At 67.5% G+C, this 55315-nt stretch carries 54 protein-coding genes and 1 pseudogene (2 of these 55 only partly in view); 28 read left to right on the plus strand and 27 right to left on the minus strand.

The features are described from left to right. Nucleotides 1-157, plus strand: the 3' end of a protein-coding gene (gene rnhB / locus WT53_RS27470) for a ribonuclease HII (protein WP_034207654.1). The gene continues 488 nt to the left of window position 1, outside the view; the window shows 157 of its 645 coding nt (coding positions 489-645); the start codon falls outside the window, past its left edge; it ends in the stop codon at nt 155-157. Continuing rightward, entirely contained in the window at nt 154-936 is a 783-nt protein-coding gene (locus WT53_RS27475) for an RNA methyltransferase (protein WP_034207653.1), read from the plus strand. Before rnhB ends, WT53_RS27475 begins: the two co-directional genes overlap by 4 nt. Before the next feature lie 117 nt (nt 937-1053). On the opposite strand, the gene WT53_RS27480 is transcribed toward WT53_RS27475, so the two are convergent. After that, entirely contained in the window at nt 1054-1869 is an 816-nt protein-coding gene (locus WT53_RS27480) for a pyruvate, water dikinase regulatory protein (protein ID WP_034207652.1), read from the minus strand. 376 nt (nt 1870-2245) lie between these two features. Here WT53_RS27480 and ppsA point away from each other — a divergent pair, with 376 nt between their 5' ends. The 3 genes from ppsA to WT53_RS27495 all read left to right on the plus strand — a co-directional run bounded on the left by ppsA (nt 2246) and on the right by WT53_RS27495 (nt 6258). Continuing rightward, a complete protein-coding gene (gene ppsA, locus WT53_RS27485) occupies nt 2246-4645 on the plus strand; it encodes a phosphoenolpyruvate synthase (protein WP_034207651.1) in 2400 nt (799 codons plus the stop codon). 210 nt (nt 4646-4855) lie between these two features. Continuing rightward, on the plus strand, nt 4856-5290 hold the full coding sequence (locus WT53_RS27490) for an NfeD family protein (protein ID WP_034207650.1): 435 nt from the start codon (nt 4856-4858) through the stop codon (nt 5288-5290). Nucleotides 5291-5322: 32 nt separating this feature from the next. Next, entirely contained in the window at nt 5323-6258 is a 936-nt protein-coding gene (locus WT53_RS27495) for an SPFH domain-containing protein (protein ID WP_034207649.1), read from the plus strand. Nucleotides 6259-6529: 271 nt separating this feature from the next. Here the strand turns inward: WT53_RS27495 and smpB are convergent, their stop codons facing one another. Next, the gene (gene smpB, locus WT53_RS27500) at nt 6530-6976 is read right to left on the minus strand and encodes an SsrA-binding protein SmpB (protein WP_034181129.1); all 447 of its coding nucleotides are present in this window, start codon (nt 6974-6976) and stop codon (nt 6530-6532) included. A gap of 99 nt (nt 6977-7075) precedes the next feature. Here smpB and WT53_RS27505 point away from each other — a divergent pair, with 99 nt between their 5' ends. Then, nucleotides 7076-7513: a type II toxin-antitoxin system RatA family toxin gene (locus WT53_RS27505; protein WP_034188832.1), complete on the plus strand. Its 438-nt coding sequence runs from the start codon at nt 7076-7078 to the stop codon at nt 7511-7513. 4 nt (nt 7514-7517) lie between these two features. Then, complete coding sequence (locus WT53_RS27510) at nt 7518-7841, plus strand: RnfH family protein (protein ID WP_034207647.1); 324 nt, start codon at nt 7518-7520, stop codon at nt 7839-7841. A 42-nt stretch (nt 7842-7883) separates the two neighbouring features. Here the strand turns inward: WT53_RS27510 and WT53_RS27515 are convergent, their stop codons facing one another. The 3 genes from WT53_RS27515 to WT53_RS27525 form a co-directional block, all read right to left on the minus strand. Then, nucleotides 7884-8849 (minus strand): DMT family transporter, encoded by a 966-nt coding sequence (locus WT53_RS27515; protein WP_034207646.1) that lies wholly within the window; start codon nt 8847-8849, stop codon nt 7884-7886. A gap of 122 nt (nt 8850-8971) precedes the next feature. Next, nucleotides 8972-9658 (minus strand): PQQ-binding-like beta-propeller repeat protein, encoded by a 687-nt coding sequence (locus tag WT53_RS27520; protein WP_034207933.1) that lies wholly within the window; start codon nt 9656-9658, stop codon nt 8972-8974. Nucleotides 9659-9689: 31 nt separating this feature from the next. Then, on the minus strand, nt 9690-10910 hold the full coding sequence (locus WT53_RS27525; RefSeq protein WP_059823774.1) for a hypothetical protein: 1221 nt from the start codon (nt 10908-10910) through the stop codon (nt 9690-9692). 114 nt (nt 10911-11024) lie between these two features. Here WT53_RS27525 and WT53_RS27530 point away from each other — a divergent pair, with 114 nt between their 5' ends. The 5 genes from WT53_RS27530 (at nt 11025) to guaA (ending at nt 16688) form a co-directional block, all read left to right on the plus strand. After that, nucleotides 11025-11789 carry a DUF899 domain-containing protein gene (locus WT53_RS27530; RefSeq protein WP_034207644.1) on the plus strand — a complete coding sequence of 255 codons (765 nt, stop codon included), beginning with the start codon at nt 11025-11027 and terminating at the stop codon, nt 11787-11789. A gap of 27 nt (nt 11790-11816) precedes the next feature. Continuing rightward, complete coding sequence (locus WT53_RS27535) at nt 11817-12617, plus strand: DUF2182 domain-containing protein (RefSeq protein WP_034207643.1); 801 nt, start codon at nt 11817-11819, stop codon at nt 12615-12617. Nucleotides 12618-12894: 277 nt separating this feature from the next. Then, nucleotides 12895-14355, plus strand: a complete 1461-nt coding sequence (guaB, locus tag WT53_RS27540) for an IMP dehydrogenase (protein WP_034207642.1) — start codon at nt 12895-12897, stop codon at nt 14353-14355. 6 nt (nt 14356-14361) lie between these two features. Further along, entirely contained in the window at nt 14362-14961 is a 600-nt protein-coding gene (locus WT53_RS27545; RefSeq protein ID WP_034207641.1) for a hypothetical protein, read from the plus strand. Nucleotides 14962-15068: 107 nt separating this feature from the next. After that, nucleotides 15069-16688: a glutamine-hydrolyzing GMP synthase gene (gene guaA, locus WT53_RS27550; protein WP_034207640.1), complete on the plus strand. Its 1620-nt coding sequence runs from the start codon at nt 15069-15071 to the stop codon at nt 16686-16688. A gap of 212 nt (nt 16689-16900) precedes the next feature. Here the strand turns inward: guaA and WT53_RS27555 are convergent, their stop codons facing one another. Further along, on the minus strand, nt 16901-17518 hold the full coding sequence (locus tag WT53_RS27555) for a PolC-type DNA polymerase III (protein WP_034207592.1): 618 nt from the start codon (nt 17516-17518) through the stop codon (nt 16901-16903). Nucleotides 17519-17672: 154 nt separating this feature from the next. On the opposite strand from WT53_RS27555, the gene WT53_RS27560 reads away from it, so the two are divergent. After that, nucleotides 17673-18257: a 2'-5' RNA ligase family protein gene (locus WT53_RS27560; RefSeq protein ID WP_034207591.1), complete on the plus strand. Its 585-nt coding sequence runs from the start codon at nt 17673-17675 to the stop codon at nt 18255-18257. A gap of 84 nt (nt 18258-18341) precedes the next feature. Here WT53_RS27560 and WT53_RS27565 read toward each other — a convergent pair whose 3' ends face one another. The 9 genes and pseudogenes from WT53_RS27565 to WT53_RS27600 form a co-directional block, all read right to left on the minus strand. Beyond that, nucleotides 18342-18791, minus strand: coding sequence for an acetyltransferase (locus WT53_RS27565; protein WP_034207590.1), 450 nt, complete (start codon nt 18789-18791; stop codon nt 18342-18344). A gap of 94 nt (nt 18792-18885) precedes the next feature. Continuing rightward, nucleotides 18886-19365: an NUDIX hydrolase gene (locus tag WT53_RS27570; protein WP_080747781.1), complete on the minus strand. Its 480-nt coding sequence runs from the start codon at nt 19363-19365 to the stop codon at nt 18886-18888. A 43-nt stretch (nt 19366-19408) separates the two neighbouring features. Continuing rightward, nucleotides 19409-20446, minus strand: coding sequence for an NAD(P)-dependent oxidoreductase (locus WT53_RS27575; RefSeq protein WP_329955259.1), 1038 nt, complete (start codon nt 20444-20446; stop codon nt 19409-19411). Further along, entirely contained in the window at nt 20400-20678 is a 279-nt protein-coding gene (locus WT53_RS27580) for a gamma-butyrobetaine hydroxylase-like domain-containing protein (protein ID WP_034207587.1), read from the minus strand. The genes WT53_RS27575 and WT53_RS27580 overlap by 47 nt, the downstream gene beginning before the upstream one ends. Beyond that, entirely contained in the window at nt 20675-21670 is a 996-nt protein-coding gene (locus tag WT53_RS27585) for a HEAT repeat domain-containing protein (RefSeq protein WP_034207927.1), read from the minus strand. Before WT53_RS27585 ends, WT53_RS27580 begins: the two co-directional genes overlap by 4 nt. Before the next feature lie 39 nt (nt 21671-21709). After that, a pseudogene (locus tag WT53_RS33995) lies at nt 21710-21988 on the minus strand (ABC transporter ATP-binding protein); the annotation flags it as partial. Continuing rightward, nucleotides 21988-22233, minus strand: a complete 246-nt coding sequence (locus WT53_RS27590; RefSeq protein WP_034207586.1) for a ferredoxin family protein — start codon at nt 22231-22233, stop codon at nt 21988-21990. The gene WT53_RS27590 and the pseudogene WT53_RS33995, both read right to left, overlap by 1 nt. Nucleotides 22234-22244: 11 nt before the next feature. Next, nucleotides 22245-23984: a fumarate reductase/succinate dehydrogenase flavoprotein subunit gene (locus WT53_RS27595; RefSeq protein ID WP_034207585.1), complete on the minus strand. Its 1740-nt coding sequence runs from the start codon at nt 23982-23984 to the stop codon at nt 22245-22247. Beyond that, nucleotides 23981-24751 carry a GntR family transcriptional regulator gene (locus tag WT53_RS27600; protein ID WP_034207584.1) on the minus strand — a complete coding sequence of 257 codons (771 nt, stop codon included), beginning with the start codon at nt 24749-24751 and terminating at the stop codon, nt 23981-23983. The genes WT53_RS27595 and WT53_RS27600 overlap by 4 nt, the downstream gene beginning before the upstream one ends. Nucleotides 24752-25067: 316 nt before the next feature. Between WT53_RS27600 and WT53_RS27605 the strand changes: the two genes are divergently transcribed. The 12 genes from WT53_RS27605 to WT53_RS27660 all read left to right on the plus strand — a co-directional run bounded on the left by WT53_RS27605 (nt 25068) and on the right by WT53_RS27660 (nt 36874). Continuing rightward, on the plus strand, nt 25068-26291 hold the full coding sequence (locus WT53_RS27605; protein ID WP_034207583.1) for an MFS transporter: 1224 nt from the start codon (nt 25068-25070) through the stop codon (nt 26289-26291). Nucleotides 26292-26594: 303 nt separating this feature from the next. Further along, complete coding sequence (locus WT53_RS27610; RefSeq protein ID WP_027784729.1) at nt 26595-26996, plus strand: DnaJ family domain-containing protein; 402 nt, start codon at nt 26595-26597, stop codon at nt 26994-26996. Continuing rightward, nucleotides 26993-27589, plus strand: a complete 597-nt coding sequence (gene tadA, locus WT53_RS27615; protein WP_034207582.1) for a tRNA adenosine(34) deaminase TadA — start codon at nt 26993-26995, stop codon at nt 27587-27589. Before WT53_RS27610 ends, tadA begins: the two co-directional genes overlap by 4 nt. A 101-nt stretch (nt 27590-27690) precedes the next feature. Further along, nucleotides 27691-28629 carry a muramoyltetrapeptide carboxypeptidase gene (ldcA, locus tag WT53_RS27620; protein WP_034207581.1) on the plus strand — a complete coding sequence of 313 codons (939 nt, stop codon included), beginning with the start codon at nt 27691-27693 and terminating at the stop codon, nt 28627-28629. A gap of 309 nt (nt 28630-28938) precedes the next feature. Beyond that, nucleotides 28939-29643: a GntR family transcriptional regulator gene (locus WT53_RS27625; protein WP_034207580.1), complete on the plus strand. Its 705-nt coding sequence runs from the start codon at nt 28939-28941 to the stop codon at nt 29641-29643. A 149-nt stretch (nt 29644-29792) separates the two neighbouring features. Continuing rightward, on the plus strand, nt 29793-31277 hold the full coding sequence (locus WT53_RS27630) for an NCS1 family nucleobase:cation symporter-1 (RefSeq protein WP_034207579.1): 1485 nt from the start codon (nt 29793-29795) through the stop codon (nt 31275-31277). A gap of 10 nt (nt 31278-31287) precedes the next feature. Further along, nucleotides 31288-32079: an aspartate/glutamate racemase family protein gene (locus tag WT53_RS27635; protein WP_034207578.1), complete on the plus strand. Its 792-nt coding sequence runs from the start codon at nt 31288-31290 to the stop codon at nt 32077-32079. A gap of 161 nt (nt 32080-32240) precedes the next feature. Next, nucleotides 32241-33194: an allantoinase PuuE gene (gene puuE / locus WT53_RS27640; RefSeq protein ID WP_034207577.1), complete on the plus strand. Its 954-nt coding sequence runs from the start codon at nt 32241-32243 to the stop codon at nt 33192-33194. Beyond that, nucleotides 33191-33712 carry a 2-oxo-4-hydroxy-4-carboxy-5-ureidoimidazoline decarboxylase gene (gene uraD / locus WT53_RS27645; protein WP_034207576.1) on the plus strand — a complete coding sequence of 174 codons (522 nt, stop codon included), beginning with the start codon at nt 33191-33193 and terminating at the stop codon, nt 33710-33712. Before puuE ends, uraD begins: the two co-directional genes overlap by 4 nt. Nucleotides 33713-33785: 73 nt before the next feature. Next, nucleotides 33786-34799 (plus strand): allantoicase, encoded by a 1014-nt coding sequence (gene alc / locus WT53_RS27650; RefSeq protein WP_034207575.1) that lies wholly within the window; start codon nt 33786-33788, stop codon nt 34797-34799. After that, a complete protein-coding gene (locus WT53_RS27655) occupies nt 34796-35308 on the plus strand; it encodes an ureidoglycolate lyase (RefSeq protein ID WP_034207574.1) in 513 nt (170 codons plus the stop codon). The genes alc and WT53_RS27655 overlap by 4 nt, the downstream gene beginning before the upstream one ends. Before the next feature lie 201 nt (nt 35309-35509). Continuing rightward, a complete protein-coding gene (locus WT53_RS27660; protein WP_052100308.1) occupies nt 35510-36874 on the plus strand; it encodes a hypothetical protein in 1365 nt (454 codons plus the stop codon). 99 nt (nt 36875-36973) lie between these two features. Here the strand turns inward: WT53_RS27660 and WT53_RS27665 are convergent, their stop codons facing one another. Together WT53_RS27665 and uraH are read right to left on the minus strand one after the other, a co-directional pair. Continuing rightward, entirely contained in the window at nt 36974-38167 is a 1194-nt protein-coding gene (locus tag WT53_RS27665) for a urate hydroxylase PuuD (RefSeq protein WP_034207573.1), read from the minus strand. Nucleotides 38168-38220: 53 nt separating this feature from the next. Further along, the gene (gene uraH, locus WT53_RS27670) at nt 38221-38574 is read right to left on the minus strand and encodes a hydroxyisourate hydrolase (RefSeq protein WP_027784716.1); all 354 of its coding nucleotides are present in this window, start codon (nt 38572-38574) and stop codon (nt 38221-38223) included. 530 nt (nt 38575-39104) lie between these two features. Here uraH and WT53_RS27675 point away from each other — a divergent pair. Then, nucleotides 39105-40517, plus strand: coding sequence for an 8-oxoguanine deaminase (locus tag WT53_RS27675; protein ID WP_034207572.1), 1413 nt, complete (start codon nt 39105-39107; stop codon nt 40515-40517). Nucleotides 40518-40655: 138 nt separating this feature from the next. Here the strand turns inward: WT53_RS27675 and WT53_RS27680 are convergent, their stop codons facing one another. Continuing rightward, a complete protein-coding gene (locus WT53_RS27680) occupies nt 40656-41585 on the minus strand; it encodes a LysR substrate-binding domain-containing protein (RefSeq protein WP_006762467.1) in 930 nt (309 codons plus the stop codon). 219 nt (nt 41586-41804) lie between these two features. Further along, a complete protein-coding gene (locus tag WT53_RS27685; RefSeq protein ID WP_006493215.1) occupies nt 41805-42014 on the minus strand; it encodes a dodecin in 210 nt (69 codons plus the stop codon). A 146-nt stretch (nt 42015-42160) separates the two neighbouring features. On the opposite strand from WT53_RS27685, the gene WT53_RS27690 reads away from it, so the two are divergent. Next, entirely contained in the window at nt 42161-43054 is an 894-nt protein-coding gene (locus WT53_RS27690) for an NAD(P)-dependent oxidoreductase (RefSeq protein ID WP_034207571.1), read from the plus strand. Nucleotides 43055-43120: 66 nt separating this feature from the next. Here WT53_RS27690 and WT53_RS27695 read toward each other — a convergent pair whose 3' ends face one another. The 4 genes from WT53_RS27695 to WT53_RS27710 form a co-directional block, all read right to left on the minus strand. Beyond that, nucleotides 43121-43567 (minus strand): hypothetical protein, encoded by a 447-nt coding sequence (locus tag WT53_RS27695; RefSeq protein WP_179949053.1) that lies wholly within the window; start codon nt 43565-43567, stop codon nt 43121-43123. 333 nt (nt 43568-43900) lie between these two features. After that, nucleotides 43901-44332, minus strand: a complete 432-nt coding sequence (gene mscL / locus WT53_RS27700) for a large conductance mechanosensitive channel protein MscL (RefSeq protein ID WP_034207569.1) — start codon at nt 44330-44332, stop codon at nt 43901-43903. A 236-nt stretch (nt 44333-44568) separates the two neighbouring features. Next, nucleotides 44569-45747, minus strand: a complete 1179-nt coding sequence (locus WT53_RS27705) for a lipopolysaccharide assembly protein LapB (RefSeq protein WP_034207568.1) — start codon at nt 45745-45747, stop codon at nt 44569-44571. An 89-nt stretch (nt 45748-45836) separates the two neighbouring features. Continuing rightward, on the minus strand, nt 45837-46517 hold the full coding sequence (locus WT53_RS27710; RefSeq protein WP_034207567.1) for a PspA/IM30 family protein: 681 nt from the start codon (nt 46515-46517) through the stop codon (nt 45837-45839). 443 nt (nt 46518-46960) lie between these two features. Between WT53_RS27710 and WT53_RS27715 the strand changes: the two genes are divergently transcribed. Beyond that, the gene (locus tag WT53_RS27715) at nt 46961-49480 is read left to right on the plus strand and encodes a penicillin-binding protein 1A (protein ID WP_060262382.1); all 2520 of its coding nucleotides are present in this window, start codon (nt 46961-46963) and stop codon (nt 49478-49480) included. An 82-nt stretch (nt 49481-49562) separates the two neighbouring features. On the opposite strand, the gene WT53_RS27720 is transcribed toward WT53_RS27715, so the two are convergent. The 4 genes from WT53_RS27720 to mfd all read right to left on the minus strand — a co-directional run. Continuing rightward, nucleotides 49563-49997: a DUF3574 domain-containing protein gene (locus tag WT53_RS27720; protein WP_034207566.1), complete on the minus strand. Its 435-nt coding sequence runs from the start codon at nt 49995-49997 to the stop codon at nt 49563-49565. A gap of 145 nt (nt 49998-50142) precedes the next feature. Further along, nucleotides 50143-51162, minus strand: coding sequence for a threonine/serine dehydratase (locus tag WT53_RS27725; RefSeq protein WP_034207565.1), 1020 nt, complete (start codon nt 51160-51162; stop codon nt 50143-50145). Between the two features lie 60 nt (nt 51163-51222). Beyond that, nucleotides 51223-52443 (minus strand): acetylornithine deacetylase, encoded by a 1221-nt coding sequence (argE, locus tag WT53_RS27730; RefSeq protein WP_034207564.1) that lies wholly within the window; start codon nt 52441-52443, stop codon nt 51223-51225. A 104-nt stretch (nt 52444-52547) separates the two neighbouring features. Continuing rightward, on the minus strand, nt 52548-55315 hold the 3' portion of the coding sequence (gene mfd, locus WT53_RS27735; protein ID WP_034207563.1) for a transcription-repair coupling factor. 703 nt of this gene lie beyond the right edge of the window; 2768 of the gene's 3471 nt are visible here — the last part of the coding sequence; its start codon lies off the right edge, out of view; it ends in the stop codon at nt 52548-52550.

Raw genomic sequence — 55315 nt, forward strand, 5'->3', positions numbered from 1 at the left:
GGTCGATCTGCACGAACGCTTCCCGGTGTACGGCTTCGACGTCCATGCGGGCTACGGCACCGCGAAACATCTTGCCGCATTGCGCGAGCACGGCCCGTGCGAAGCGCATCGGCGCTCGTTCGCGCCCGTGCGTGCGGCGCTCGATCTGATTCGATGAAAAGCATTACTTCCCGCGACAACCCGCTGTACAAGCGCCTGAAGGCGCTCGCGGGTTCGACGGCCCATCAGCGCCGCAGCGGCCAGGCGCTGCTCGAAGGTTTCCATCTGGCGAGCGCATACCTCGACACGAGTGCGACGCCCGAGCTGTGCGTCACGACCGAAGGTGCGCTCGGCCACGCCGACGCGCAAGCGATCGTCGCGCGTATCGACGCGCAGCGGATCGTCACGCTGCCGGACGCGTTGTTCGGGCAGTTGTCGAACGTCGTCAACGGCGTCGGCTTCCTGCTGCTGGTCGACCGGCCGGCGCAACCGCTGCCCGAACGCGTGACGGAGACGGCGGTCGTGCTCGACGGCGTGCAGGATGCGGGCAACGTCGGTTCGATCCTGCGCAGCGCGGCGGCGGCCGGCGTGCGTCACGTGTTCTGCGCGCCGGGGACGGCCCATGCGTGGTCGTCGAAGGTGCTGCGTTCGGGCATGGGCGCGCATTTCCTGCTGTCGATCCATGAGGATATCGACGCGGCGGCGCTGGCCGAACGCCTCGACGTACCGGTCGCGCTGACCGACTCGCATGGCGCGCAGGCGGTCTACGACTGCGATCTGTCGGGGCCCGTCGCATGGGTGTTCGGCAACGAAGGCGCCGGCGTGTCGGCATTCTGGCGCGACGCGGCCGCGCATCGCGTGACGATTCCGCAGCCGGGCGGGATGGAGTCGCTGAACGTCGCGGCCGCGGCGGCGGTGTGCCTGTTCGAGCAGGTGCGGCAGCAGCGGCGCGTATGACGGCGCGGCATTATCACGTTGTCCGCCGATCTGACCGCACGATGAAAGAAGGCCGCGTTCGACGCGGCCTTTTTGCTGTTCGCGGCGGCCTCGCGGCCGCGCCGGCGGGGTGGGCCGTCAGTACGACTGCCGGTCGAGGCGGATTTCCTGCAGGATCGTCGTCGCGATTTCCTCGATCGACTTGTGCGTCGACGACAGCCACTTGATCCCTTCGCGGCGCATCATCGCCTCGGCCTCGTTGATCTCGTAGCGGCAGTTCTCGGGCGCCGCGTACTTGCTGCCCGGCCGGCGCTCGTTGCGGATCTCCGACAGGCGCTGCGGGTCGATCGACAGCCCGAACAGCTTGTCGCTGTATGGCGACAGCGCTGACGGCAGCTTGCCGCGTTCGAAATCCTCCGGAATCAGCGGATAGTTGGCGGCCTTCACGCCGTACTGCATCGCGAGGTACAGGCTCGTCGGCGTCTTGCCGCTGCGCGACACGCCGACGAGGATCACGTCGGCCTCCGACAGGTTGCGGTTCGACTGGCCGTCGTCGTGCGCGAGCGAGAAGTTGATCGCCTCGATCCGCGTCTTGTATTCCTCGGTGTCCGCATTCTGGTGGCCACGGCCCATCGCGTGACTCGACTTGAGTTCCAGTTCCTGCTCGAGCGGTTCGACGAAGCGCTGGAACATGTCGAGCACGAGCGCGTTCGAGCGCTTGACGATGTCGTTCGACTCGCTGTCGACGAGCGTCGTGAACACGATCGCGCGACGGCCGTCGTGCACGGCGGCCTCGTTGATCTTCTCGACGGTCGCATAGGCCTTGTCGAGCGAGTCGACGAACGGCACGCGCACGAGGCGGAATTTCTGGTCGAACTGGGAAAGGATCGAATGCGCGAAGGTTTCGGCAGTGATCCCGGTGCCGTCGGAGACGATGAATACGGTAGGCAGCATGAATCTGGACGTCGAGCGTGAAGGGCAGTTGCGCGGGCGGCTGGAGGCGAGCCTCCAGACCCAGTGACAAGGTCGCGCCACATCCGGCAGCCGGCACGGTAGAATAGCGGCAACCTGTTGGATAAGCAATTGCGGGGGCAGGGCGCGAACGGCGCTCGGTGGCTGGGCCGCGCGATTCCCGAATTCCCGGCAAGTCTGGCGATTTGTCTGAAAATATCGCCCTTCTGCCGGGATTTTTGCAAATCGGGTCGGAAGATTTCCGCCGCTGCGAGTGTTTATCTAACAGGTTGCGCAAGACGCGCCGCGCCTTTTTGCAAGCGCCCGCGTTCGAGCCCACTTGCGCGATCGAGCATTTTTTTCACACTTAGGGGCTTGTATGACTAACGCAGCAAACGTCGCAAAGGACCAGGCGTATGTAATTCCGTTCGAGCAGTTGCGGATGACCGATGTGGAGATCGTGGGCGGCAAGAATGCGTCGCTCGGCGAGATGATCAGCCAGCTTTCCGAAGCAGGCGTTCGCGTCCCCACCGGTTTCGCCACGACCGCGCTCGCATTCCGCGATTTCCTCAAGCACAACGACCTGACCGACCGGATCGCCAAGCGTCTCGAGTCGCTCGATATCGACGACGTGAAGGCGCTCGCCGAAGCCGGCGCCGAAATCCGCAAGTGGATCGTCGACGCGCCGCTGCAGCCGCGCCTCGAGCAGGAAATTCGCGCGCAGTTCGAAGTGCTGAAGAACGGCTCGCCGAGCGAACTGTCGTTCGCCGTGCGCTCGTCCGCGACCGCGGAAGACCTGCCCGATGCATCGTTCGCCGGCCAGCAGGAGTCGTATCTGAACGTCGTCGGCATCGACGACGTGCTCGACCGCATGAAGCACGTGTTCGCGTCGCTGTACAACGACCGCGCGATCTCGTACCGCGTGCACAAGGGCTTCACGCACGCCGAAGTCGCGCTGTCGGCCGGTGTGCAGCGCATGGTCCGCTCGGACGTCGGCGCCGCCGGCGTGATGTTCACGATCGACACCGAATCGGGCTTCAAGGACGCCGTGTTCATCACGTCGAGCTACGGTCTGGGCGAAACCGTCGTGCAGGGCGCGGTGAACCCGGACGAGTTCTACGTGTTCAAGACGACGCTCGCGCAGGACAAGTACCCGATCATCCGCCGTTCGATCGGCTCGAAGCTGATCAAGATGGAATTCACGCAGCCGGGCGAGCCGGGCCGCGTGAAGACGGTCGACGTGCCGCACGAGCAGCGCAACCGCTACTCGATCACCGACGACGACGTGATCGAGCTCGCGAAGTACGCGGTGATCATCGAGAAGCACTACCAGCGTCCGATGGACATCGAGTGGGGCAAGGACGGCCGCGACGGCAAGATCTTCATCCTGCAGGCGCGTCCGGAAACGGTGAAGAGCCAGGCAACCGGCAAGGCCGAGCAGCGCTTCAAGCTGAAGGGCCAGTCGCAGGTGCTGGCGACGGGGCGTGCGATCGGCCAGAAGATCGGCGCGGGCCCCGTGCGCGTGATCCAGGATCCGTCGGAAATGGAACGCGTGCAGCCGGGCGACGTGCTGGTGGCCGACATGACCGACCCGAACTGGGAACCGGTGATGAAACGTGCAGCGGCGATCGTCACGAACCGCGGCGGCCGCACCTGCCACGCGGCGATCATCGCGCGCGAACTCGGCGTGCCGGCCGTCGTCGGCTGCGGCGATGCGACCGACATCCTGAAGGACGGCGCGCTCGTCACCGTGTCGTGCGCGGAAGGCGACGAAGGCAAGATCTACGACGGGCTGCTCGAGACGGAAGTCACGGAAGTGCAGCGCGGCGAACTGCCGGAAATCCCGGTCAAGATCATGATGAACGTCGGCAACCCGCAGCTCGCGTTCGACTTCTCGCAACTGCCGAACGCCGGCGTGGGCCTCGCGCGTCTCGAGTTCATCATCAACAACAACATCGGCGTTCACCCGAAGGCGATTCTCGAGTACCCGAACATCGACCAGGACCTGAAGAAGGCGGTCGAGAGCGTGGCGCGCGGCCATGCGTCGCCGCGTCAGTTCTACGTCGACAAGCTGACGGAAGGCGTCGCGACGATCGCGGCGGCGTTCTATCCGAAGCCCGTGATCGTGCGTCTGTCCGACTTCAAGTCGAACGAGTACAAGAAGCTGATCGGCGGTTCGCGTTACGAGCCGGACGAGGAAAACCCGATGCTGGGCTTCCGCGGCGCGTCGCGCTACATCGCCGACGATTTCGCGCAGGCGTTCGAGATGGAATGCCGTGCACTGAAGCGCGTGCGCGACGAAATGGGCCTGACCAACGTCGAGATCATGGTGCCGTTCGTGCGGACCGTGAAGCAGGCGGAGCGCGTCGTCGGCCTGCTCGAGAAGTTCGGGCTGAAGCGCGGCGAAAACGGCCTGCGCCTCGTGATGATGTGCGAAGTCCCGACCAACGCGATCCTCGCCGAAGAGTTCCTGGAACACTTCGACGGCTTCTCGATCGGCTCGAACGACCTCACGCAGCTCACGCTCGGCCTCGACCGCGATTCGGGCATGGAACTGCTGGCAGTCGACTTCGACGAGCGCGACCCGGCCGTCAAGTTCCTGCTCAAGCGTGCGATCGATACTTGCCGCAAGATGGGCAAGTACGTCGGTATCTGCGGCCAGGGCCCGTCCGATCACCCGGACTTCGCGCAATGGCTGACCGACGAAGGCATCGTGTCGATCTCGCTGAACCCCGACACGATCATCGATACGTGGCAGGCGCTCGCCAACCGGAAGTAACGGTCGGTCATGCAACCTCGGCGAAAGTGCGGTCCGCCGCGCTTTCGTTGAAGGCAAAATGCAAGGTTCGTGTTATAAACACCCCGGTAAGCACCGGGGTGTTTTTTTTCGTCGGTGCGCGTGGGGCCATCTCAAGCGCACCGGCCGCTGCGCACAGCCGCGCGCGCAGCGAATATAGTGAGCATCGGGGACGTTTTTCGGGAGACCACAATGATGTCGGGGCATCTGTTCTGGTGGATCGGAGTCGGCGTGCTGGTCGTCGCCGAATTGCTGACGGGCACGTTCTACCTGTTGATGATCGCGCTCGGCTTTCTCGCGGGCGGGGCGTTGCAACTGGCCGGTTTCGCGCCGCACGTGCAGTTCGGCGCGGCGGCCGTGGTCGCGATCGTCGCGATGATCGTGCTGCGTCGTTCGGGGCTCGGCCGCAAGCAGAAGCGCGACACGTCGACGAATCCCGACGTCAATCTCGATATCGGCTCGACCGTCACGGTCGATGCGTGGCGTGACGGCCGCGCGCGCGTACGGTATCGCGGCGCCGACTGGGACGTCGAACTCGCGACCGGCGAGCGCGGCGATGCGCGCGTATATCAGGTGAGTGCCGTGCGCGGCAACTGTCTCGTGGTCGTGGCGAAACCCGCGGGCTGATCGTCCGCTGGTACAACAAGGAGGAAATATTCATGGATTCGCTGATCATCTGGGTTGTCCTGCTCGTCATCGCGATCGTGATCGTGTCGAAGACGGTGAAGATCGTGCCGCAGCAGCATGCATGGGTGCTCGAGCGCTTCGGGCGCTATCACGCGACGCTGTCGCCCGGTCTCAATATCGTGCTGCCGTTCGTCGATCGCATCGCGTACCGGCACGTGCTGAAGGAAATTCCGCTCGACGTGCCGAGCCAGGTCTGCATCACGCGCGACAACACGCAGTTGCAGGTCGACGGCGTGCTGTATTTTCAGGTGATGGATCCGATGAAGGCGTCGTACGGGTCGAGCAACTTCGTGCTCGCGATCACGCAGTTGTCGCAGACGATGCTGCGCTCGGTGATCGGCAAGCTCGAGCTCGACAAGACCTTCGAGGAGCGCGATTTCATCAACCACAGCATCGTGTCGGCGCTCGACGACGCCGCGGCGAACTGGGGCGTGAAAGTGCTGCGCTACGAGATCAAGGACCTGACGCCGCCGAAGGAGATCCTGCACGCCATGCAGGCGCAGATCACCGCGGAGCGTGAAAAGCGTGCGCTGATTGCTGCATCCGAAGGCCGCAAGCAGGAACAGATCAACCTCGCGTCGGGGGCGCGCGAAGCCGCGATCCAGAAGTCCGAAGGCGAGCGGCAGGCCGCGATCAACCAGGCGCAGGGCGAAGCCGCCGCGATTCTGGCGGTGGCCGAGGCGAACGCGCAGGCGATCCAGAAAATCGCGACCGCGATTCAGTCGCAAGGCGGGATGGACGCGGTGAACCTGAAGGTCGCCGAGCAGTATGTCGGTGCGTTCTCGAATCTCGCGAAGCAGGGCAACACGCTGATCGTGCCGTCGAACCTGGCGGATCTCGGCACCGCGATCTCGTCGGCGCTGACGATCGTCAAGAGCGCGGGGGCGGCCGCGGGCGCGAAGGGCTGAACGTGACGCGCGTAGTTAGCGTGCCCGCGATGCAGCGTAGGAGAGGCTGTGCGACGGGATTGCGCCGCGCATGTGCTGAAGAGGTGCGCGGGCATGCGGCGAATCGTCGCGCAGCTTCAGCGTAGCCGCGTATGCATGGCCGGAGCGCGACGCAGCGATTCACCCGGCGTAGTGAGCGGCGGTCCGGCCGGCGCTCACACGCATTGCACGACACAATGCAACACGGCCCGCTTCGAGCGGGCCGTGTCGTTGGCGATGAGCGTCGCGAGCGTCAGGCGCCGGCGCGCATGATGCGCGCCTTCTCGCGTTCCCAGTCGCGTTTCTTTTCGGTTTCGCGCTTGTCGTGCAGCTTCTTGCCCTTCGCGAGCGCGATGTCGCACTTCACGCGACCGCCCTTGTAGTGGAAGTTCAGCGGCACGAGCGTGTAGCCGCGCTGCTCGACCTTGCCGATCAGCTTCTTGATTTCCTCGCGGTGCAGCAGCAGCTTGCGCGTGCGAACCGGGTCGGGCTTGATGTGCGTCGAGGCTTCGGGCAGCGGGCTGATATGGGTGCCGATCAGGAAGATCTCGGCGTTCTTCACCACGACGTAGCCTTCCTTGATCTGGCCGCGCCCGGCGCGCAGCGCCTTGACTTCCCAGCCTTCGAGCACGAGCCCCGCCTCGTAGCGTTCCTCGATGTGGTAATCGAAGTGCGCTTTCCTGTTGTCGATGATGCTCATGAAAGGATCGGGCCAAGTCGTTTAAAATCACGATTTTAGCAAAGCGGGGCGAGAATCGCCCGGCTTGGCGTTCCCACTTTGAGCGATGCCGCGCGATTTATGGCAGATGTCCAGAAAACCGTATTGATCCGTCATTCGGCGGAACAGATGTTCGACCTCGTCACCGACGTGGCCGACTACCCCAATTTCCTGCCCTGGTGCGGCGGTGTCGAGATTCGCCGTCAGGACGAGAGCGGGATGGAAGCGCGCATCGACATCAACTTCAAGGGCATCAAGCAGCATTTCGCGACGCGCAACACGCAGCAGCGCCCGACGCGGATCGACATGGAGTTCACGGACGGCCCGTTCAAGAAGTTCACGGGCTCGTGGCGTTTCACGGCGCTGCGCGCCGATGCGTGCAAGATCGAATTCGCGCTGCATTACGAGTTCTCGAGCATCCTGCTCGAGAAGATCATTGGGCCGGTGTTCAGCCACATTGCGAACACGTTCGTCGATTCGTTCGTGAAGCGCGCGGACCAGCGCTACGGAAAGGGGTGACGCGATGCTGTCGATCGAAGTCTGCTACGCACTGCCGGACCGCCAGACGCTGATTCCGCTGTCGCTGCCCGAAGGCGCGACCGTGCGCTCGGCAATCGACGCGAGCGGCGTGCTCGCGCTGCATCCGGAGATCGATCTCGCACACGCGAAGACGGGCGTCTACGGCAAGCTCGCGCCGCTCGATACGCCACTCGTCGATCACGACCGCGTCGAGATCTACCGTCCGCTGATCGTCGATCCGAAGCTCGCGCGCCAGCGGCGCGTCGACAAATCTCGCCGCGACGGCTCGATCGAGGGCCGCAAGTGGATGCACAAGGACGCGCGCTGACGCGTCGTTCGCCCCGATTGGTCTGATCGAACGCCGCGGCGCTCAGTGGGCCGCGGCGTTTGCGTTTGCCGGCGCGCTGCCCGGCGTGTCGCCGTGCCGTCGCACCGAGCCGTATACACCGGCGAGCAGCAGCACGAGTGCGGCGATCTCGAGCGCGTGCGGCATCCGCCGGTCGTACACGAACGCGTACAGCATCGCGAACACGGTTTCGAACACGATCAGCTGACCCGACAGCGTGAGCGGCAGCCGCTTCGACGCGGCATTCCACAGCCCGTTGCCGAGCCACGACGCGCTGATCGCGAGCACGAGGTTCAGCAGCCAGAACAACTGCCAGCGCGACGCCGGGACGGCCGGCTGCACCATGCCGGCCGGCAGCGCGAGGATCGCCAGCCAGCAGAGCCCGCCGAGCAGGCCCGTCACGACACCCCACAGCACCGACCATTCGTTGCCGCCGAAGCGGTGATGACGTTGCAGGTAGCGTGCATTCGCCACCGCGTACCAGGTCCAGCTCGCGAGCGCGCCCGCCGCGCACGCGATGCCCGCGAGTTTCTGGGCCAGCGTCGTGGCGCGCGTGGCTTCGGACGTGAACAGGTCGACGTTGATGCAGACGATGCCCGCGATCACCAGCGCGAGCGGGGCGGCGAGCCGCCGCAGCGGCACGGCGCCATGGTCGCCGAGGCCCGCGAGCGTGACGGTCACGGGCAGCACGCCGACGATCAGCGAACTCGGCGCGATGCCGATCAGGTGCACGGCGCCGGACAGCAGCATGTAATACGCGACGTTGCCGACGATGGCGAGCTTCACCAGGGCGGCGAGATCCTCGCGGGTCAGCCGCGCGAGCAGCGAGCGGGCGGCGGGCAACGCGGCCGCGAGCGACACGAGGCCGTACATCGCGTAGCGGCCGGCGCTCAGCAGCAACGGCGAGAAATCGGTCAGCAGCCGCGGAACGAGAAACACCATGCCCCACAGGGCGCCTGCCAGGACACCGTACACCACGCCGCGCTGCATCGACCGCTCCGAACAAATGACCGAGGTGCGCGCATCTTAGCGAGGCCGTCGCGGCGGCGTCTTGTTCATTCCTGCACTCGGGGCGGGGCGCGGCGCGTCGAACGGCTTCGACGGGCGGCGCATCAATCTTCTGCCGGATCGGGTGGCGCCTGCGTGCCGTCGGTGGCGGCACGCGTGCGCGCCGGGCGGCGCACGGCGCGCAGCTTGCCGCTGTTGCCGCCGCCGCAGTAGAAGCGGTCGTCACCGTCGGATTCGAGCCCCGAGACGCCGACGCCGGCCGGCATGTCGATCTGCTCGAGCACCTGGCCCGTGCGCGGATCGATGCGCCGCAAGTCGCTCTGGTCGGCCTCCCATGTGCCGTGCCACAGCTCGCCGTCGACCCACGTCACACCGGTGACGAAGCGGTTCGATTCGATCGTGCGCAGCACGACGCCCGATTGCGGATCCACCTGATGAATCTTGCGTTCGCGGTACTGGCCGACCCACAGCGTGCCTTCCGCCCACGCGAGCCCCGAATCGGCGCCGCCGCCGGGCGCCGGAATCGTCGTGAGCACGCGGCCCGATTCGGGGTCGATCTTCGCGATGCGGTCCTCGACGATCTGGAACAGATGGCGGCCGTCGAACGCGGTGCCCGCGTGCGCGGCGACGTCGAGCGAACGGACGGTCGTGCCGCGCTCGGGGTCGAGCGCATTCAGCTTGTCGCCGGACGCATACCACACGTGCTGCCCGTCGAACGTGACGCCGTGTACGCCGTCGACGCCCGGAAACGGGCCGTACTCGCGAAGGATGTCTGCAGCGGAGCGTTTCATGTTCGTCACCTCGTCGTTCGATGAGCCCATCCTAATCGCCCGGCAACGCGACCGGGAGTAACAAGGTCGTCGCGAATCCGGGCAGCGGCGGCGTCAGCCAGCGGCGCGCGCGTCCGCGCCCGAGCGCCTGTACCTTGCCGGTTTCCGCGAGCGCATCGAGCGCGCGCTGCACGGTGCGCTGGCTGGCGCCAAGTGCGAGCGCCAACGCGGAGCTCGACCACGCTTCGCCGTCGGCGAGGAGCGCGAGCACGGCCGCATGGCGATCGTCGACCGGGCGCGCGAGGACGACGGTCTCGCGCACGCCGAGCGGCTCGAGCGCGAAGCCGCGCGGCGTCGCGACGACGTTCGCGAGCGGGCGCAGCACCGCGCGCAGCCGGCCCATCTCGACACGCAGCCGCGCGCGATGCGATTCGTCGGCCTGTTTCGCGCGGAACGCGGCGGCGACGAGCGCGTTTCTCGACACGTCGGCCGGCCATGCCTCGCCGAGCGCACGGGCGAGCACGAACAGCACCGGACGCCGCGCGAGCGACACGGTCGTGCGCGCATCGCGCACCGTGTGGCGGCACGCGTCGACGACGAGCGCATTCGACTCGAACAGCGTCTCGACTTCGTCGAGCGGCACGAGCCGCGACGTGCCGCGCGCGATGAGCCGCGCGGCCGGTGCGTCGAGCACGCGCGCGGCGGTGTCGACCTCGGCCGCCAGCGCGGCGATGCCGGCGGCGTGGGCGGCCGTTCGCGCCCGGGCAAGCGCCGCACGGGCCGCGTGCGTGCGAATGCGGCGCATCGCGATACCGGCCGCGATCAGTTCATGGGCGGCGCGCGAGGCGGGCGGCAGCGGCGTGGGATCGAGATGCGCGAGCAGCCGCTCGGCCTCGTCGAGATGGCCGATCAGCAGCAACCGGCGCACGCCGAGGTAGCGGGCATGCGCGGCGTTCGCGCGGTCGCCGTGCGCATCGAGCGTCGCGCAGGCCGCATCGAGCGCACGCGCGGGCCAGTGCAGGTCGCGCGACGCGAGCGCGATCTCGGCTTCCGCGACGACGCAGCGCGCCCGTGCGACCGCTTCCTTCGCGCCGAACGCACGGGCGGCGCCGCGCACGAGCGCCCGTGCACGATCGAAATCGCCGAGCTGCGCGAGCGCGATGCCGCGCAGCGCGAGCGCCGGCGCATCGTCGCGCAGCGCGACGCGGTTCAGCGCACCGAGCGCGTCACCGGCGGCGAGCGCGCGCGCGGCCGCGGTGATCAGCGAATCCATTCGAATCCCGACACACTTGTCACTCCCTCCGGTCCGATGCCCGGCACTAATCTAGCACCACGCACACGGCCCCGTACGCCGTGCCCGGATACCCATCGGAAGGAGGAACCCGCAATGACGACCCATCTCACCGGAACCCGCGACGAATGGCTGGCTGAACGCCGCGCGCTGCTCGACGCGGAAAAGGCGCTGACGCGGCAAAGCGACGAACTCGCGCGGCGGCGCCAGGCGCTGCCGTGGGTGCGCGTCGACAAGACCTACCGGTTCGATACCGAAGCAGGGCAGGCGACGCTCGACGACCTGTTCGGCGGCCGTTCGCAATTGCTCGTCTATCACTTCATGTTCGGCCCCGACTACAAGGCCGGCTGCCCGTCGTGCTCGGCGCTCGCCGACGGCTTCGACGGCTTCGCCGTGCATCTGGCGCATCACGACGTGACGCTCGCGGCCGTGTCGCGCGCGCCGCTCGCGAAACTGCTCGCCTACCGACAGCGGATGGGATGGACGTTTCCGTGGGCGTCGTCGGTCGGCAGCGATTTCAACTTCGACTTCAACGTGTCGTTCACCGAAACGCAGCAGCGCGCGGGCGACATCGAATACAACTATGCGCGGGCCGCTCACGCGATGGACATGGATCCGCCGCCGGCGCCCGTCGTGCAGTTCGCGGCCACGTGCGGCACCGACGCGGCCACGTATTCGCTCGACCGGCCGGGGATGAGCGCGTTCGTGCGCGAGGACGGGGCCATCTATCACACGTATTCGACCTACGCGCGCGGCCTCGACGGATTGTGGGGGATGTACCAGTGGCTCGATCGCGCGCCGCGCGGCCGCAACGAGGCCGGCCCGTGGTGGCGCCGTCACGACGAGTACGCGCGCGGCTGAGCGGCCGGCTGCGAGCGGTAGCGCGCGATGACGCGGCCGACAACCGGCGACGCGGCAGCCGATCCGCGGGCATTCGGCGCGGCGGCCGTGGCCGTGTTCGTGGTCGCCGCGATGGCGACGCTGGCGCAGCACGCGTCGATGGCCGCGATGGGCGGTGAACCGATGTCCGGCGGCTGGGTGGCCTCGGCCGTCTGGCTGCGGCCGTGCGGCCGGGGCGCCGGGCGCGCATTCGCGGCGTTCGTCGGAATGTGGGGCGCGATGACGGTGACGATGATGCTGCCCGTGCTCGCGCCGCAGCTCTGGCATGACTGGCAGCGCATCGGTCCGCGGACGGCGCGGTCGGCCTGGCTCGTCGTCGTGGGGGCGGGATATTTCTCGGTCTGGATGGCGCTCGGGGCGCTCGTGTTTCCGGCCGGCGCCGCACTGACGACGGCCGGCGCCCGGCTCCCGGCGCTCGCCCGTGCGATGCCCTTCGCGGCCGGCGCCGTCGTGGCGGCCGCGGGCGCGTTGCAATTCTCCGGCTGGAAGGCGCGCCGGCTGGCGTGCTGCCGGCACGCGGCGGCGCACGCGCCCCGGCCGCGGGCGGCGCCGGTCACGGCATGGCGGTACGGCGTGCGCGCTGCCACCCGATGCGGCGCGTGTTGCGGGAACCTGATGGCGGTCGCGCTGGCGGCCGGCATGATGGATCTGCGCGTGATGGCCGCGGTGACGGTGGCGATCGCCGCCGAACGCGTGGCGCCGGCCGGCGAACGCGTCGCGCGGATCGTCGGTTGCGCGGCGGTGGCGGGCGGCGCGGCGATGATCGTCCGCGCGGCCGGGCTGGCGTGACGCGCGGCAGGCCAGCCGCTTCGGCGGGGCGCCGGGCCGTGCGCGGCCGCCGCCGCCACGGCCGTGTGGCCCCGCCGCGACACGGGCGCTTGCCGCCCGGCCGCGTTTGCGCGAATGGCTCGATGCGGCGATGAAACGAAAAGCGATCGAAAACGAACCGAACGGCGATCCGAACGATTCGGCCCCCGAACGGGCGAAACCGCCTAAGCCGTTGTTCGTGTTGTGAAAATTCGCAGCGCTTCGCGTATAATTCGCTTTTGCGCCCATAGGATTTGCCATGCGTCTGATCCAAAAAGCACTCACTTTCGATGACGTGCTCCTCGTTCCCGCCTTCTCCGACGTTCTCCCGCGCGACACCAGCCTCAAGACCAAGCTGACCCGCAACATCTCCCTGAACATGCCGCTCGTGTCCGCCGCGATGGACACGGTCACCGAAGGTCGCCTCGCGATCGCGATGGCGCAGCAGGGTGGCGTCGGTATCGTCCACAAGAACCTCACGCCGGCCGAACAGGCCCGCGAAGTCGCGAAGGTCAAGCGTTTCGAGTCGGGCGTCGTCCGCGACCCGATCACGGTCCCGCCGCAAATGAAGGTGCGCGACGTGATCGCGCTGTCGCGCCAGCATGGCATCTCGGGCTTCCCGGTCGTCGAAGGCCCGCAGCTCGTCGGCATCGTCACGAACCGCGACCTGCGTTTCGAAACACGCCTCGACGAGCCGGTCAAGTCGATCATGACGCCGCGCGAGCGCCTCGTCACGGTCAAGGAAGGCACGCCGCTCGCCGAAGCGAAGGCGCTGATGCACAGCCACCGCCTCGAGCGCGTGCTGGTCGTCAACGACGCGTTCGAGCTGCGCGGCCTGATGACCGTCAAGGACATCACGAAGCAGACCGAGCACCCGGACGCGTGCAAGGACGAACACGGCAAGCTGCGCGCAGGCGCGGCGGTCGGCGTCGGCCCGGACAACGAAGAGCGCGTCGAGCTGCTGGTGCAGGCCGGCGTCGACGTGATCGTCGTCGATACCGCGCACGGTCACAGCAAGGGCGTGCTCGAGCGCGTTCGCTGGGTCAAGCAGAACTTCCCGCACGTCGAGGTGATCGGCGGCAACATCGCGACGGCCGCCGCCGCGAAGGCGCTGGTCGAGTACGGCGCGGACGCGGTCAAGGTCGGTATCGGCCCGGGCTCGATCTGCACGACGCGGATCGTCGCGGGTGTCGGCGTGCCGCAGATCAGCGCGATCGCGAACGTCGCCGAAGCGCTGAAGGGCACCGGCGTGCCGTGCATCGCCGACGGCGGCGTGCGTTTCTCGGGCGACGTGTCGAAGGCCCTCGCGGCCGGCGCGAACGCGGTGATGATGGGCAGCATGTTCGCGGGCACCGAAGAGGCGCCGGGCGACGTGTTCCTGTACCAGGGCCGCCAGTACAAGTCGTATCGCGGCATGGGTTCGGTCGGCGCGATGAAGGACGGCGCGGCGGACCGCTACTTCCAGGACAACTCGGCGAACATCGACAAGCTCGTGCCGGAAGGCATCGAAGGCCGCGTCGCGTACAAGGGTTCGGTCAACGCGATCCTGTTCCAGCTGGTCGGCGGCGTGCGCGCCAGCATGGGCTACTGCGGCTGCCGCACGATCGACGAGCTGCACGAGAAGGCCGAATTCGTCCAGATCACCGCGGCGGGCATGCGCGAGTCGCACGTGCACGACGTGCAGATCACGAAGGAAGCGCCCAACTATCACGTGGACTGATCGCCGATGAAACCGCTGCTGCGAGCCGTGCTGATCGTCGATGCCGTGCTGCTGCTGGCGTTCGGCGTGCTGTTCGTGCTGACGCCCTGGCAGGCGCTGTTCAACGCGCTGCAACTGGCGAACATCCAGCCGGCGATGCTCGGCCAGGCGTTCGGTATCGCGCTGCTTGGGCTTGCGTGGCTCGCGTTTCATGCGGCGTTCAACGGCGACCTCACGGCGCCCGTCGCGCGGTCGGTCGGCCACGTGTACTGGCTGACCGGCGTGCTGACGGTCGTGTGGTCGATCGGCACCGGCAGCGGGCCCGCGCTCGCGGCCGCCGGCCGGGTGCTGTCGGCCGTGGCCGGGGTCGCGCTGATCGTGCTCGGCCTCGGCGGTGTGCGGCTCGCATCGGCCGTGCGTCGGCGCGAGAAAGTGCAGGCGCTCGAAGGCCGGAGCGCGCAGCGTCCGGTCGAACCGGCGCCGGTATCCGCAGCACAGCCGCGGGTCGAGCCGGTCGTCGGCCGTCCGGTGGCGCCTTCGGCGCCGGCCGCGGCGACCCCGTCGGCCGCGTCCGACCGCGCATCAGGCAGCGTCGCGTTCGACGCGCGCCCGCCGTCGCAGGATTGACCGGCGATGCGTCGCGCGTGCCGCCTGCCGCCCGACGCCGCCGACCATGCTTTTGACGCAGCGCTCGATGCGCTGCTTTTCTTATTCTCTTCATCCCGTCCGCAGCCATGCACGACAAAATCCTGATTCTCGACTTCGGTTCGCAAGTCACCCAACTGATTGCACGGCGCGTGCGTGAAGCGCACGTCTACTGCGAAATCCATCCGAACGATGTGTCCGACGACTTCGTCCGCGAGTTCGCGCCGAAGGCGGTGATCCTGTCGGGCAGCCACGCGAGCACGTACGAAGACCATCAGCTGCGCGCGCCGCAGGCCGTGTGGGAGCTCGGCGTGCCGGTGCTCGGCATCTGCTACGGGATGCAGACGATGGCCGTGCAGCTCGGCGGCAAGGTCGAGTGGAGCGACCATCGTGAATTCGGCTACGCGGAAATGCGTGCACACGGCCATACGCGCCTGCTCGACGGTATCGAGGATTTCACGACGGCCGAAGGCCACGGGATGCTGAAGGTCTGGATGAGCCACGGCGACAAGGTGGCCGAGCTGCCGCCGGGCTTCGCGCTGATGGCGTCGACGCCGAGCTGCCCGATCGCCGGCATGGCCGACGAGGCGCGCGGCTACTACGCGGTGCAGTTCCATCCGGAAGTCACGCACACGGTGAAGGGCCGCCAGATCCTCGAACGCTTCGTGCTGCAGATCGCCGGCGCGAAGCCCGACTGGATCATGAAGAACCACATCGAGGAAGCCGTCGCGAAGATCCGCGAGCAGGTCGGCGACGAGGAAGTGATTCTCGGCCTGTCGGGCGGCGTCGATTCGAGCGTCGCGGCCGCGCTGATCCATCGTGCGATCGGCGATCAGCTGACGTGCGTGTTCGTCGATCACGGCCTGCTGCGCCTGAACGAAGGCAAGATGGTGCTCGACATGTTCGAGGGCCGCCTGCATGCGAAGGTCGTGCACGTCGATGCGTCCGACCAGTTCCTCGGCCACCTGGCCGGCGTGACCGATCCGGAAGCGAAGCGCAAGATCATCGGCCGCGAGTTCGTCGAGGTGTTCCAGGCCGAGGCGAAGAAGCTGTCGAAGGCGAAGTGGCTCGCGCAGGGCACGATCTACCCGGACGTGGTCGAATCGGGCGGCACGAAGACGAAGAAGGCGACGACGATCAAGAGCCACCACAACGTCGGCGGCCTGCCGGAGACGCTCGGCCTGAAGCTGCTCGAGCCGCTGCGCGACTTGTTCAAGGACGAAGTACGCGAGCTGGGCGTCGCGCTCGGCTTGCCGCCGGAGATGGTGTACCGCCACCCGTTCCCGGGCCCGGGCCTCGGCGTGCGGATTCTCGGCGAAGTGAAGCGCGAGTACGCGGACCTGCTGCGCCGTGTGGACGCGATCTTCATCGAGGAGTTGCGCGGCACGACGGCCACCGCGCAGGACGCGGCTGCCGGCCTGTGCGGCGAGGCCGACGTCGGCAAGACGTGGTACGACCTGACGAGCCAGGCGTTCGCGGTGTTCCTGCCGGTGAAGTCGGTCGGCGTGATGGGCGATGGGCGGACGTACGACTACGTGACGTCGCTGCGCGCGGTGCAGACGACCGACTTCATGACCGCACACTGGGCGCACCTGCCGTATGCACTGCTCGGCCGCGCGTCGAACCGGATCATCAACGAAGTGCGCGGGATCAACCGGGTCGTGTACGACATCTCGGGGAAGCCGCCGGCGACGATCGAGTGGGAGTGAACAATCCGACTGAACCGGCGTTCGATTCCGCTTGTGCCGTTGCGCATCGCTTGATGTCACGATAGTTCGCAAGCGGGTTGCCGGTTTGGATGGCATGCTGCCCCGGCTCACGCGGGCAAGAAACGGCCTGGCAATGTATTGCCAGGCCGTTTTGCGTTAACGGGTGCAATCAGTCAGCGCGTGTCGTGTTTTCCGTTCCGGGACGGGATGCGTCACGCACACGCCCGCCCAAGCGACCTCAAATACATGGGCACCTTCGCCTTGGTCGTCGCCTGAACCCGCGACATCAGCGCGTGATCGATCCGGTCCAGCCCGTAAGTCCGTGAGATATCCTGCTGCAACCGGCACCACAGATGCCCAGCCATCTCGGCATCGACCATCGCGCGGTGCGCACGGCCCGTCTGCGGCAACCGCAGCATCTCGGCCAGGCTCGACAGGCGGTGACTCCTGGCGTCCGGGTAGATCCGTCTCGCCACCAGCATCGTGCACGCAAACGCATGGTCGGCCGACATGCCGAGCATCCCCAGTTCCGACTGCCAGAAGCGTTTGTCGAAACCGGCGTTGTGGGCGACGACCGCATGCTTGCCGACGAACGCCGCCGCTTCCTTCATGACCTCGGACGCCGGTGGCGCCGCCGCGATCATGTCGTTGGTGATGCCGGTGAGCGCAACGACATCCGACGGGATGCGTCTGCCTGCATTCATCAAACTCTGGAAACGGTCGACGATTTGCCCGTCGCGCAGCAGGATGACGGCAATTTCGGTCGCACGGTCGCCCATATTCGGCGACAGCCCGGTTGTTTCGAAGTCCAGTACCGCGACGGTTTGCATGGTTGAGTTCGGATGCTTCATCAGAGGGTGTCGAGTTTGGCCGAGAGGGTAGCATCTCCGTGCTCGCGAACGGCGGATTCATCGATCGGCGAGCGGGCCGGCGTTCGATTGACGATAATGAAAATTCCGCTCCACGCCAGTCGGACATGTTGCCGTGACTCAACTGACGTTACCCGGATTCGATGCGCCGCCGCCGGCTCCCGTGCACCGCTTCTTTTTCGCCGTGCTGCCGGACCTGGTCACGGCGGTGCGCATTGCCGGCCTTGCCGAAAGCATGCGGCTAAAGAAGGACAGCCTGGTGGGCACCGAGCGTCTGCACATCACGTTGGGCTCGCTCGGCGACTTCGCTTACGTGCCGGGCGCTACCCTTGCACGGGCACGTGCGGTGGCGGACCGCATGGACGTGCCGTCTTTCGCCGTGACGTTCGACAAGATCGTCAGCTTCAACGGGCGTCCCGGTCATCAGCCGCTGGTGTTGATGGGGCGGGCCGGTCTGGACGGCTTGATCGATTTTCGGCGGCAGTTGCGAGAGGCGCTGAAACGGGCAGGCGTGCGCGTTTTTCCTTCGGGTTTCACCCCGCACGTGACGCTGCTGTATGGCGCACGGAGGCCCGATGAGTATCGGATCGAGCCGATTACCTGGACCGTATTGGACTTCGTCCTGATCGATAGCTGGCTCGGCAAGTCGCACTACGACGTGTTGGGGCGCTGGCCGCTGGCGACCGGCAACTCCTCGTGATAATCGCGATACCGCAAGGGCGGTGTCGTTTCAGCGCGTCCGGCCCGGGCCGGTGCCGTGTCCCGTTCCTGCCCGGACTCCGGCTCAGTCCCGACCACTCCCGCGATAACGAAGATGAATCAGCGGATAAGGCCGCCCCTGTCCATCCACCTTCGACCTCCCGCAGCGCTCGAATCCGAGCCGCTCATAAAACCCCGCCGCCGCTTCGTTCTGCTCGTTGACGTCGGTCGACAGGTCGGGATGGCGCTTGAGTGCTTCTTCGACCAGCCGCCGCCCGATTCCCGTGCCATGGTGTTCAGGATCGACGAACAGCGCCTCCATGTGACTGCCGTCGAGCAGCATGAAGCCGATCGGGCGATCGCTCTCGTCGACGGCCAGATCGAGCGGTGCGCTCGGCAGAAACGCGACGACTTCGGATTCGATCGCACGACGATCGTCGTCGCTCAGGAAGTGATGGGTGGCGTCGACGGCGTTGCGCCAGATATCCAGTACGCGTGTGCTATCGGCCTGGGTAGATGGTCGAATTCTGATCATGGTTTGATAGGTTGTGATTCGGCGGCGCTCGACAGGTTGTCGGCGCCGTGACGGAGCGAACGCATCGCGCCGATACGCAAGCGGCAGCGAAGCGTCAGGCGAATGGCGGACGCGCGTTGCCCAACACCGCGGCCCGCTCGATCGCCCGTCGCGCGACGTCGCGCACGCCCGCGCTCATCGGCAAATCGTCGCGCTCGAGTTCGTCGATGTCGAACCAGCGTGCGTCGAGCGCATCGTCGCCGGCGGCCGGCGTGCCGCGCAGCCATCTGCACAGCACTGCGACCAGGATGAAATGCTGGCGCACGGCGCCGTGCGCATCGTAATCGAACGCGTCCAGCGCGGTAAAGGCGTCGAGCGCTTCCACGTCGACCGTCGTCTCTTCCGCGATCTCGCGCACGACCGCATGCGCGAGCGGCTCGCCCGGCTCGATCTTGCCGCCGGGGAAGCCCCAGCAACCCGCATCGGGCGGATTCGCGCGGCGCACGAGCAGCACGTCGCGTTCGCGCAGCACGATGCCGATCACGGCGGGAACGGGGCGCAAGGAAGCAGCGTGGCCGGTTGGGGGCGGGGTCATGCGTATCCGTTGGTTCGAACGAGCGCGTGAGCGTACACGCGGCTCATCGGGCGTTCCCGGTACGCCGTTCGATCGCGCGGATCACGGCGACCATGTCGGCCGCGCCATGCCCGGCCTGCTCGGTTTCGCCGTAAAGCGCGTGGCAGATGTCGAGCAGCGGAGACGCGATGCCGATGCCCCGCGCGGATTCGGCGACGAGGCGCGCATTCTTCAGCACGTCGGTGATTGCGGCCTGCACCGAGAAATCTTCCGCGACGAGCTTGCCGAGCTTCACGCGCGACACGTCGCTCGCCATCGGGCCTGCGTTCAGCACGTCGGCGAAGCGCGCGAGGTCGATACCGTGACGCTGCGCGAAATGCGTGGCTTCGGCGAGACCGGTGACCATCGTGATCAGGAACAGGTTGACGGCGAGCTTCATCGTCAGCGCCGACGGCACGTCGCCGCACACGAAACTGTCGCGGCACAGCGGCTTCACGAGCGCGCGGACGGCATCGACGTCGTCGGGTGCGCCGGCCAGCATCACGACGAGCTGGCCGGCTTCGGCCGGCTTGCGCGAGCCCGACACCGGCGCCTCGACGTAGCGGCCCGACGCGGCGGCGATGGCGTCGGCGAGCGCACGCGAATATTCGGGCGCATTCGTACCCATGTTGACGATCGTGTGCCCGCCGGCCCGCGCGGCAAAACCGGGCGTGCCGCGCGCGAGGACGGCATCGATCGCCGCGTCGTTCGCGAGCATCAGGATCACGGTGCGGCAGGACACGAATACGTCGTCGATGTCCTCGGCCACGCGCGCGCCGGCGTCGCGCAGCGCATCGTCGTTGCCGTGCGAACGGCTCCACACGACGAGCGGCGTGCCGGCCCGCGCGAGATTGAGCGCCATCGGCGTGCCCATCACGCCGAGGCCGATGAATCCGACTGGGGTTTGCATGGTGCTGCTCCCACGGTAGGTGGCGGCGATCGTGGGCGTCAGTATCGCAGCGTTTTCGCATGCCTGCCATCCAGCCCGCTCGACCGCGACAGCCGCATCGTCGCCGCTACGCGATCTCCGCCAGGTACGGCCACGGATAAATGCCGCGTGCATGACCGTCGTCGAACAGGAAGCGTACGCCGTAGCCGAGCGGTTCCACGCCGTCCAGCGTCAGGTCCGGCCGCGCGTCGATGCGGCCGCCGTCGAGCCGGATCTTGCGGCATTCCGCACACGGGCAATCGCTGCGCAACCGCGCAAAGTCGATGCGTTGCGCCGAGCCGTCAGGCCAGGACAGCGTCAGTGCGCGTGCCGGGCGATCGAGTGCGATTTCGATCGGCGTAATCATCGCGACGCCTCGTCGATCTGTCCGATCGCGATCCGCACGGCCTTGCGGACTTCGGGGTCGCGATCGTCGAGCGCGTCGTGCAGCGCGGGCAGCGTCGCCCGGTCGCGCAATTCGCCGAGCGCGAGGGCGGCTTCCTTGCGCAGATTGCTGATCGCATGCGCGAGCAGCGCGACGACGGCCGGTGCCGCGGCCGCATCGCGCAATTGGCCGAGCGCGCGGACGGCGCGCACGCGCACTTGCCAGTAATCGTCGTCGAGCGCGGCGACGAGCGGGTCGCGCGCAACGGCGACGCGCAGCTTGCCGAGCGTGGCGGCCGCTTCCTCGCGCACCTGCCATTCGACGTCGCGCAGCGCCGCGAGCAACGCGGTGACGACGGCGGTATCGCCGGCCGCTGCAAACCCGATCGCGCCGACCGCGGCGCGCCGCACGTCGGCATCGGCGTCTGCGGTCGCGATGCGGGCGAGCGGCGGCAGCGCGCGGCCGTCCTTGAGCCAGCCGAGCACGACGACCGCCTCCGTGCGTACGGCGGCGGCGCTCGCGTCGAGCGCGCGCAGTGCGGGCGCGAACGCGTCGGGGTCGCGCAATTCGCGCAGGCCGCGCAGCACGGCGGTGCGCACGAACGGCTCGGGCCGGTCGGCCCAGCGGCGCAGCACGGCGCCCGATGCCGCGTCCTTCAGTTCGGACAGGCTGTGCGCGGCCGTTGCGCGCACGCCGTCGTCCGGATCGAGCAGCGCATGGCACAGCGCGTCGACGACATCGGGCTGCTCCCACGCGTCGAGCACGCGTGCGGCTTCGCTGCGCACGTCGGCCGACGGGTCGTCGCGCAGCGCCGCGACGAACGACGGCACGAGTTCGGGCGCCTCGAGATCGGCGAGTTCGAGCAGTGCGACGCGGCGCACCGAGGCATCGGCCGCGGCGAGGCGCGCGACGAGCGCCGCATGATCGGCGGACGGCATGCCGGGCAGCGGGAAAGCGGGGGAAGAAACAGTCATGGAGAAAGTCGGAGTGGTGGTTGGACAGGCACGCATGCTGGCGGTGTCGCGCAACAGCGCGAGACAGCGGCGCTTGATGTCGACGAATGCGGACTTGGTCGTGCTGTCGTCGGTGCGGGGCCGCGCGAGCGGCACGCGGATGTCGGCGACGATGCGCGCGGGCCGCGGCGACGACATCAAGATGCGGTCGCCGATAAGCAGCGCCTCCTCGATATCGTGCGTGACGAACAGCACGGTCGTGCCGATGCGCGACCAGATGTCGAGCGGCAGCGTCTGCATCGTCCGGCGAGTCTGTGCGTCGAGTGCGCCGAACGGCTTCAGCGCAGCAGGTAAGGGATGTCGACCTTGACCGCGCCGGTCGGGCAGTCGCGTTCGCACGGCATGCAGTACCAGCATTCGTCGAACTGCATGTACGCCTTGCCCTTGGTGACGTCGATCGCGAGCAGGTCGAGCGGGCACACGTCGACGCAGACGGTGCAGCCCTTGTCGGCGATGCACAGCATCTCGTCGATCGTCACGGGCGCGCTGCTGCGCTGGAAGATGTCGTGCGGGGTATGGGGCATGGCAAGGCTCCTCAAAGGGTGGCCGCGAGCGCGGCCGGTTCGCGGATGCGCAACTGCGCGTAGGCGCCGCGTTCGTCGTCGGCGAGCGGCACGACGTACGGTTCGACCGGCCGCTTCTCGCTGCGCATCGCGCCCGCGGCATCCTTGCGCAGCCACGTGTGGCAGAACCATTCGGCGTCGTTGCGGTGCGGGAAATCGACGCGATGGTGGTACAACCCCCAGCGGCTCTCGGTGCGGAACAGCGACGCGCGTGCGGCCATTTCCGCGCAGTCGCGGATCGCGCGCACTTCGGCCGCGCGCATCAGTTCGTGCGGGTTATCGGCCTTGATTTCTTCGATATCCTCAGTAATTTCATCAAAACGTTGCAGCCCGATTTCCATCTTGCGCGTCACCTTCGGCGGTTGCAGATAGTCGTTCACCATGCGGCGCAGCTTGTACTCGACCTGCGCCGGCGCCAGGCCGCGCTCGCGCAGCAACGGCGCGAGCACGCGCGAACGCTCGGCGTCGACCTGTCGGTCGTCCACCGGCGCGTGTTCGCGGCCGGCCGCGTAGTCGGCCGCATTTTGCCCGGCGAACCAGCCGTACGTGAATGCGCCGAGCATGTAGTTGTGCGGAACGGCCGCCATGTCGCCGGCCGCGTACAGCCCCGGCACGGTCGTCTCCGCGCGCGCATTCACATATACGCCCGATGCGCTGTGGCCGCTGCAGAAGCCGATCTCCGAGATGTGCATCTCGACCATCTGGCTGCGGTAGTCGGTGCCGCGCCCCGCATGGAAACGGCCGCGGCTCGGCCGTTCGTTCGTATGCAGGATCTGCTCGATGGTCCGGATCGTTTCTTCCGCGAGATGGTCGAGCTTCAGGAACACGGGGCCGTTGCCGCTCTGCAGTTCCTGGTAGAACTCCCACATCATCTGGCCGCTCCAGTAGTCGCATTCGATGAAGCGTTCGCCCTTGCCGTTCGCGGTGAAGCCGCCGAGTGGGCCGGTCACGTACGCGCAGGCCGGGCCGTTGTAATCCTTGATCAACGGATTGATCTGGAAGCATTCGAGGTTCGCGAGCGCCGCGCCCGCGTGATAGGCCATCGCGTAGCCGTCGCCCGCGTTGGTCGGGTTCTCGTACGTGCCCATCAGGTAGCCCGATGCCGGCAGACCGAGGCGGCCGGCCGCGCCGCAGCAGAGGATCACGGCCTTCGCGCGGATCACGTGGAATTCGGCGGTGCGGCAGTCGAAGCCGAGCACGCCGCTCGCGCGGCCCTGCGCGTCGGTCAGCACGCGCGTCGCGACGATCCGGTTCGTGATCGCGATGCGTGCGCGCTTCAGTTGCCGGTACAGCACCTTCTTGATGTCGTGGCCCTCCGGCATCGGCAGCACGTACGAGCCCATGTGATGGACCTTCTTCACCGCGTAGTCGCCGGTGCCGTCCTTCTCGAACTTCACGCCCCAGCGATCGAGCTGCTCGATCGTCGTGAAGCTGTGCGCGGCGTACGCGTACACGGCTTCCTGGTCGACGATTCCGTCGTTGGCGATCGTGATCTCGCGCGTGTACTGCTCGGGCGTCGCATGACCGGGGATCACCGCGTTGTTCAGGCCGTCCATCCCCATCGAGATCGCGCCGCTGCGTTTCACGTGGGCCTTCTCGAGCAGCAGCACGCGCAGGGACGGATCGCGCTCCTTCGCCTTGATGGCGGCCATCGGGCCGGCCGTGCCGCCGCCGACCACGACGACGTCGTATTCGTGCACATGGGTATTCATCGCGGGTTCCTTGCAGGTTTGCGTGCCTTCTGCCGGTCGACGCGCAGCCGGTACTGGAAGGCGTCGCCGCGGAAGTAGAGGGTTTCGTAGTCGATCGGCGCACCGGACGCATCGTGCGTGAGACGTTCGATACGCAGCACGGGGCTGCTTTCCTCGACGTGCAGCGCGTCGACGATTTCGTCGTCGGCGAGGATCGCGTCGATCGACACGTCGGCATGGCCGAGCGCAATGCCGCAGTCGTTCTCCAGGATCAGGAAGATGTCGCGGGTCGCGAGATCGGCGCCGGCGAGGCGCTTGCCGAGCGCCTCGGGCACCCAGGTCTGTTCGAGCGACACGGGTTCGCGGTTCAGCAGCCGCACGCGATGGATCTCGACGAGCGGTGCGCCCTCGGGCACGTTCAGCTTCGTCGCGAGATGGCGATCGGCCTTCACGGTGCGCAGGCTGCGCAACTGATTGACGATTTCGTAGCCCATCGACGACATCGCCTCCGCGAACCCCTGCAGCGACGTCACGTTCTGGAAGGCCTTCGGCTTCGACACGAACGTGCCCTTGCCGTGCAGCTTGAACAGCAGGCCTTCCTTCTGCAGGTCGCCGAGCGCCTGGCGCACCGTGATGCGGCTGACGTCGAACGTCGCGCAGAGCTCGTGCTCGGACGGCATCCGGCTGTGCGGCGCATAGGTGCCGTCGAGAATGCGCGCGCGCAGCGTGTCCTTGATCTGCACGTAGAGCGGGGCCGCGGACAGCGGCACGACGTTGGGTGGCGTCATCGGTCGACTTGTTATGACAAGATGGGGCGAGTGTAGCCAGCGCACGTGCGCGCCCCAACCAACCATTTCTGCTTTCGAATTTCCCGTTGCGGAAAAGCGGGGCGGCAGGCGGTGGGGCGACCGGACGATCCGACCCTTGCGATGCGCGCGGGACCGCCGACAATAAAAAATCCGCAGATCATGCGCCGCGCATGTCGATTTCCCGATGCGTCGTCCGTCGTATCGATAACGACCGGGCCGCGCGCCGCGCCATGCAGCGGACACCCGGTTGCCGCGAATGGCGCAACGAACGAGGAGATACCCGATGACACGCCACATGCCGGATTCCCGATACCGCTGGGTGATCGTCGCCGCGGGCGGCCTGATGGGCTGCGTCGCGATCGGCGCGATGTTTTCGTTGCCGGTGTTCCTGCGCTCCATCGCGCGCGAGACGGGCTGGTCGATGACCGGCATTTCCGCCGCGATGACGCTCGGCTTCATCGCGATGGCGTTTGCGAGCATGGCGTGGGGCAGCCTGTCGGACCGCGTCGGCACGCGGCCGGTCGTCGTCGCGGGCGCCGTGCTGCTGTCGGCGAGCCTGGCGCTCGCGAGCCGCGCGCCGTCGCTGCTCGTGTTCCAGCTGAGCTTCGGGCTGGCCGTCGGCAGCGCGACGGCCGCGATATTCGCGCCGATGATGGCGTGCGTGACCGGCTGGTTCGACACGCACCGCAGCCTCGCGGTATCGCTCGTGTCGGCCGGCATGGGGATGGCGCCGATGACGATGGCGCCGCTGGCCGCATGGCTCGTGTCGGTGCGCGACTGGCGCACGTCGATGCTGCTGATTGCCGTGCTGGCGGCCGTCGTGATGATTCCGGTGTCGCTGCTGGTGCGCCGGGCGCCGGCGCTCGACGCTGCAGCCGCGCACGCGGCGCCCGCGCCAGCGTCCGCCGGCGCGCCCGCCGCGATGTCGGTCGCGGATGCGCTGCGCTCGCCGCAGTTCGCGGTATTGCTGCTGACCAATTTCTTCTGCTGCGCGACGCATTCGGGCCCGATCTTCCACACGGTCAGCTACGCGGTGACCTGCGGGATTCCGCTGATCGTCGCGGTGTCGATCTACAGCGTGGAAGGGCTCGCTGGCATGGGCGGCCGGATCGCGTTCGGGATACTCGGCGATCGCCTCGGCGCGAAGCGCATGCTGGCGGCGGGATTGCTCGCGCAGGCGTTCGGCGCGCTCGGCTATTACTTCGTGCGCTCGCTCGACGGCTTCTACGCGGTCGCGACGCTGTTCGGTTTCGTCTATGCGGGCGTGATGCCGCTCTATTCGGTGCTCGCGCGCGAGAATTTCCCGCTGCGGATGATGGGCACCGTGATCGGCGGCTGCGCGATGGCCGGCAGCCTCGGGATGGCCGCGGGCCCGGTCGCGGGTGGGCTGATCGTCGACGCGCTCGGCAGCTACGGCTGGCTGTACCTCGGATCGTTCGCGATCGGGGTCGGCGCGTTCCTGATCGCGACGATGTTCCGGCCGTTCGCGAAAGCGCGGCCGGAAACGGTAGCTGCGTAATCGGGCGGCAAAGGCGGGGTGGCGAAGGCGGGGAGGCGAGCAGGCGGCCGGCATTTTCGTCGGGGCGGCGGTGGGCTGCGGGATCGTCGTGGATCAAAAATGGGCAGGCCATCGCCGCCGTCCGGAAGCGTCCGCACGGCGCTCGGCCTGCTGCGGCGCAGCACAGCGGCAAGTGACGGCGATCGGCGCGCATGCGCTGCGATTCGGTCCCTAAAAACGCAATATCGAGCATATATTCGAAGGGCCTGTCATACCGGCGTCACCCTGCTAGAATTCGGCCTGCCGCATTGTTCCGATTGACTGATGAGATTGCTTGACGCCCTGGTCGAACAACGTATTGCCGCCGCCGCCGCGCGGGGCGAGTTCGACGATTTGCCGGGTACCGGCGCGCCGCAGGCGCTGGATGACGACCTGCTCGTGCCCGAGGAGGTGCGGGTGGCCAACCGTATCCTGAAGAACGCGGGCTTCGTGCCGCCGGCCGTCGAGCAACTGCGCGCGCTGCGCAACCTGCACGACGAAGTGCAGGCGGTCAGCGACCGCGCCGCGCGCTGCCGGCTGCAGGCGAAGATCCTCGCGCTCGACATGGCGCTCGAATCGCTGCGCGGCGGCCCGATGGTGATGCCGCGCGACTACTGCCGGCGCATCGCGGAACGCCTGTGCGAGCGCGGGCTCGACGACGCACCCGCCGAAGCGGGGACGATGTGACGTCCGACGCGCTGCACGACGCAGCCCGCTCGGCAGCCGCCGCAGCCGCTGACCCCGCCGCCGATTCTCCCGTTCACGAAGCCGCGCCCGTATCGGCGCGCGACCTGCATTTCATGCGTCTGGCGCAGGCCGCCGCCGAAGAGGCGCGCGCGGCCGGCGAAGTGCCGGTCGGCGCGGTGCTCGTGCGCGGCGACGAAGTGATCGCGCGCGGCTTCAACCATCCGATCGGCGGGCACGATCCGTCCGCGCATGCCGAAATGGCCGCGCTGCGCATGGCCGCGCAGCAGCTGCGCAATTACCGGATGCCCGGCTGCGAGCTGTATGTGACGCTCGAACCGTGCCTGATGTGCGCGGGCGCGATCATGCATGCGCGCATCGCGCGGGTCGTCTATGGCGCGGCCGATCCGAAGACGGGCGCGTGCGGCAGCGTGATCGACGCATTCGCGAATCCGCAGCTCAACCACCACACCGAAGTGATCGGCGGCGTGCTCGCCGACGAGTGCGGCGCCGCGCTGAAGTCGTTCTTCGCCGAGCGCCGTCGCGCGCTGCGCGAAGCGCGGCTCGCCCGCGACGCCGAATCGGGCGCGTCATAGGCGCCGCCGTCGCGCCCGTCGTGGCGGGCGTGCACGGTTTTCGTGAACCGGACACGGTTCGGACCCTCTAAGCAGGTTTGACGATCCCGACACCTTTCGCCATGTCCTTCCAGCCCGCCGCGTCCTACACCATCCGCCTGCTGGCGCCGTCCGGCTATCCGCACGACCCCGACGCGATCAACCGCGCGCTCGAGCGCCTCAGCAGCGCACAGCAACGCATCGAGAACATCGAGGCGACGCAGCGGCGCTTCCAGCGTTTCGGCGGCACCGACGGCGAGCGGGCGAGCGATCTGAACCGCCTCGCCGATCCCGAGCGGCCGCTGCCGGACATCGCGCTCGCGGTGCGCGGCGGCTACGGCGCCGCGCGCATCCTGCACGGGCTCGACTATCGCGGGCTCGAGCGCCGGCTGCGCGACCAGCCGATCGCGCTCGTCGGCCACAGCGACTTCACGGCGATCCAGCTGGCGCTGTACGCGAAGGCGCGCATCAAGACGTTCGGCGGCCCGATGCTGTCGGCCGATTTCGGCGCGGAAACGCCGAGCGACTTCACGATGCAGCATTTCTGGCAGACGCTGACGCAGCCGAGCACGACGATCGTCGCCGACGCACCGCAGGTGCAGACGGTGAACGTGACGGGCACGCTGTGGGGCGGCAACCTCGCGATCCTCACGTCGCTGGTCGGCACGCCGTACATGCCCGACATCGAGGGCGGCATCTTGTTCATCGAAGACGTCAACGAGCAGCCGTTCCGGATCGAGCGGATGATCTATCAACTGCACCTGTCGGGGCTGCTCGCGCGCCAGCAGGCGCTCGTGCTCGGCCAGTTCACCGGTGCGCGGCCGTTCGAGTACGACAACGGCTACGACATGCAGGCGATGATCGACCAGGTGCGCGCGGTGGTCGGGATTCCGGTCGTCACGGGGCTCCAGTTCGGCCATGTGCCCGACCTGTTGACGCTGCCGTTCGGTGCGCAGGCGCAACTGGTCGCGAATGCGCACGGGTTCCGGCTGACGCTGTCGGACTATCCGCATCTCGGCTGATGCCGGTGCGATCGATTCGAAAGGCGGGTTTCCCCGCCTTTTTCTTTATGTAAATGCGCAACTAACGGTCAATATTTTTCGTCGACGTCCACACGATCCACGTTTGATTTTGCACCATTTTTGTCAACAAAATGGCCGGGAGGGTATACGACGAGAAGGGCCTCCGTATTGCCTGACACGCTTGTCGTGCATGGATTCCGTGCGCGTTGCACCGAATGGAGACGCGCCGACGCACGCCGATCGTGCGAAATCTCGCAAAAGAATTGTTGACAATCTTTATGTCCATCCTAGGATGAGGACCATCACACGATGCAGATCATGAACGAGCCCGATTCCCATCCGTCCGGCGCAGCCGGTCCCGAAGCGATCGCCGAGCGCATCCGCACCGCGATCCTCGAGCATCGGCTCGCGCCCGGCGCGAAGCTGACGGAGGCGCAGCTCTGCGAGGTGTTCGGCGTGAAGCGCGGGACGATCCGCCAGGCGCTCGCGCAGCTCGCGACCGACAAACTGGTCGACCTCGAGCCGAACCGCGGCGCGTTCGTCGCGAGCCCGTCGCTGCAGGACGTGCACGAAGTGTTCGAGATGCGCCGGATCATCGAGCTGGCCGTGGTCGAGCGGCTCGCGACCGGCCCCGGCGCCAAGCGGCTGAAGGGCGTCGCGGCGCTGATCGACAAGGAACGCAAGGCGTTCGAGCGGCACGACTTCGCGGCGTGGATCCGGCTGTCGGGCGAATTCCATACGGCGCTCGCGACGCTGATGGGCAATGCGACGCTCAGCGAGTGCCTCGAAGGGCTCGTCGCACGCTCGACGCTGATGTCGGCGCTGTACGAATCGCACGGGCGCAGCCCGTGCTCGTGCGACGACCACGACGAGATCCTCGCCGCACTGGAGGCGGGCGATCCGAAGCAGGCGGTGACGCTGATGGCGCGCCACCTGCAGCATGTCGAACTGAAGATGCTGGACCGGCCCGCGCAAGGGCAGGTCGATTTGCGCGAAGTGTTCGGCGGCGCCTGAGCGGCGACGCGAACCCGGCCGCGCGCCACACGACGAGAGCAATGCAGGCCCACGGTGTTTGCCGCGGGTCGCTGGTCCGACTCCGGACGACGATCCGGAGCGATATCGATGACGGTGGAGCGGCCTGCCGGCCGCGTCAAGGAGAAGTCATGGCTCAATTCAGTGTGGCGCACGACAGCGCCTATCCGGCGGAAGAAGGCGGCGAGGGCGGCGGTCCGGCATTGCCGGACGGTTACAGCGAACGTCTGTACAACGAAGATTTGGCACCCCTTAAAAATCAGACATGGGGCGCGTACAACATCTTCGCGTTCTGGATGTCGGACGTGCACAGCGTCGGCGGCTACGTGTTCGCGGGCAGCCTGTTCGCGCTCGGACTGACGAGCTGGCAGGTGCTGATCGCGCTGATCGTCGGCATCGGTCTCGTGAACGCGCTGTGCAACCTCATCGCGCGGCCGAGCCAGCAGATCGGCGTGCCGTATCCGGTCGCGTGCCGCGCGACCTTCGGCGTGCTCGGCGCGAACGTGCCGGCCGTGATCCGCGGGCTGATCGCGATCGCGTGGTACGGCATCCAGACCTATCTCGCGTCGAGCGCGCTCGTGATCGTCGTGCTGAAATTCTTTCCGCAGTGGCTGCCGTATGCGGACGTCCATCGCTACGGCTTCCTCGGGCTGTCGGCGGTCGGCTGGGCCGGCTTCATGCTGCTGTGGGTGCTCCAGGCGTTCGTGTTCTGGAACGGGATGGAGACGATCAAGAAGTTCATCGACTTTGCGGGTCCGGCCGTCTATGTCGTGATGTTCATCCTGGCCGGCTACATGGTGTGGCGCGCGGGTTGGCGCAACATCGGCATCAACCTCGGCGGCGTCAAGTATCACGGCGCGGAAGTGATTCCGGTGATGATCACCGCCGTGTCGCTCGTCGTGTCGTACTTCTCCGGGCCGATGCTCAACTTCGGCGACTTCTCGCGCTACTGCCGCTCGTTCGGCGACGTGAAGCGCGGCAATTTCTGGGGGCTGCCCGTCAACTTCCTCGCGTTCTCGCTCGTCACGGTGATCACCACCGCCGCGACGCTGCCGGTGTTCGGCGAACTGATCACCGACCCGGTCGAGACGGTCGGCCGCATCGACCATCCGACCGCGGTGATCCTCGGCGCGCTGACGTTCACGATCGCGACGATCGGCATCAACATCGTCGCGAACTTCGTATCGCCCGCGTTCGATTTCTCGAACGTCGCGCCGCGCCTGATCAGCTGGCGCGCGGGCGGGATGCTCGCCGCCGTCGCGTCGATCTTCATCACGCCGTGGAACCTGTTCAACAATCCGGCGGTGATCCATTACACGCTCGACGTGCTCGGCGCGTTCATCGGCCCGCTGTACGGCGTGCTGATCGCCGACTTCTACCTCGTCAAGCGCGGCCGCCTCGTGCGCGACGACCTGTACACGATGTCGGAAAGCGGCGCGTACTGGTACACGGGCGGCGTGAACCGCCGCGCGCTCGCCGCACTGCTGCCGGCCGCGGTGATCGCGGTCGTGTGCGTGATGGTGCCGGGCTGGCAGGGCGTCGCGAATTTCTCGTGGTTCATCGGCGCGGGGCTCGGCTTCGGGTTCTACCGGCTGCTTGCAGGCGCGAAGGCGTAAGGAGCCTGCGATGAAGATCCGACTGATCAATCCGAATACGACGCAGCGGATGACCGACGCGATGGGCCGCTGCGCGCGCGAGGTCGCGGCCGCCGGCACGGAGATCGTGGCCGTGAGTCCGCCGATGGGGCCGCCGTCGATCGAAGGGTATTACGACGAGGCGCTCGCGACGCCGGGGCTGCTCGCCGAGATCGCTCAGGGCGAGCGCGACGGCTGCGACGCATACGTGATCGCGTGTTTCGGCGATCCGGGCCTGTATGCGGCGCGCGAGCTCGCGCGCGGGCCGGTGATCGGCATCGCCGAGGCCGCGATGCATGCGGCGAGCGTGCTCGCGCCGGGCTTCTCGGTCGTCACGACGCTCGCGCGCACCTGCGGGATGGCGTGGCACCTCGCGGAGCGCTACGGGATGAAGCGGTTCTGCCGCAACGTGCGCGCGACCGACGTCGCGGTGCTCGAACTCGACCGGCCCGGCTCGGCCGCGCGCCGGATCATCGTCGACGAATGCCGGCGCGCGCTCGACGAGGACGGCGCCGACGCGATCGTGCTCGGCTGCGCGGGGATGGCCGAATTCGCGCACGAGATCGAGCAGCAGATCGGTGCGCCGGTGGTCGAGGGCGTCACGGCGGCCGTCAAGTGGGCCGAGGCGCTCGTCGCGTTGCGCCTCGCGACCGCGAAGCGCGGCGACTACGCGCGGCCGCTGCCGAAGCGCTACGACGGTGCGTTCGCCCGCTTCAGCCCGCCGGACGGGGAGGCGGCGGAACCGGTCGCGGATTTGCCGCGCCCGCACATACACACCGTCTGACACGCACTATCTGCGCCGCTGTATGGGCGCGTATGAACGTTTTCGCTACACTGGGCCGTCGTCGCATCGGCTGGTGCGGCCCGCCTCCGGGCGCCGCGCAGTCGATGCGAACCCTATATTTCAGCCTGCTCACTCGGCCCGCTTTCGTTGCCTTTCGAACCATGTCACTCGATCCCAACTATCCTCGCGACCTGATCGGCTACGGCCGCCATCCCGTTCAGGCGAACTGGCCGGGGCGTGCCCGCGTCGCCGTGCAATTCGTGCTGAATTACGAGGAGGGCGGCGAGAACTGCGTGCTGCACGGCGATCCGGGCTCCGAGCAGTTCCTGTCCGAAATCGTCGGCGCGGCCGCGTATCCGGACCGCCACATGAGCATGGAGTCGATCTACGAATACGGGTCGCGGGCCGGCGTGTGGCGCATCCTGCGCGAATTCGAGAAGCGCGGGTTGCCGCTGACGGTATTCGGCGTCGGCATGGCGATCGAGCGTCATCCGGAGCTCGCGCGCGCATTCGTCGAGCTCGGCCATGAAATCGCGTGCCACGGCTGGCGCTGGATTCACTACCAGAGCATGACGCCGGAACTCGAAGCCGAACACATGCGCCTCGGGATGGAAGCGATCGAGCGCGTGACGGGCGAGCGCCCGCTCGGCTGGTATACCGGCCGCGACAGCCCGAACACGCACCGCCTGGTCGCCGAATACGGCGGCTTCCTGTACGACTCCGACAACTACGGCGACGACCTGCCGTTCTGGATGGACGTCGAGGTGTCGGGCGGGCGCACGTCGCCGCAACTGATCGTGCCGTACACGCTCGACACGAACGACATGCGTTTCGCGACGCCGCAGGGCTTCAACACCGGCGATCACTTCTTCCACTACCTGCGCGACGCATTCGACGTGCTGTACGCGGAGGGCGACGAGGCGCCGAAGATGCTGTCGATCGGCATGCATTGCCGGCTGCTCGGCCGGCCGGGCCGGTTCCGCGGGCTGCAGCGTTTCCTCGATCACATCGAGAAGCACGATCGCGTATGGGTGACGCGCCGTGTCGATATCGCGCGTCACTGGCGTGAACATCATCCGTATCAGCCCAATCATCGAAACGAAGGGAAAGCATGAAGGCGATGCGCTACACGTTGGAACAACTGAACACGATGGCGCCGAGCGCATTCGTCGCGGCGTTGTCGGGGATTTTCGAACATTCGCCGTGGGTGGCCGAGGTCGCCGCGGGCGAGCGGCCGTTCGCGAGCATCGACGCGCTGCACAAGACGATGTCGGATGCGGTGGAAACCAGCGGCGAAGCGCGCCAGCTCGCGCTGATCAACGCCCACCCGGAGCTGGCCGGCAAGGCCGCCGTGCGCGGCGAACTGACGGCCGAGTCGACCCGCGAGCAAAGCGGCGCGGGCCTCGACCAGTGCACGCAGGAAGAATTCGACAAGCTGCTGACGCTGAACCGCACGTATCGCGAGAAGTTCGGCTTCCCGTTCATCCTCGCGGTGCGCGGCTACGACCGCCACGGCATCATCGCGAACTTCGAGTCGCGCGTGAATCATTCGCGCGCCGAGGAGCTGCGCGCGAGCCTCGACCAGATCTACCGGATCGCGCGCTTTCGCCTCGACGACCTGATCGACGCCTGACACCGCCGCCCGACACCGCAACGGCCTGCTGCGTCGCAGCGGCCCGATCGCCTCACTGAAACAAGGAAACATCATGGCTGTTCCGCTTCTCGATCCGAACGCACCCGATTTCACGCGGCGCTACGTGAATCTTGCCGACCCGCGTCTCGGTGCGCAGGCGCTCGAGGCCAGCGACGATTTCTTCGCGCCGAAGGACCGGATGCTGAACCCCGAGCCGGCCGTCTTCATCCCCGGCAAGTACGACGACCACGGCAAGTGGATGGACGGCTGGGAGACGCGCCGCAAGCGCACGACCGGCTACGACTGGTGCATCGTCAAGCTCGCGCGCCCCGGCGTGATCAAGGGCTTCGACATCGACACGAGCCACTTCACCGGCAACTTCCCGCCGGCTGCGTCGATCGAGGCCGCGTTCGTGGCCGACGGCGCGCCGACGCAGGCGACCGAGTGGGTCGAGATCGTCGCGTCGACCACGCTGCAAGGCAACAGCCATCACTACGTCGAAGCGAGCGACGCGCGCGCGTTCACGCACCTGCGCGTGAACATCTACCCGGACGGCGGCATCGCGCGCCTGCGCGTGTACGGCCAGCCGCAGCTCGACTGGGCCGGTGCGAGCGCGACCGAGCAGTTCGACCTCGCGGCGATGGAAAACGGCGGTTACGTGGTGGCGGCGAACAACCAGCACTTCGGCGTCGCGTCGAATCTGCTGCTGCCGGGCCGCGGCGTGAACATGGGCGACGGCTGGGAAACCCGCCGCCGCCGCGAACCGGGCAACGACTGGGCGATCATCGCGCTCGCGCACCCGGGCGTGATCCGCAAGATCGAAGTCGATACCGCGTTCTTCAAGGGCAACTACCCGGATCGCTGCTCGATCCAGGCCGCCTACGTGTCGGGCGGCACGGACAGCTCGTTGATCACGCAGTCGATGTTCTGGCCGGTGCTGCTCGGCGAGCAGAAGCTGCAGATGGACAAGCAGCACTACTTCGAACACGACGTCGCGTCGCTCGGCCCCGTCACGCACGTGCGGCTGAACATCATTCCGGACGGCGGCGTGTCGCGCCTGCGACTGTGGGGGACGCTCGACAAATGAAGACGCTTGCCATCGAACCGCTGACCAAGGAAGCATTCGCGCCGTTCGGCGACGTGATCGAAACGGAAGGGGCCAAGCAGATCCCGATCAACCTCGGCACGACGATCCGCTTTCACGATCTCGCGAAAGTCGACGTGACCGATGAAGGCGGTCGCACGCTCGTCAACCTGTTCCGCGGCCAGCCGCGCACGCTGCCGTTCGAGGTGAAGATGCTCGAGCGCCATCCGCTCGGCAGCCAGGCGTTCGTGCCGCTGAACGACCAGCCGTATCTCGTCGTCGTCGCGCCCGCGGGCGAACTCGATCCGGCGAAGATCCGCGCATTCGTGACGAGCGGCTGGCAGGGCGTCAACTACGCGAAGGGCGTATGGCATCACCCGCTGATCGCGTTGGGCGGCGTGAGCGATTTCATCGTCGTCGATCGCGGCGGCGACGGGGTGAACCTGAACGAGCAGGATCTGCAGGAGTCGCTGTGGCTCACCGAGGATGCACTGGATGCGGTGACGGCCTGAACCGACGGCGGCGTTACTCGGGAAGCCCGCGCACGATGCGCGGGCTTTTTTCATTTCGCTGCACGGTTGTCGCGCGAGGACTTTGCATATTCCATATCGTTGGTTCGTCGCGGCACGGGAGCCCGGTATCTTGACCGCTTTGTCGGCCCGGCGGGCCGATGCGTTCCGAATCCTCGAACCTCCTCCCACGAACATCCCGATATGAACGGAAGACTCCCGATCGCCGCGACAGCGGCGGCGGCCGTGCTGGCGCTCGCCGCATGCGGCGGCAGCGACGGCGGCATCGTCGCCAGTACCGGCACGAGCGCGGTCCGTAGCGCGAACCCGCTTGCCACGCCCGATCAGATCGCGGCGGAGAAACTCGCGCTCGAACTGGTGGCCGCGCCCGCGGTCGTGCAGGCGAAGGCTGCGCTGAAGGCGCAATGGCTGGCCGCGGCCCAGGCGGTGGGCGGCGTGCCGGACGAGTCGCTCGCCTATCTGCAGACGGCCGTCGACGAATCGGCGATGTCGAGCGCGCTCGCGATCACGAACCGTGATCCGAACGCGCCGAAAGTGATCTCCGGACTCGCCGCGCCGCATACGTGGTTCGGCATCGACGTGCCGGGCTCGCGCACGACGTTCGACAATCCGGACACGATTTATCGCAGCTTTCCGGTCGACCCGACGGCGCGTTACGTGATTCGCGGTAACGTGCATCGCGACGGCCCGGTCGACAGCAACGTCAGCTTGTGGGACAGCCGTCACGCGACGCTGTCGAACCTGACCGGCGATCAGCTGCGGGTCGGTGCGGACGGCAGCTTCACGATTACCGCGGATTCCGGCGCGGGAGACGGTACCGGCAATCACGTCGTGTTGCCGGCAGTCGCCGCATCGTTCTTCATTCGCGATACCGTCGCCGAATGGGGCGTGCAGCAATTCGACGATCTGTCGGTCGAGCGCGTGTCCGGCGCTTCGTCGACGGCGGCGCCGACCAAGGCCGAGATGATCGCCGCGCTGGCCGCGCAGGTCGGCAACGGCGGCAGCACGTTCGCCAGCTACAACGCGCTCGCGAACGCGCAGCCGGTCAATACGATTCCGGCCGTATCGCTGGGCGGCTCGGCCGGGCGGCTGTCGACGCAGGCGGCCACCTACAGCGCATTCCGGATCGCCGACGACGAAGCGTTGGTGGTGACGGTCAGCCTTGGCGGCGCGAAATACTTCATCGCGCCCGCCTATGGCCGCTGGCTGATCACGACCGACTACGTGAATCACACGCAGTCGCTGAACAACAACCAGGCGGTCGCGAATCCGGACGGTACGCTCACGTTCGTCGTATCGCCGAGCGATCCGGGCGTCTACAACTGGGTGGATACGGTGGGCATCCACGAAGGCTTTCTGAATCTGCGCTGGCAAGGGTTATCCGCGACGTCGGCCGGCGCGGCGCCTGCCGCGCATGCGACGCTCGTGAAGCTGGCCGACCTGCGCTCGGTGCTGCCGGCGACGACGCGCTACGTCACGCCGGCGGAGCGGGCGACGCAGCTTGCCGCGCGCAAGGCGAGCTACGCGCCGCGCTATTCGGCCGGCTGACCGGTGCGGCTCGACGTCGCCGTCGAGCCGCATCGCGGTATACAAAAAAACAGGCCCGCCGAAGCGGGCCCGTCGTTCAGGCGCGGTCGAACCGGGCGCTTACTTCGCGGCGCCGCCCTCGAACCACGCGGCGAGCTTCGTCCGCTCGTCGTCGGTCATGTGCGTGACGTTGCCGATCGGCATCGCCTTCAGGCGCACGGCTTGTTCGTAGATACGCTGCGCGTTCTTCGACACTTCGTCCGGCGTGTCGAACATCACGCCCGCGGGCGCGCTGCCCATCAGCGTCGGCTTCGACGAGTGGCACTCGACGCAGCGCTGCTGCAGGATCGGCATGATGTCGTTGATCACGATCTTCGGTGCGTTGGCCGCTTGCGCTTCCGGGGCGACCGGCTTCGGCATCGTCCACACCAGCGCGCCCGACAGCAGCGCGACGCCGCCGATCGGCAGGTACCACAGCTGCTTGCCGCGGTGGCGCATCACGAAGAACTGGCGAATCAGCGCGCCGGCCAGCATGATCAGCACGAGCACGACCCAGTTGAACTTGTTCGTGTACGTCATCGCATAGTGATTCGACAGCATCGCGAACACGACCGGCAGCGTGAAGTACGTGTTGTGCACCGAACGCTGCTTGCCGCGCTTGCCGTAGATCGGGTTCGGTTCCTCGCCCTTGAGCATCTTGTCGACCATCTTGCGCTGGCCCGGGATGATCACGAAGAACACGTTCGCCGACATGATCGTCGCGAGCATCGCGCCGACGATCAGGTAGGCGGCCCGGCCCGAGAAGATGTGGCACGCGAGGTACGCGGCGATCACGACGTACAGGCCGACGCAGATGCCGAGCACGCGATCGTTGGTGCCGAGGATGCGGCACAGCGAGTCGTAGACGATCCAGCCGGCGGCGAGGAAGCCGAGGGCGGAGGCCACGGCGACCACCGGGCCCATGTCGAGCACGTTCTTGTCGATCAGGTACGTGTTCGGTGCGAGCAGGTACAGCACGAAGAACAGCGTGAAGCCCGACAGCCACGTCGTGTACGACGGCCACTTCGACCAGTGCAGGTCGTCGGGCATTTCCGGCGGGGCGACCGTGTACTTCTGCATGTTGTAGAAACCGCCGCCGTGGACGTGCCACAGCTCGCCGAACACGCCGCGCTTGCGTTGGTTCGGGTCGGTCGGCGGTTTCAGGCTGTTGTCGAGCGCGACGAAATAGAACGACTCGCCGATCCACGCGATGGCGACGATGACGTGCAGCCATCGCAGCGCGAGGTTCAGCCAGTCGGTGATGAAGCCTTCCATGAAACTCCTCCAGACTCAGATCGTTTGTCTTGATGCAGGCGCCGATTCGTCTGTCAGCTGCCGCGATAGGTGCTGTACGACCACGGCGACACGAGCAGCGGCACGTGGTAGTGCGAGCCGGTGTCGGCGATGCCGAAGCGCAGGACGACGCGGTCGACGAAGCGGGGTTCGGGCACCTTCACGCCGAGCGCCGCGAAGTAGTCGCCGGCATGGAACACGAGTTCGTATTCGCCGGCGGCGAGCGCGGCGCCTTCGAGCAGCGGTTCGTCGCAGCGGCCGTCGCTATTGGTCAGCACGGTCTTGATCGCGCGGCGCGAATCGCCGTCCAGCGCGTAGAGGTCCACCTTGATGGCGGCGCCGGGGCGACCGTGCGCCGTATCGAGTACGTGGGTAGTGAGCTTTCCCATTCGTTGTTCCTTGTGTGAATGCGAGGTTCGGCGGCGACTCGATCCATTGACCGTGCGGCGGATCGAGGCTCCACGTCACGTGGCTACATACCCGTCGGCGAGATTGAAGCGAGCGCCGTGCAGGCATTGTAAAAAGGTTCCCCGCGCAAATACGGGCGCGATATCGAAGATAATGCGCCGCGCATGAGCGGCTGTCGACGGCACGCCGGAACGGCTTCGAGCGCGGATTTCGGGCACCCGTCGGGGTACCCCTCGGGGCGCCCGGCGGGGCGTCGGGCGGCGTACCATACCGAATCCCTGAGGGGCGGCATTCCGGATCGCGTATTGTGCGCGGCGCGCGCCTGGGCGATCCTCCCGTCGTGCGCGTCGGCCCGTGGCCGGCGCGTACCCCGAAGACGGCGAGCACGCCGGGTAACCGGGCCAGGGCGTTCGAACGGACGCAGGCACCGGGGCGTGCCGCGATTCAGCGTTCGAACGGCTGTGTGACCGCCTCCAGGACAGCCCTGGAGGCAGACCGACGCGGAGAACGCATGAATCTCGAGCAGCACGCCGGCGCACGCGCGCCGAACTCCTCTTCATCCCGCCCGACGACCCTGCTGGTCAAGCACGCCGACGTGCTCGTGACCATGGACGACACGCGCCGCGAGTTGCGCGACGCGGGGCTCTACATCGAAGACAACCGGATCGTCGCGGTCGGCCCGACCGCCGAGCTGCCCGACACCGCCGACGAAGTGCTCGACCTGCGCGGCCACCTCGTGATCCCGGGGCTCGTGAATACGCACCACCACATGTACCAGAGCCTCACGCGTGCGGTGCCGGCCGCGCAGAACGCCGAACTGTTCGGCTGGCTCACGAACCTGTACCGGATCTGGGCGCATCTGACGCCCGAGATGATCGAGGTGTCGACGCTCACCGCGATGGCCGAGCTGCTGCAGTCGGGCTGCACGACGTCGAGCGACCATCTGTACATCTACCCGAACGGCAGCCGGCTCGACGACAGCATCGGCGCCGCGCAGCGGATCGGCATGCGTTTTCACGCGAGCCGCGGCGCGATGAGCGTCGGCCAGCGCGACGGCGGACTGCCGCCCGATTCGGTCGTCGAGCGCGAACCCGACATCCTGCGCGACGCGCAGCGCCTGATCGAGACCTATCACGACGAAGGCCGCTACGCGATGCTGCGCGTGGTCGTCGCGCCGTGCTCGCCGTTCTCGGTGAGCCGCGAGCTGATGCGCGACGCGGCCGTGCTCGCGCGCGAGTACGGCGTGTCGCTCCACACGCACCTCGCGGAGAACGTCAACGATATCGCGTACAGCCGCGAGAAGTTCGGGATGACGCCCGCCGAATATGCGGAAGATCTCGGCTGGGTCGGCCACGACGTGTGGCATGCGCACTGCGTGCAACTCGACGAGGCGGGCATCGGCCTGTTCGCGCGTACCGGCACGGGCGTCGCGCACTGCCCATGTTCGAACATGCGGTTGGCGTCCGGCATCGCGCCGGTGAAGAAGATGCGGCTCGCGGGCGTGCCGGTCGGCCTCGGCGTCGACGGCTCCGCGTCGAACGACGGCGCGCAGATGGTCGCGGAAGTGCGGCAGGCGCTGCTGCTGCAGCGGGTCGGCTTCGGGCCCGATGCGATGACCGCGCGCGAGGCGCTCGAGATCGCGACGCTCGGCGGCGCGAAGGTGTTGAACCGTGACGACATCGGCGCACTGAAACCCGGCATGGCCGCGGACTTCGCCGCGTTCGACCTGCGTCAGCCGCTGTTCGCGGGCGCGCTGCACGATCCGGTCGCGGCGCTCGTGTTCTGTGCGCCGTCGCAGACGGCGTACACGGTGGTGAACGGCAAGGTGGTGGTGCGGGAAGGGCGGCTCGCGACGCTCGATCTGCCGCCCGTGACCGAGCGTCACAACGCGCTTGCACACGCGCTGGTGGAAGCGTCGCGCTGACGCGTCGGCGGGGCGGTGGCGCCGCACGCTACGCAGCAGCCGCGCGGCCGTTGCGGCCGCGACCCGCCGCGCCACGCACCGGGCCGCCGCGTAACGGTGCGACCGGCACGACCGGCGCGCGCTGCGCGCCGTCTGCGATTACGCCTCGATCAGCGTGCGGGTGGCTTCGGCGACGAGGCTGCGCAGCCAGCGCACTTCGTCGGAGTAATGGCAGCGCTCGTGCCACAGCTGGTAGTACTGCATCGGCGGGAAGTCGAGCGGTGCGGGCACGACCGACAGCGGCAGGAACTTCGCGTAGTGATCGGCGAACAGCCGCGTGGTCGTGAAGATCAGGTCCGACTTCACGAGCACGTAAGGCGCGAGGTTGAAGTACGGCAGCGTGACGACCACATGACGCTTGAGCCGCTCGCGCGCGAGATGCACGTCGATCGCGCCGCGCTGGCCGACCGAATACGGCGTCGGCGCGAGATGCGGTGCGTTCAGGTACTGGTCGAGCGTGAGCCCGCCGCGCTTGGCGAACGGGTGCGTGTTGCTCATCAGGCAGACGATTTCGTCGACGAACAGATTCGACAGGTGCAGCTGCTCGGGCGGCTCGGGCCAGTTGCCGACGACGATGTCGAGCTTGCCGTCCTCCAGCGCGAGCTCGTAGTCGAACGCGGGGCCGAGCGAGTGGAACTCGAGCGTCGCGTTCGGCGCGGCCTGACGGAAGCGTTCGACGACCGTCGGCACGAACAGCACGTTCAGGTAGTCGGGGCAGCCGATCCGGTAGCAGCGGATCGACGTGGCCGGGTCGAAATTGTGCTGCTGGAACTTGATGCGCTCGATTTCACGCAGTGCGTTCTGCACGGGCTCGAGCAGGCGCAGCCCGTATTCGGTCGGCACCATGCCGGATTTGCCGCGCACCAGCAGCGGATCGCCGGTGATGTCGCGCAGGCGCCGCAGCGCGGCGCTGATCGCCGGTTGCGACTGGTTCAGTTTGACGGCCGCGCGCGTGACGCTGCGCTCCATCAACAAGGTGTGCAAGACGCGCAAGAGGTACGTGTCGATCGCCTCGCGTTGCTGACTCATGTTATCTCCGGTTTATATGGCTGGGCTGATCGAGGGGGTGGTCGGGTATATCGTTTTTAATATGAACGAAAATCAGCGTCAAGAGATGGATACCCGCGGATGCCCGCCGGCCAGGCCGCGACGAGGGACCTGAACGGGGGCGAAGGCGGGGCGCGCGGCGCCGCGCGGACCCGAACTGCGCGGATCCGGCGCGTGGCGCGAGGGGCGGCGGCGGGTGCGTCAGTCGTCGATGCGCATGCCGACCTTCAGCGTGACCTGCCAGTGCACGACCTGGTCGCCTTCGATGTGGCCGCGCGTTTCGGTCACCTGGAACCAGTGCAGGTTGTGCAACGTCTTGCCGGCTTTCGAGATCGCGTTGCGGATCGCGTCGTCGCTCGATTGCCGCGACGAACCGGTCAGCTCGATCATCTTGTACACGTGGTCGCTCATGATGCGCTCCCTGGGACGTTCGTATGGTGGGCCGGTGCAAGGCGCGGTCCCGCTACGGTTCCGCAACGGTCCCATCCGTGCCCGGCTTCTTGAGTGATAGGTATGATGGGCGGCAAGTGCAACCCATATCGGAGACGAGGAACATCGTGGAAGTCGGATTTTGCGGACCGGGATTGATGGGCGCGCCGATGATTCGGCATCTGCTGGCGGCCGGGCATCGCGTCGGCGTGTGGAATCGCTCGCGCGACAAGGCCGATGCGCTGGTGAAGGACGGTGCGCAGGTGGTCGGCACGCCGCGCGAGCTGGCCGAGCGCGTCGAGACGGTATTCGTGTGCGTCCTCGACGGCCGGGCGGTCGGCGACGTCGTGTTCGGCGAGCACGGGCTGCTTTCCGGTGACGCGAGCGCGCGCCGCCTGCAGCGCATCGTCGATCATTCAAGCATTCCGCCGGCCGCCACGCGCGACTACGCGGCGCGCGCGGCCGCACTCGAGGTCGGCTGGGTCGATGCGCCGGTGTCCGGCGGCGTGCCGGGCGCGCAGGCCGGCACGCTCGCGGTGATGGCCGGCGGCCGCGCGGCCGATCTCGACGCGGTGCGCCCGCTGATCGATACGTACGCGTCGCGCATCACGCACATGGGCGACGCGGGCGCCGGCCAGACGGCGAAGCTGTGCAACCAGGCGATCGTCACCGCGACGGTCACCGCGATCGCCGAGGCGGTCGGCCTGGCGCAGGCGAGCGGCATCGACGCCGCGCGTCTGGCCGAGGCGCTGGCCGGCGGCTGGGCCGATTCGGTGCTGCTGCAGACGTTCGTGCCGCGCATGACGTCGGGCGGCCATCCGCCGATCGGCGCGCTGAGTACGTTTCAGAAGGATGTCGATGCCATCGCGGACGCCGCTCGCGACACGGGCGCGGTGATGCCCGTGTCGGCCACCGTGCAGCAGGTGCTGAGGCTCGGCGCCGCGCAGGGGCTTGCCGGCGCCGATTTCGCCGCGTTCATCGACATCGTGCGACCGAACCCCGGCCGTCGGCAGGCGTCGTGAGCGGCAAGCGGGGCGCGTGAATGGCAGATGGGCCGCCCGGAGGCGGCCCATCGAATGACCGGCGGATCAGCCGAGCGAGCGGGGTGTCGTGTCGCCCGCGTTCTGGCGGCCGAGGCCGCCGCGCAGGCTGGCTTTCGTGCCTGCACCAAACTCGGGCAGGATGCGCGCACGCGCACGGCTCGCGAAGACGAGGAAGCCGAAGCCGTTGGCTTCGTACCAGTATCCGCCGTTCTCGAGGCCGTCGAGCGGCTGCTCGAGCGCGTTGGCGATCGATTCGATGCAGCGCTTGCGCAGCTCGGCGATGGCCGGATAGGGCGGCTGCGCGCCGCGTACGCTGCACAGGAGCACGTCGAGGCCGGGCAGCACGTGCGCGTAGAGGACGGGTTCGTCCTGCGCGCGGGCGCGGGCAATCTTGGTGTCGAGCTGGGCAAACGGTTTCGAGTGGCGCAAGACCGCGAGGAATGACTCCTGGCCATCCTGTTGCACACGCCGACGTTTTTTCGGGAAGGACATAAACACTCGCCTCAAAAACAATTGCAAGAAATGCGGCACTTTCATGCGACCCACTCCCGGCTATGTACGCCGCATGTCGATCCTTTATAGCACACGAAAATGCTGCATTCGTGCAGTACGACGATCAATGTCTCCCGTCGACCTGCTCGCCATGATCGACACAGCCAGCGTCTTGGCGCCCGTACTGTCGTTTAGTCTCCATCATAGACCTGCTTTTCCCGCGCGTGCATTCGCGCGTCACAAAAAAATGAGATAGGCCGCATGCGGCGGTGCATCGTGCGCGCAATAAAAAGGCCCGCACGAGGCGGGCCTGGCGGGCGGAGCGCGTGGCGATCAGCGCTGCTTGAGCGAATCGCGGATCTCGCGCAGCAGCACGGTGTCTTCCGGCGTCGCGGCCGGCGCGGCTTCTTCCGGCTTGCGCAGTTTGTTGATGAATTTCACCATCAGGAAAATGATGAACGCAAGGATCACGAAATTGATCGCCACGGTAATGAACGAGCCGTAGCCGAACGCGGCGACGCCCGCGGCCTGCAGGTCCTTGAACGAATCGGGATTACCCTTGAACGACGGCGGGATGGTGCCGAGCAGAACGAACTTGTTCGAGAAATCCAGGCCGCCGGTCAGCACGCCGATGACCGGCATGATGAGGTCCTTCACGACCGAGTCGACGATCTTCGAGAACGCGCCGCCGATGATCACGCCGACGGCGAGATCCATCACGTTGCCCTTGACGGCGAACTCCTTGAATTCCTTGATGATGCTCATGAGCGGCTTTCTCCTGGTTGGGGGCGAGGGAGGCGTGCCGCGACGCGCTGGATTGCTTTGCGTCGAATGAGGGTCGGTGGCACGCCGATGGCCGCATGATAGCGAACGTGCCCCATTGCCGGTAGTCCATCTTGAAATGATTGACAAATCCGCGTGTCGGCGCGGCCGGTCATGCAGCGGGGCCCGGCGTGCGTGCCGGGTGTCGACACGCACGTCGACGCCCGGTGCGCGGGTGCTCAGGTGTTGTCGTCGGTCCAGCCGTCGTCGTTGCTGCCGAGATCCATCCCGCCGCCGCCGCTGCCGTCGCTCCAGTTCGAATCGTCGCCGCGGCCGAGATCGAAGCCCGGATCGGCTTCGTGCCGGCGATGCTCGCCGTCGACGATCACGTCGCGCTCGACCACGCGATCGCGGCCGCCGGACATCGCTTCGCCGAGCAGCACGCCGGTCAGCAGCCCGCCCATTCCGCCGCCGAACCCGCCGCCTTGCTGGATCACGACGGGCGGCTGCTGTTGCGGATACGGTTGTTGCGGCGGGTAGGGCTGTTGCTGATACGGCTGGCCCTGCGCGCCCGTCATGCGGTCGGCTTCCTGCGCGTACACGGAACCGCTGCCGTTCGCCGGCGCCGCGGGCTGCGCGGCCGGGTCGGGGCGGCCTTCGACGCGCGCCTTCACGCTGGCGTGACGCTGTTCGAGTTCGTCGACGCGATACGGCGGCACCGGATTCTTGCCGTTCGACAGCGTCTCGACGAGCGTGCGCGCGTCGTTCTCGATCGCTTCGAGTTCGCCGGTCAGCGCCGCGGCGCCGGGCGCGGTCGACAGTTTCGCATCGAGCTTCAGCGGCCGGATGTCGTTCAGCACGTCGGTCGCGCGCTTGAGCTGCGTGCGGCGTTCGTCGTCGGCGCGGCCGTCGTCGGCCGTGCGTGCGCGCCGCAGCGTCCAGCGCAGTACCAGCGCGATCACGGCGACGATCAGCCCGAGGCCGATCCACATGCCGGTCGACGGACCGTGCTTGTCGGCCGGCGCGACGGCGGGGGCGAGCCCCGGCTGCAGCGTGCCGGCCTGCGTGGCCGACGGCGTGTTGCCGCTCACGCGCGCGGCGTCGGCGCGAATGCGCGACTCCGTCTGCGCGAAACGCGACGCGTCGGTGAAGCGCAGTTGCGGATCGAGCGATTTCGCGCGCTGCAGTTGCGCGAGCGCGTCGGACGCGCGACCTTCGCGGTCCAGCACCTGCGCATACAGGTAGCGCGCGTGCGCGTTGTTCGGATGGGCGTCGATGACTTGCGACAGCTGCGTGTCGGCGCGTTGCCAGTCGCGCTGCGCGATCGATTGTTCGACCTGCTGCAACGACGGGACCGCAAACGCGGCGGACGACAGCAACATCAGCGAGAGGCCGAGTGCGGCGAGGGATTTCTTCATGGTCGAACCGGGCGCAGGCGCCCGTCTCCTGACGATCGGTGCGCGCCGCGCACCCGGGCCGGGGCGCGGCGCGGTTGCCCGCGCGGCGGTTACTGCGCGGGCGTATCGAGCTGCTTCTTCAGCGCGGCGAGGCGATCCTCGACCGACGGGCCCTTGTTCAACGCGGCGAGCTTGTCGTCGAGCGCCTTGCCGCTCGACGTGTCGGCCGAATTCAGGCGCGCGTCCGAGCGTGCGTTCTGCAGCGCGACCTTGTCCTCGAGCTTCTGGAAGTCCTCGGACAGGTTCTTGCCGCCGATGCCGCCCAGCGCGCTGGCGGCCACGTCCTTCGCCTGCGCGATTTCCTGCTTGGCCTGCAGGATGTTCGAGCGCGCATTCAGGTCGTTGCGGCGCTGACGCATGTCGGCGATCTGCCCCTTCAGCTTCTCGACCGACGGCTCGAGCGTCGTCAGCTCGGCCGCGAGCGCATCGCGCTCGGCTTCCGCGTTCGCCTGCGCGGCGAGCGCCTCGCGGGCGAGCGCTTCGTCGCCGCCCTGCAGCGCGCGCTTCGCGCCGTCCTCGTACTTCTTCACCTTGTCGTCGGCCGCATCGCGCTTGCTGCGTTGGGTCGCGACCTGTGCCTCGATCTCGATCAGCGAATTCTCGGCACGGCCGATGCTGTCGTCGAGCTCCCGCACGATCTGCCGTGCGTCGCGCGACGGATCCTGTACCGAATCGGCCGCGTCGTTCAGCAGGCCTTTGATCGTGCGCGAAATAGAGTCGAAAAGCGACATGAAATCCTCCGTGGTTGAAAGGCGCCGCGTGACCGCGGCAGTGCCCGCCGCGAGCCGGTTCCGGCCCGCGTGAGCCGGCGGATATTACACCACCGGTTCACTTAAATACGGCTTAAACGCGCGAGTTCAAGCGGCTCGCGCATCAGGACGTCGAACCTTTCGCCGCTGAAAGAAAATCGCCCGCGCGTGCCGTATCGCGTGTCCATCATAGGCCGAGGATGGCGACAATACGTTCCGGAAATCACGGCATTGCGGGAATTTTTACAAAAAATCGCGAAGGCTCTCGGTCGATTTCATTAAAATGCGCTGTCACGTCGCGGGAACGGATCGCCGCGCGGCGGGGTCTGTCGACGTGACAGCCGCATCTCGATGTACCCACTCCGATTCATCCGCTTGCATTTCCGCATGCGTCCGAGGGCGCGATGTACGCCCGCCATTCCGACATGCCAATTATCAAACGACCGCCTTCTTCTTCCGACAGGAACGAACCCCACTACACGCTGCGCCGTTCGCCGTCCGGAGCCTATTACCCCGACGACGACCGCGACGACGGCCGCCGTGCGCAGCCGCGCAGCGGAGGTGACGGAGGGCGCCGCCGCACGTTCGGCTCGCGCGTCGCGCTGTGGTTCGTCGGCCTGTTCGCGACACTGGCGGTCGTCGGCGCGCTGATCGTCGGCTACGCGCTGGTCGTGATGGCGCCGCAACTGCCGTCGCTCGATGCGCTGACCAACTACCAGCCGAAGGTGCCGCTGCGCGTGTTCACCGCCGATCACGTACTGATCGGCGAGTTCGGCGAGGAGCGCCGCAGCCTCGTGCGCTTCCAGGACATACCCGACGTGATGAAGAAGGCCGTGCTCGCGATCGAGGACTACCGCTTCTACGAGCACGGCGGCGTCGACTTCCTCGGCATCCTGCGCGCGGGCGTGGCCGACCTGATGCACGGCGGCGCGCGCCAGGGCGCGAGCACGATCACGATGCAGGTCGCGCGCAACTTCTTCCTGTCGAGCGAGAAGACCTACACGCGCAAGATCTACGAGATGCTGCTCGCGTACAAGATCGAGAAGGCCCTGACGAAGGACCAGATTCTCGAGCTGTACATGAACCAGATCTATCTCGGCCAGCGTTCGTACGGCTTCGCGGCCGCGGCGCGCGTGTATTTCGGCAAGGACCTGAAGGACATCACGCTCGCGGAAGCGGCGATGCTCGCGGGGCTGCCGAAGGCGCCGTCCGCGTACAACCCGGTCGTCAATCCGAAGCGCGCGAAGGTGCGTCAGGAATACATCCTGAAGCGCATGCTCGACATCGGCTACATCACGCAACCGCAGTACGACGAAGCGATCAAGGAAGAGATCCACGTGCGCACGCCGGGCAACCAGTACGCGGTGCACGGCGAGTACGTCGCCGAGATGGTGCGGCAGATGATGTACGAGCAATACAAGGACGAAACCTACACGCGCGGGCTGACCGTCACGACGACGATCAACTCGGCCGACCAGGAAGCCGCGTATCAGGCGGTGCGTCGCGGCATTCTCGACTACGAGCGCCGTCACGGCTATCGCGGCCCCGAAGCGTCGATCAACCTGCCGCCGGCCGGCGACGAGCGCGACGAGGCGATCGACGACGCGCTCGCCGATCACCCGGACAACGGCGACCTGCAGTCGGCGGTCGTGCTGTCCGCCTCGCCGAACGCGGTCGAGGTGCAGTTCGTCGGCGGGGCGACCACGACGATCGGCCCGGCCGGGCTGCGCTTCGTATCGGCCGCGCTCGGGCCTCGCGCGAACAACGCGCTGCGCATCAAGCCGGGCTCGGTCGTGCGCGTGCTGAAGGACGGCAAGACGGGCTGGCAGGTCGTGCAGTTGCCGCAGGTCGAAGGCGCGCTCGTCGCGATCGCGCCGCAGGACGGCGCGATCCGCTCGCTCGTCGGCGGCTTCGACTTCAACAAGAGCAAGTTCAACCACGTGACGCAGGCATGGCGGCAGCCGGGCTCGTCGTTCAAGCCGTTCATCTATTCGGCGTCGCTCGACAAGGGGCTCGGGCCGGCGACGATGATCAACGACGCGCCGCTGTACTTCCCGCCGAGCGTGCCGGGCGGCACCGCATGGGAGCCGAAGGACGACGACCAGCCCGACGGCCCGATGACGATGCGCACCGGCCTGCAGCGTTCGAAGAACCTGGTATCGATCCGGATCCTCGCGTCGATCGGCACGCAGTATGCGCAGCAGTACGTGACGCAGCGCTTCGGCTTCGATCCGGCGAAGACGCCGCCTTACCTGCCGATGGCGCTCGGCGCGGGCCTCGTGACGCCGCTGCAGCTCGCGACCGGCTATGCGGTGTTCGCGAACGGCGGTTACAAGGTCGATCCGTACCTGATCGCCGAAGTCGACGACGCGCGCGGCCAGCCGTTGCAGAAGTCGCAGCCGGTGGTCGCGGGCGGCACGGCGCCGCGCACGATCGAAGGCCGCAACGCTTACGTGATGAACAGCCTGCTGCATTCGGTCGCGACGGCCGGCACGGGCGCGGGCACCAACGCGCTGGGCCGCAACGACCTGCAGGGCAAGACGGGTACCACGAACGACGCGAAGGACGGCTGGTTCGCCGGCTATCAGCAGTCGCTCGTCGCGGTCGCGTGGATGGGCTTCGACCAGCCGAAGAGCCTCGGTAGCCGCGAATTCGGCGCGCAACTCGCGTTGCCGATCTGGGTGAACTACATGCGCACCGCGCTGAACGGCGTGCCCGAGCAGCAGATGCCGATGCCGGACGGGCTGACCACGATCGACGGCGAACTGTACTACGCCGATCGCACGCCGGGTAACGGCTTCGTCGCGAACGTCGACATCAACCCGGCCGAGAACGCGATCAGCGCGAACGACGCACTCGGCTCGGCCGGCGCGGCCGGGCTGGCGCCGCCGCCCGTCACGCCGCAGGAGAAACAGCAGATCATGGACATGTTCGAGAACAAGTGAGCGGTACGTTGTTCTTCACCCATGCGACGGGCGCCTTCGGGCGCCCGGTTTTTTTACGCGGCCGGCGGCGGAAGACGGTGCATCAGAACGACGCGCAGGCCGGCACGACGGTCATGCCGACCGATTGCTGGTGAAATCGCCGGGCGTACGCTTGCCGGATCGCGGCGAGCCGCGTGCGCGTGTCCGGCGTATCGTCGGCGATGATACGGATGACGAAGCTGTCTTCGTGCGTGACCCCGCCGGTCGCACGATCGCGCCATTGGCCGTGCGTGTCCCAGTAGGTGAGACCGTCGGGGAAGCGCGGCGTGACCGTGTCGGCGAGGAACGCCGCGCGTTCGGCATCGGTGACGGGGCCGCGCCCCGCGATGTCGCGCCCGAACAGCAGATCGGCCTGCAGCATGCGGCTTTCGCCCGGTGGCGTGCAGGACGCGGGTGGTGCGCTGGAGGTGAACGAGGGCGGCGCCGCGCAACCGGCGAGCAGTGCGAGTGCCGCCGCGCATGCGGCCAGCCGCCGCATCTGCCCATTTCGTGACGATCGACCTTCGCGCGCGCAAAACGCTGCACGCTCAACCACTTGCGTGTGTGTCCGGCGGGTTATCAACAGGGCTGTCAACATAATCTGGGGATAACCCTCGGTTGGCCTGCGCAGGCGCGCGGCGCGATCAGTGCTGCAGTTGCGCGTGCGCGAGATGCATGCCGAGCGTGGCGGGGTCGGTATTCGTGCCCGACAGCAGCACGCCGACGCGCTTGCCCTGCAGCGTTTCGCGCAGCGGGCCGAGCAGCGCGGCGAGGGCGGCCGCGCAGGCCGGCTCGACCGACAGTTTCAGGTGCGAGAACAGGAACAGCATCGCGGCGCGCAGCGCGTCGTCGGATACGGTGACGATGCGCTCGAGGTGGCGCCGGCACAACTGGTAGCTGTATTCCTCGGTATGCGGCGCCATCAGCGAATCGGCGATCGTCTGCATCGCGCTCATCTTGATCGTGTGATTGGCCGCGAAGCTGCGGCTCATCGCGTCGGCGCCTTCCGGCTCGACGCCGTACACGCGCACGCGCGGATTCGCGAGTCGCAGCGCGGTCGCCATGCCGGCCGCGAGGCCGCCGCCGCCGATCGGCACGATCACCGCGTCGAGGTCCGGCGTCTGCGTCGCCCATTCGTAGCCGAGCGTCGCGGTGCCGAGGATCGTGTGATAGCCGTTGAACGGATGAATGAAGAAGCGGCCTTCCTCGGCCTCGATGCGCCGCACGAGATCGAACGCCTGCGACGCGCTGCCCGTCAGCACGACTTCCGCGCGGTACTGCTTGCATTGCGCGATGCGCGTCGGGCTCGCGGTATGGAACATCACGACCTTCGCGCTGCTGCCGAGCCGCATCGCCGCATACGCGACGGCCGCCGCATGATTGCCGGCCGACACGCAGGTGACGCCGGCGTTCTTGCGGCCTTCGTCGAGCGCGAGCAGGTGCGTGAACGCGCCGCGCGCCTTGAAGCTGCCGCTCGCCTGCAGCAGCTCGAACTTGAAGTTGACGTGCGTGCCTTCGAGGGACGGCAGGTCGGCGCGCTCGAACACGGGCGTGCGCGCGACCCACGGCGACAACGCGAAATGCTGCGCGGCGATTTCGTCGAGCGTCGGAATCGGCTCGCCGTCGATCGTCGTATGGGCGGTGCCTTGCTGTTCAGTCGACATGACGTGGCGGGAGGCGGAGTGGACCGGCCCGCGCACGCGGGCCGGCGTGGCGGGAGGCAGTCAGTGCGCGTCGACCGACATGCTGCGGATGAACTTGCGCAGGAACTGCTCGCAGCCGGCGAGCTGCGCGAGCTCGACATATTCGTTCGGCTTGTGCGCCTGCTCGATGTTGCCGGGCCCGCACACGACGCTCGGGATGCCCGCGCGCTCGAACAGGCCGGCCTCGGTGCCGTACGCGACCTTGCGCTTGTCCTGGTCGGCCGTCAGCGCGCGCACGAGCTGCGTGATCGCGGCCTGTTCGGTCGCGTCGAGGCCGGGCGCCGCGGCGATCTTCGAGAACTCGATCGCGGCGTTCGGATGTTCGCGAAGCATCTGCGGCAACAGCGTTTCCTGCGCATACGCTTGGATGCGCGTGAAGATTTGCTCGGGGTCGAGCGTCGGCAGGTTGCGGAATTCGAAGTCGAAGCGGCACTCGGCCGGCACCGTGTTGATCGCGTTGCCGCCCTGGATCGTGCTCGTCTGCGCGGTGGTGAACGGCACGTCGTACAGTTCGTCGAACGGGCCTTCGGTGCGAAAGCGCTCGGCGATGTCGCGGATGTGGCAGATGAGGCGCGCCGCATACTCGATCGCGTTGAGCCCCTTCGGCGTCAGCGACGAATGCGCGGCATGGCCGCGCACGCAGCAGCGGTATGCGTTGATGCCCTTGTGCGCGATGATCGGCCGCATGCTGGTCGGCTCGCCGACGATGCAGCCGGACGGCTGCACGCCGCGCTTCACCAGATCGGCGATCATCAGCGGCGCGCCCGCACAGCCGATTTCCTCGTCGTACGACAGCGCGAAATGGATCGGCTTCGCGAGCTTCGTCGCCTGCATCTCGGGCAGCAGCGCGAGCGCCGCGCCGATGAAGCCTTTCATGTCGCAGGTGCCGCGGCCGTACAGGCGGCCGTCGCGGATTTCCGGCGCGAACGGGTTGCTGTCCCATTGCTGGCCGTCGACCGGCACGACGTCGGTGTGGCCCGACAGCACGATGCCGCCGTTGGTCGAGCCGTCGTGCGCGGGCACGGTGGCAAACAGGTTTGCCCAGCCTTCGCGCGGATCGTGCGTGATCGTCGACGCGATGCCCTTCGCGGCGAGCGCGTCGCGCACCGTTTCGATCAGGCCGAGGTTCGGCACGCGGCTCGTCGTGTCCATCGACACGAGCTGCTTGACCCAGGGCAGGCTGACGAGCGATGCGTCGCCTTCGGTTGCGGCGGACGGTGCGGTCGCGTCGAGAGTGGACATGGCAAAACTCCGTCTGATGAATGGGAAATCATACTCAAAAACGCGCCGGCCCGCCTTCGTCGGGCGCGATGCGGTGCAGCAACGTCGCGCCCGTCAGGATCGCGTCAACGCGCCGCGACGGCCGCCCCCTGTTTCGGGCCGAGCGCGCGCAGCGTTTCCTTGATCGTCGACACGCGGATCGCGAGGTCGGGCGAGCGCGTCTCGATGCGCAGCTTGTCCTGCCCCGCGAGCTTGATATGGCGATGCTTCTGCACCATCTCGATGATCCGCATCGGGTCGATCGGCGGGTTCGGCTCGAACTGCAGACCGATCGCGGCCTCGCTCGCGTCGATCTTCACGATGCCGAGCGGCTTCGCGGCGATCCGCAGCCGGTGCGTCTCGACGAGCGCGTGCGCCTGCGGCGGCAGCTTGCCGAAGCGGTCGATCAGTTCCTCCTGGATGCCGTCGATCGCGTCGCCGTGCTCGCAGTTCGCGAGCCGCTTGTACAGCGACAGCCGCTCCTGTACGTCCGCGCAGTAGTCGGCCGGCAGGATCGCGGGCGCATGCAGGTTGATTTCGGTCGTCGCGGCGAGCGGGGCGGTGAGGTCGGGCTCCTTGCCGTTCTTCAGCGCCTTCACCGCGTCGTTCAGCATGTCCGTATAGAGCTGGAAGCCGATCTCGTGGATTTCGCCCGACTGCTTGTCGCCGAGCACTTCGCCGGTGCCGCGGATCTCGAGGTCGTGCATCGCGAGATAGAAGCCCGAGCCCAGCTCCTCCATCTGCTGGATCGCTTCCAGCCGGCGCTGCGCCTGCTTGGTCAGCGACTGCGGATCGTGGACCAGCAGATACGCATACGCCTGGTGGTGCGAGCGGCCGACGCGGCCGCGCAGCTGGTGAAGCTGCGCGAGGCCGAACTTGTCCGCGCGGTGCATGATGATCGTGTTCGCGCTCGGCACGTCGATGCCGGTCTCGATGATGGTCGTGCACAGCAGCACGTTCGCGCGTTGCGCGACGAAGTCGCGCATCACGCGTTCGAGTTCGCGTTCGTGCATCTGGCCGTGCGCGATCACGATGCGCGCCTCGGGCACGAGCGCCTCGAGCATCGCCTTGCGGTTCTCGATCGTCTCGACTTCGTTGTGCAGGAAGTACACCTGGCCGCCGCGCTTCAGCTCGCGCAGCATCGCCTCGCGGATCACGCTTTCTTCCTCGCGCCGCACGAAAGTCTTGATCGCGAGCCGCTTCTGCGGCGCGGTCGCGATCACCGAGAAATCGCGCAGCCCTTCGAGCGCCATCCCGAGCGTGCGCGGAATCGGCGTCGCGGTGAGCGTCAGCACGTCGACCTCCGCGCGCAGCGCCTTCAGCGCTTCCTTCTGGCGCACGCCGAAGCGGTGTTCCTCGTCGATGATCACGAGGCCGAGGCGCTTGAACTGCACGTCCGACGACAGCAGCTTGTGCGTGCCGATCACGATGTCGACGCTGCCTTCGTTGATCTGCGCGATCGCCGCGTTCACTTCCTTTGCGGTCTTGAAGCGCGACAGCTCGACGATGCGCACCGGCCAGTCCGCGAAGCGGTCGGCGAAGGTCTGCGTGTGCTGCTCGGCGAGCAGCGTGGTCGGCGACAGCAGCGCGACCTGCTTGCCGCCCAGCACCGCGATGAACGCCGCACGCAGCGCGACCTCGGTCTTGCCGAAGCCGACGTCGCCGCACACGAGGCGATCCATCGGCTTGCCGCTCGTCATGTCGCCGATCACGGCCGCGATCGCCGCGGCCTGGTCGGGGGTTTCCTCGAAGCCGAAGCTTTCCGCGAATTTCACGTAGTCGCGCGGATCGAGCGAGAACGCGTGGCCTTCGCGGGCCGCGCGGCGCGCGTACAGGTTCAGCAGCTCGGCGGCCGTGTCGCGGATCTGCTGCGCGGCCTTGCGTTTCGCGCGCTCCCACTGGCCGGAGCCGAGCGCGTGCAGCGGCGCGCTGTCGGGATCGGCGCCGCTGTAGCGCGAGATCACGTGCAGTTGCGCGACGGGCACGTAGAGCTTGCTGTCGCCCGAGTATTCGAGATGCAGGAATTCGGTCTCGCCTTCGCCGAGATCCATCGACACGAGGCCCATGTAGCGGCCGATGCCGTGCTGCGCGTGGACGACCGGGTCGCCGACCTTCAGCTCCGACAGGTCGCGCACCATCGCGTCGACGTTGCTCGCCTGTTCCTGCCGGCGGCGGCCCGCGCGGCGGCCGAGCGCGCCGTACAGCTCGGTCTCGGTGACGATCGCATAGCCTTCGCCCGGCACCGCGAAGCCGGTCGCGAGCGGCGCGACGCCGAGCGCGAAGCGTTCGTCGCTCGCGAGCCAGCCCGCGAAGTGGTCGTTCGACGCGGGGCGCAGGTGATGCTCGGCGAGCAGTTGCAGGATCGTCTCGCGGCGGCCGGCCGATTCGACCGTCAGCAGCACGCGCTTGCCCGACGATTCGACGAACCTGCGCAGCGAGGCGAGCGGATCGTCGGCATGGCGGTCGACGGTGAGCTCGGGCAGCGCGGTCGCCCAGCCGCCGGCCGGCTGCGCGGGCAGCACGACGCGCGCGAACGGCTTCGCGAACGCGAAGAAATCCTCGTCGGACAGGAACAGCCGCTGCGGCTCGAGGATCGGCCGCTCGCGATCGTGCGCGAGGAACGCGTGACGCTGCTTCGTATCGGCCGTGAAGCGGCGGATCGATGCGTCCAGATCGCCGGCGAACACGAGATGCGCGTCCTGCGGCAGATAGTGGAACAGCGTGGCCGTCTCGTCGAAGAACAGCGGCAGGTAATACTCGATGCCGGCCGACGGCACGCCGTTGCCGATGTCCTTGTAGATCGGCGCGCGGCTCGGGTCGCCTTCGAAGGTTTCGCGCCAGCGGCTGCGGAAGG

Origin of the sequence: Burkholderia sp. MSMB2157WGS (assembly GCF_001532755.1) — a bacterium.
Classification (GTDB): domain Bacteria; phylum Pseudomonadota; class Gammaproteobacteria; order Burkholderiales; family Burkholderiaceae; genus Burkholderia.

What these genes read in the sequence shown, in the direction of transcription:
- WT53_RS27580 (WP_034207587.1), bottom strand. Translation starts at nt 20,678, where the DNA reads ATGATTACGCCGATCGAAATCGCACTCGATCGCCCGGCACGCGCACTG.
- mscL (WP_034207569.1), bottom strand. Translation starts at nt 44,332, where the DNA reads ATGAGCATCATCAAGGAATTCAAGGAGTTCGCCGTCAAGGGCAACGTG.
- WT53_RS27675 (WP_034207572.1), top strand. Translation starts at nt 39,105, where the DNA reads ATGAATCTCGAGCAGCACGCCGGCGCACGCGCGCCGAACTCCTCTTCA.
- WT53_RS27605 (WP_034207583.1), top strand. Translation starts at nt 25,068, where the DNA reads ATGCCGGATTCCCGATACCGCTGGGTGATCGTCGCCGCGGGCGGCCTG.
- WT53_RS27545 (WP_034207641.1), top strand. Translation starts at nt 14,362, where the DNA reads ATGAAACCGCTGCTGCGAGCCGTGCTGATCGTCGATGCCGTGCTGCTG.
- WT53_RS27490 (WP_034207650.1), top strand. Translation starts at nt 4,856, where the DNA reads ATGATGTCGGGGCATCTGTTCTGGTGGATCGGAGTCGGCGTGCTGGTC.
- WT53_RS27480 (WP_034207652.1), bottom strand. Translation starts at nt 1,869, where the DNA reads ATGCTGCCTACCGTATTCATCGTCTCCGACGGCACCGGGATCACTGCC.
- argE (WP_034207564.1), bottom strand. Translation starts at nt 52,443, where the DNA reads ATGTCCACTCTCGACGCGACCGCACCGTCCGCCGCAACCGAAGGCGAC.
- WT53_RS27635 (WP_034207578.1), top strand. Translation starts at nt 31,288, where the DNA reads ATGAAGATCCGACTGATCAATCCGAATACGACGCAGCGGATGACCGAC.
- WT53_RS27575 (WP_329955259.1), bottom strand. Translation starts at nt 20,446, where the DNA reads ATGCACGCGGCATTTATCCGTGGCCGTACCTGGCGGAGATCGCGTAGC.
- WT53_RS27535 (WP_034207643.1), top strand. Translation starts at nt 11,817, where the DNA reads ATGACGCGGCCGACAACCGGCGACGCGGCAGCCGATCCGCGGGCATTC.
- WT53_RS27630 (WP_034207579.1), top strand. Translation starts at nt 29,793, where the DNA reads ATGGCTCAATTCAGTGTGGCGCACGACAGCGCCTATCCGGCGGAAGAA.
- WT53_RS27665 (WP_034207573.1), bottom strand. Translation starts at nt 38,167, where the DNA reads ATGGAAGGCTTCATCACCGACTGGCTGAACCTCGCGCTGCGATGGCTG.
- ppsA (WP_034207651.1), top strand. Translation starts at nt 2,246, where the DNA reads ATGACTAACGCAGCAAACGTCGCAAAGGACCAGGCGTATGTAATTCCG.
- WT53_RS27510 (WP_034207647.1), top strand. Translation starts at nt 7,518, where the DNA reads ATGCTGTCGATCGAAGTCTGCTACGCACTGCCGGACCGCCAGACGCTG.
- WT53_RS27660 (WP_052100308.1), top strand. Translation starts at nt 35,510, where the DNA reads ATGAACGGAAGACTCCCGATCGCCGCGACAGCGGCGGCGGCCGTGCTG.
- WT53_RS27520 (WP_034207933.1), bottom strand. Translation starts at nt 9,658, where the DNA reads ATGAAACGCTCCGCTGCAGACATCCTTCGCGAGTACGGCCCGTTTCCG.
- puuE (WP_034207577.1), top strand. Translation starts at nt 32,241, where the DNA reads ATGTCACTCGATCCCAACTATCCTCGCGACCTGATCGGCTACGGCCGC.
- WT53_RS27695 (WP_179949053.1), bottom strand. Translation starts at nt 43,567, where the DNA reads ATGTCCTTCCCGAAAAAACGTCGGCGTGTGCAACAGGATGGCCAGGAG.
- WT53_RS27715 (WP_060262382.1), top strand. Translation starts at nt 46,961, where the DNA reads ATGCCAATTATCAAACGACCGCCTTCTTCTTCCGACAGGAACGAACCC.
- ldcA (WP_034207581.1), top strand. Translation starts at nt 27,691, where the DNA reads ATGTCCTTCCAGCCCGCCGCGTCCTACACCATCCGCCTGCTGGCGCCG.
- WT53_RS27565 (WP_034207590.1), bottom strand. Translation starts at nt 18,791, where the DNA reads ATGATCAGAATTCGACCATCTACCCAGGCCGATAGCACACGCGTACTG.
- WT53_RS27590 (WP_034207586.1), bottom strand. Translation starts at nt 22,233, where the DNA reads ATGCCCCATACCCCGCACGACATCTTCCAGCGCAGCAGCGCGCCCGTG.
- WT53_RS27515 (WP_034207646.1), bottom strand. Translation starts at nt 8,849, where the DNA reads ATGCAGCGCGGCGTGGTGTACGGTGTCCTGGCAGGCGCCCTGTGGGGC.
- smpB (WP_034181129.1), bottom strand. Translation starts at nt 6,976, where the DNA reads ATGAGCATCATCGACAACAGGAAAGCGCACTTCGATTACCACATCGAG.
- WT53_RS27600 (WP_034207584.1), bottom strand. Translation starts at nt 24,751, where the DNA reads ATGACGCCACCCAACGTCGTGCCGCTGTCCGCGGCCCCGCTCTACGTG.
- alc (WP_034207575.1), top strand. Translation starts at nt 33,786, where the DNA reads ATGGCTGTTCCGCTTCTCGATCCGAACGCACCCGATTTCACGCGGCGC.
- WT53_RS27595 (WP_034207585.1), bottom strand. Translation starts at nt 23,984, where the DNA reads ATGAATACCCATGTGCACGAATACGACGTCGTCGTGGTCGGCGGCGGC.
- WT53_RS27725 (WP_034207565.1), bottom strand. Translation starts at nt 51,162, where the DNA reads ATGTCGACTGAACAGCAAGGCACCGCCCATACGACGATCGACGGCGAG.
- WT53_RS27495 (WP_034207649.1), top strand. Translation starts at nt 5,323, where the DNA reads ATGGATTCGCTGATCATCTGGGTTGTCCTGCTCGTCATCGCGATCGTG.
- guaA (WP_034207640.1), top strand. Translation starts at nt 15,069, where the DNA reads ATGCACGACAAAATCCTGATTCTCGACTTCGGTTCGCAAGTCACCCAA.
- WT53_RS27505 (WP_034188832.1), top strand. Translation starts at nt 7,076, where the DNA reads ATGGCAGATGTCCAGAAAACCGTATTGATCCGTCATTCGGCGGAACAG.
- WT53_RS27710 (WP_034207567.1), bottom strand. Translation starts at nt 46,517, where the DNA reads ATGTCGCTTTTCGACTCTATTTCGCGCACGATCAAAGGCCTGCTGAAC.
- WT53_RS27680 (WP_006762467.1), bottom strand. Translation starts at nt 41,585, where the DNA reads ATGAGTCAGCAACGCGAGGCGATCGACACGTACCTCTTGCGCGTCTTG.
- WT53_RS27685 (WP_006493215.1), bottom strand. Translation starts at nt 42,014, where the DNA reads ATGAGCGACCACGTGTACAAGATGATCGAGCTGACCGGTTCGTCGCGG.
- uraH (WP_027784716.1), bottom strand. Translation starts at nt 38,574, where the DNA reads ATGGGAAAGCTCACTACCCACGTACTCGATACGGCGCACGGTCGCCCC.
- WT53_RS27610 (WP_027784729.1), top strand. Translation starts at nt 26,595, where the DNA reads ATGAGATTGCTTGACGCCCTGGTCGAACAACGTATTGCCGCCGCCGCC.
- WT53_RS27625 (WP_034207580.1), top strand. Translation starts at nt 28,939, where the DNA reads ATGCAGATCATGAACGAGCCCGATTCCCATCCGTCCGGCGCAGCCGGT.
- WT53_RS27720 (WP_034207566.1), bottom strand. Translation starts at nt 49,997, where the DNA reads ATGCGGCGGCTGGCCGCATGCGCGGCGGCACTCGCACTGCTCGCCGGT.
- WT53_RS27525 (WP_059823774.1), bottom strand. Translation starts at nt 10,910, where the DNA reads ATGGATTCGCTGATCACCGCGGCCGCGCGCGCGCTCGCCGCCGGTGAC.
- WT53_RS27585 (WP_034207927.1), bottom strand. Translation starts at nt 21,670, where the DNA reads ATGACTGTTTCTTCCCCCGCTTTCCCGCTGCCCGGCATGCCGTCCGCC.
- WT53_RS27655 (WP_034207574.1), top strand. Translation starts at nt 34,796, where the DNA reads ATGAAGACGCTTGCCATCGAACCGCTGACCAAGGAAGCATTCGCGCCG.
- guaB (WP_034207642.1), top strand. Translation starts at nt 12,895, where the DNA reads ATGCGTCTGATCCAAAAAGCACTCACTTTCGATGACGTGCTCCTCGTT.
- WT53_RS27570 (WP_080747781.1), bottom strand. Translation starts at nt 19,365, where the DNA reads ATGACCCCGCCCCCAACCGGCCACGCTGCTTCCTTGCGCCCCGTTCCC.
- WT53_RS27530 (WP_034207644.1), top strand. Translation starts at nt 11,025, where the DNA reads ATGACGACCCATCTCACCGGAACCCGCGACGAATGGCTGGCTGAACGC.
- WT53_RS27705 (WP_034207568.1), bottom strand. Translation starts at nt 45,747, where the DNA reads ATGAAGAAATCCCTCGCCGCACTCGGCCTCTCGCTGATGTTGCTGTCG.
- WT53_RS27555 (WP_034207592.1), bottom strand. Translation starts at nt 17,518, where the DNA reads ATGCAAACCGTCGCGGTACTGGACTTCGAAACAACCGGGCTGTCGCCG.
- uraD (WP_034207576.1), top strand. Translation starts at nt 33,191, where the DNA reads ATGAAGGCGATGCGCTACACGTTGGAACAACTGAACACGATGGCGCCG.
- WT53_RS27475 (WP_034207653.1), top strand. Translation starts at nt 154, where the DNA reads ATGAAAAGCATTACTTCCCGCGACAACCCGCTGTACAAGCGCCTGAAG.